This is a genomic window from Rhodoferax saidenbachensis, assembly GCF_031457975.1.
Lineage (GTDB): Bacteria > Pseudomonadota > Gammaproteobacteria > Burkholderiales > Burkholderiaceae_C > Allorhodoferax > Allorhodoferax saidenbachensis_A.
Genome location: NZ_JAVDXO010000002.1, coordinates 619,410 through 673,465 on the forward strand (window position 1 = coordinate 619,410; position 54,056 = coordinate 673,465).

The 54,056-nt window shown below is 60.3% G+C and carries 64 protein-coding genes, 1 tRNA gene and 1 pseudogene (2 of these 66 cut by a window edge); 16 read left to right on the plus strand and 50 right to left on the minus strand.

Going from position 1 to position 54,056, the window contains the following annotated elements; all coding sequences use genetic code 11:
- From J2X15_RS07100 to J2X15_RS07145, 10 genes and pseudogenes are all read left to right on the plus strand, one after another.
- Positions 1 to 200, plus strand: the end of a protein-coding gene (locus J2X15_RS07100) for a sugar ABC transporter ATP-binding protein (protein ID WP_310340820.1). 1,297 nt of this gene lie to the left of the window's left edge; 200 of the gene's 1,497 nt are visible here — the last part of the coding sequence; its start codon lies beyond the left edge, outside the window; its stop codon occupies positions 198 to 200.
- Positions 181 to 1,182 (plus strand): ABC transporter permease, encoded by a 1,002-nt coding sequence (locus tag J2X15_RS07105; protein ID WP_310340823.1) that lies wholly within the window; start codon positions 181 to 183, stop codon positions 1,180 to 1,182. Before J2X15_RS07100 ends, J2X15_RS07105 begins: the two co-directional genes overlap by 20 nt.
- A 76-nt stretch (positions 1,183 to 1,258) precedes the next feature.
- Entirely contained in the window at positions 1,259 to 2,221 is a 963-nt protein-coding gene (locus J2X15_RS07110; protein WP_310340826.1) for a substrate-binding domain-containing protein, read from the plus strand.
- A gap of 126 nt (positions 2,222 to 2,347) precedes the next feature.
- Positions 2,348 to 3,361, plus strand: a complete 1,014-nt coding sequence (locus J2X15_RS07115; RefSeq protein ID WP_310340829.1) for a sugar phosphate isomerase/epimerase family protein — start codon at positions 2,348 to 2,350, stop codon at positions 3,359 to 3,361.
- Entirely contained in the window at positions 3,358 to 4,524 is a 1,167-nt protein-coding gene (locus J2X15_RS07120; protein WP_310340831.1) for a Gfo/Idh/MocA family protein, read from the plus strand. The genes J2X15_RS07115 and J2X15_RS07120 overlap by 4 nt, the downstream gene beginning before the upstream one ends.
- 135 nt (positions 4,525 to 4,659) lie before the next feature.
- Positions 4,660 to 5,001: a hypothetical protein gene (locus J2X15_RS07125; RefSeq protein ID WP_310340833.1), complete on the plus strand. Its 342-nt coding sequence runs from the start codon at positions 4,660 to 4,662 to the stop codon at positions 4,999 to 5,001.
- The gene (locus tag J2X15_RS07130) at positions 4,967 to 5,161 is read left to right on the plus strand and encodes an Lcl C-terminal domain-containing protein (RefSeq protein ID WP_310340836.1); all 195 of its coding nucleotides are present in this window, start codon (positions 4,967 to 4,969) and stop codon (positions 5,159 to 5,161) included. Before J2X15_RS07125 ends, J2X15_RS07130 begins: the two co-directional genes overlap by 35 nt.
- A gap of 99 nt (positions 5,162 to 5,260) precedes the next feature.
- Positions 5,261 to 5,761, plus strand: a pseudogene (locus J2X15_RS07135) (MBL fold metallo-hydrolase); the annotation flags it as partial.
- Between the two features lie 174 nt (positions 5,762 to 5,935).
- Complete coding sequence (locus J2X15_RS07140) at positions 5,936 to 6,373, plus strand: rhodanese-like domain-containing protein (protein ID WP_310341238.1); 438 nt, start codon at positions 5,936 to 5,938, stop codon at positions 6,371 to 6,373.
- 45 nt (positions 6,374 to 6,418) lie between these two features.
- Positions 6,419 to 7,198: a type III pantothenate kinase gene (locus J2X15_RS07145; protein WP_310340838.1), complete on the plus strand. Its 780-nt coding sequence runs from the start codon at positions 6,419 to 6,421 to the stop codon at positions 7,196 to 7,198.
- A 57-nt stretch (positions 7,199 to 7,255) separates the two neighbouring features.
- Here J2X15_RS07145 and J2X15_RS07150 read toward each other — a convergent pair whose 3' ends face one another.
- The 5 genes from J2X15_RS07150 to J2X15_RS07170 form a co-directional block, all read right to left on the minus strand.
- A complete protein-coding gene (locus J2X15_RS07150; protein WP_310340839.1) occupies positions 7,256 to 7,702 on the minus strand; it encodes a hypothetical protein in 447 nt (148 codons plus the stop codon).
- A gap of 85 nt (positions 7,703 to 7,787) precedes the next feature.
- Positions 7,788 to 9,383, minus strand: coding sequence for a DUF4435 domain-containing protein (locus J2X15_RS07155; protein WP_310340841.1), 1,596 nt, complete (start codon positions 9,381 to 9,383; stop codon positions 7,788 to 7,790).
- Positions 9,384 to 9,408: 25 nt separating this feature from the next.
- Entirely contained in the window at positions 9,409 to 9,867 is a 459-nt protein-coding gene (locus J2X15_RS07160; protein WP_310340842.1) for a hypothetical protein, read from the minus strand.
- A 332-nt stretch (positions 9,868 to 10,199) separates the two neighbouring features.
- Positions 10,200 to 10,811: a hypothetical protein gene (locus J2X15_RS07165; protein ID WP_310340843.1), complete on the minus strand. Its 612-nt coding sequence runs from the start codon at positions 10,809 to 10,811 to the stop codon at positions 10,200 to 10,202.
- Positions 10,812 to 10,850: 39 nt separating this feature from the next.
- On the minus strand, positions 10,851 to 12,044 hold the full coding sequence (locus J2X15_RS07170; protein WP_310340844.1) for a M20 aminoacylase family protein: 1,194 nt from the start codon (positions 12,042 to 12,044) through the stop codon (positions 10,851 to 10,853).
- Positions 12,045 to 12,121: 77 nt separating this feature from the next.
- On the opposite strand from J2X15_RS07170, the gene J2X15_RS07175 reads away from it, so the two are divergent.
- Positions 12,122 to 14,200 (plus strand): molybdopterin-containing oxidoreductase family protein, encoded by a 2,079-nt coding sequence (locus tag J2X15_RS07175; protein WP_310340847.1) that lies wholly within the window; start codon positions 12,122 to 12,124, stop codon positions 14,198 to 14,200.
- A 7-nt stretch (positions 14,201 to 14,207) separates the two neighbouring features.
- Here the strand turns inward: J2X15_RS07175 and J2X15_RS07180 are convergent, their stop codons facing one another.
- The 9 genes from J2X15_RS07180 to J2X15_RS07220 form a co-directional block, all read right to left on the minus strand.
- Complete coding sequence (locus J2X15_RS07180) at positions 14,208 to 14,675, minus strand: DUF2721 domain-containing protein (protein ID WP_310340849.1); 468 nt, start codon at positions 14,673 to 14,675, stop codon at positions 14,208 to 14,210.
- A 69-nt stretch (positions 14,676 to 14,744) separates the two neighbouring features.
- The gene (locus J2X15_RS07185) at positions 14,745 to 15,707 is read right to left on the minus strand and encodes a Gfo/Idh/MocA family oxidoreductase (RefSeq protein WP_310340850.1); all 963 of its coding nucleotides are present in this window, start codon (positions 15,705 to 15,707) and stop codon (positions 14,745 to 14,747) included.
- Positions 15,707 to 16,600 (minus strand): class III extradiol dioxygenase subunit beta, encoded by an 894-nt coding sequence (locus J2X15_RS07190; RefSeq protein ID WP_310340852.1) that lies wholly within the window; start codon positions 16,598 to 16,600, stop codon positions 15,707 to 15,709. Before J2X15_RS07190 ends, J2X15_RS07185 begins: the two co-directional genes overlap by 1 nt.
- Positions 16,601 to 16,605: 5 nt before the next feature.
- The gene (gene ligA / locus J2X15_RS07195) at positions 16,606 to 17,043 is read right to left on the minus strand and encodes a protocatechuate 4,5-dioxygenase subunit alpha (RefSeq protein WP_310340854.1); all 438 of its coding nucleotides are present in this window, start codon (positions 17,041 to 17,043) and stop codon (positions 16,606 to 16,608) included.
- A gap of 1 nt (position 17,044) precedes the next feature.
- Positions 17,045 to 17,953 (minus strand): amidohydrolase family protein, encoded by a 909-nt coding sequence (locus J2X15_RS07200; protein ID WP_310340856.1) that lies wholly within the window; start codon positions 17,951 to 17,953, stop codon positions 17,045 to 17,047.
- Positions 17,954 to 17,958: 5 nt separating this feature from the next.
- Entirely contained in the window at positions 17,959 to 19,224 is a 1,266-nt protein-coding gene (locus tag J2X15_RS07205) for an ABC transporter substrate-binding protein (RefSeq protein ID WP_310340858.1), read from the minus strand.
- A gap of 19 nt (positions 19,225 to 19,243) precedes the next feature.
- Positions 19,244 to 19,927 (minus strand): 4-carboxy-4-hydroxy-2-oxoadipate aldolase/oxaloacetate decarboxylase, encoded by a 684-nt coding sequence (gene ligK / locus J2X15_RS07210; RefSeq protein WP_310340860.1) that lies wholly within the window; start codon positions 19,925 to 19,927, stop codon positions 19,244 to 19,246.
- A gap of 136 nt (positions 19,928 to 20,063) precedes the next feature.
- Positions 20,064 to 21,092: an amidohydrolase family protein gene (locus J2X15_RS07215; protein ID WP_310340862.1), complete on the minus strand. Its 1,029-nt coding sequence runs from the start codon at positions 21,090 to 21,092 to the stop codon at positions 20,064 to 20,066.
- 31 nt (positions 21,093 to 21,123) lie between these two features.
- Positions 21,124 to 21,834, minus strand: coding sequence for a substrate-binding domain-containing protein (locus tag J2X15_RS07220; protein WP_310340864.1), 711 nt, complete (start codon positions 21,832 to 21,834; stop codon positions 21,124 to 21,126).
- Between the two features lie 123 nt (positions 21,835 to 21,957).
- Here J2X15_RS07220 and J2X15_RS07225 point away from each other — a divergent pair, with 123 nt between their 5' ends.
- Complete coding sequence (locus J2X15_RS07225) at positions 21,958 to 22,875, plus strand: LysR family transcriptional regulator (protein ID WP_310340865.1); 918 nt, start codon at positions 21,958 to 21,960, stop codon at positions 22,873 to 22,875.
- 152 nt (positions 22,876 to 23,027) lie between these two features.
- A complete protein-coding gene (locus J2X15_RS07230) occupies positions 23,028 to 23,981 on the plus strand; it encodes a Bug family tripartite tricarboxylate transporter substrate binding protein (protein ID WP_310341239.1) in 954 nt (317 codons plus the stop codon).
- A gap of 115 nt (positions 23,982 to 24,096) precedes the next feature.
- Here the strand turns inward: J2X15_RS07230 and J2X15_RS07235 are convergent, their stop codons facing one another.
- On the minus strand, positions 24,097 to 24,441 hold the full coding sequence (locus tag J2X15_RS07235) for an ATP-dependent DNA ligase (RefSeq protein ID WP_310340867.1): 345 nt from the start codon (positions 24,439 to 24,441) through the stop codon (positions 24,097 to 24,099).
- Positions 24,442 to 24,714: 273 nt separating this feature from the next.
- Between J2X15_RS07235 and J2X15_RS07240 the strand changes: the two genes are divergently transcribed.
- Both J2X15_RS07240 and J2X15_RS07245 read left to right on the plus strand, forming a co-directional pair.
- Entirely contained in the window at positions 24,715 to 25,722 is a 1,008-nt protein-coding gene (locus J2X15_RS07240) for a hypothetical protein (protein ID WP_310340868.1), read from the plus strand.
- A complete protein-coding gene (locus J2X15_RS07245) occupies positions 25,719 to 26,906 on the plus strand; it encodes a choice-of-anchor X domain-containing protein (protein WP_310340869.1) in 1,188 nt (395 codons plus the stop codon). The genes J2X15_RS07240 and J2X15_RS07245 overlap by 4 nt, the downstream gene beginning before the upstream one ends.
- 106 nt (positions 26,907 to 27,012) lie before the next feature.
- Here the strand turns inward: J2X15_RS07245 and J2X15_RS07250 are convergent, their stop codons facing one another.
- The 35 genes from J2X15_RS07250 to J2X15_RS07420 form a co-directional block, all read right to left on the minus strand.
- Positions 27,013 to 27,504, minus strand: coding sequence for a prepilin-type N-terminal cleavage/methylation domain-containing protein (locus J2X15_RS07250; RefSeq protein WP_310340870.1), 492 nt, complete (start codon positions 27,502 to 27,504; stop codon positions 27,013 to 27,015).
- Positions 27,505 to 27,911: 407 nt separating this feature from the next.
- Positions 27,912 to 28,871, minus strand: a complete 960-nt coding sequence (locus J2X15_RS07255; protein ID WP_310340872.1) for an AEC family transporter — start codon at positions 28,869 to 28,871, stop codon at positions 27,912 to 27,914.
- A 39-nt stretch (positions 28,872 to 28,910) separates the two neighbouring features.
- Positions 28,911 to 29,807, minus strand: coding sequence for an NAD(P)-dependent oxidoreductase (locus tag J2X15_RS07260; protein WP_310341242.1), 897 nt, complete (start codon positions 29,805 to 29,807; stop codon positions 28,911 to 28,913).
- Positions 29,808 to 29,829: 22 nt separating this feature from the next.
- Positions 29,830 to 30,810, minus strand: a complete 981-nt coding sequence (locus J2X15_RS07265; protein WP_310340873.1) for a Bug family tripartite tricarboxylate transporter substrate binding protein — start codon at positions 30,808 to 30,810, stop codon at positions 29,830 to 29,832.
- A 58-nt stretch (positions 30,811 to 30,868) separates the two neighbouring features.
- Positions 30,869 to 31,594, minus strand: coding sequence for an ABC transporter ATP-binding protein (locus J2X15_RS07270; RefSeq protein WP_310340874.1), 726 nt, complete (start codon positions 31,592 to 31,594; stop codon positions 30,869 to 30,871).
- Positions 31,587 to 32,378, minus strand: coding sequence for an ABC transporter ATP-binding protein (locus J2X15_RS07275; RefSeq protein WP_310340876.1), 792 nt, complete (start codon positions 32,376 to 32,378; stop codon positions 31,587 to 31,589). The genes J2X15_RS07270 and J2X15_RS07275 overlap by 8 nt, the downstream gene beginning before the upstream one ends.
- Entirely contained in the window at positions 32,375 to 33,370 is a 996-nt protein-coding gene (locus tag J2X15_RS07280) for a branched-chain amino acid ABC transporter permease (RefSeq protein WP_310340877.1), read from the minus strand. The genes J2X15_RS07275 and J2X15_RS07280 overlap by 4 nt, the downstream gene beginning before the upstream one ends.
- The gene (locus J2X15_RS07285) at positions 33,367 to 34,242 is read right to left on the minus strand and encodes a branched-chain amino acid ABC transporter permease (protein WP_310340879.1); all 876 of its coding nucleotides are present in this window, start codon (positions 34,240 to 34,242) and stop codon (positions 33,367 to 33,369) included. Before J2X15_RS07285 ends, J2X15_RS07280 begins: the two co-directional genes overlap by 4 nt.
- 102 nt (positions 34,243 to 34,344) lie before the next feature.
- Positions 34,345 to 35,517 carry an ABC transporter substrate-binding protein gene (locus J2X15_RS07290; protein ID WP_310340882.1) on the minus strand — a complete coding sequence of 391 codons (1,173 nt, stop codon included), beginning with the start codon at positions 35,515 to 35,517 and terminating at the stop codon, positions 34,345 to 34,347.
- A 220-nt stretch (positions 35,518 to 35,737) separates the two neighbouring features.
- Positions 35,738 to 36,526: a plasmid replication/partition related protein gene (locus tag J2X15_RS07295; RefSeq protein WP_310340883.1), complete on the minus strand. Its 789-nt coding sequence runs from the start codon at positions 36,524 to 36,526 to the stop codon at positions 35,738 to 35,740.
- Between the two features lie 128 nt (positions 36,527 to 36,654).
- Positions 36,655 to 36,731 (minus strand) — tRNA-Met (locus J2X15_RS07300).
- 22 nt (positions 36,732 to 36,753) lie between these two features.
- Positions 36,754 to 37,149, minus strand: coding sequence for a 50S ribosomal protein L17 (gene rplQ / locus J2X15_RS07305; protein ID WP_310340885.1), 396 nt, complete (start codon positions 37,147 to 37,149; stop codon positions 36,754 to 36,756).
- An 82-nt stretch (positions 37,150 to 37,231) separates the two neighbouring features.
- Positions 37,232 to 38,221: a DNA-directed RNA polymerase subunit alpha gene (locus tag J2X15_RS07310; RefSeq protein WP_310340888.1), complete on the minus strand. Its 990-nt coding sequence runs from the start codon at positions 38,219 to 38,221 to the stop codon at positions 37,232 to 37,234.
- Between the two features lie 104 nt (positions 38,222 to 38,325).
- Positions 38,326 to 38,949 carry a 30S ribosomal protein S4 gene (gene rpsD / locus J2X15_RS07315; protein ID WP_310340891.1) on the minus strand — a complete coding sequence of 208 codons (624 nt, stop codon included), beginning with the start codon at positions 38,947 to 38,949 and terminating at the stop codon, positions 38,326 to 38,328.
- An 82-nt stretch (positions 38,950 to 39,031) separates the two neighbouring features.
- On the minus strand, positions 39,032 to 39,436 hold the full coding sequence (gene rpsK / locus J2X15_RS07320; RefSeq protein WP_029706489.1) for a 30S ribosomal protein S11: 405 nt from the start codon (positions 39,434 to 39,436) through the stop codon (positions 39,032 to 39,034).
- A 19-nt stretch (positions 39,437 to 39,455) separates the two neighbouring features.
- Positions 39,456 to 39,821: a 30S ribosomal protein S13 gene (gene rpsM, locus J2X15_RS07325; RefSeq protein WP_105259338.1), complete on the minus strand. Its 366-nt coding sequence runs from the start codon at positions 39,819 to 39,821 to the stop codon at positions 39,456 to 39,458.
- Positions 39,822 to 39,845: 24 nt separating this feature from the next.
- Complete coding sequence (gene rpmJ / locus J2X15_RS07330) at positions 39,846 to 39,959, minus strand: 50S ribosomal protein L36 (protein WP_012348927.1); 114 nt, start codon at positions 39,957 to 39,959, stop codon at positions 39,846 to 39,848.
- Between the two features lie 117 nt (positions 39,960 to 40,076).
- Positions 40,077 to 41,387: a preprotein translocase subunit SecY gene (gene secY, locus J2X15_RS07335; RefSeq protein WP_310340923.1), complete on the minus strand. Its 1,311-nt coding sequence runs from the start codon at positions 41,385 to 41,387 to the stop codon at positions 40,077 to 40,079.
- A 24-nt stretch (positions 41,388 to 41,411) separates the two neighbouring features.
- Positions 41,412 to 41,843, minus strand: a complete 432-nt coding sequence (gene rplO / locus J2X15_RS07340; RefSeq protein ID WP_310341244.1) for a 50S ribosomal protein L15 — start codon at positions 41,841 to 41,843, stop codon at positions 41,412 to 41,414.
- Between the two features lie 10 nt (positions 41,844 to 41,853).
- On the minus strand, positions 41,854 to 42,036 hold the full coding sequence (rpmD, locus tag J2X15_RS07345) for a 50S ribosomal protein L30 (protein WP_310340925.1): 183 nt from the start codon (positions 42,034 to 42,036) through the stop codon (positions 41,854 to 41,856).
- 14 nt (positions 42,037 to 42,050) lie between these two features.
- Positions 42,051 to 42,575, minus strand: a complete 525-nt coding sequence (gene rpsE / locus J2X15_RS07350; RefSeq protein WP_310340927.1) for a 30S ribosomal protein S5 — start codon at positions 42,573 to 42,575, stop codon at positions 42,051 to 42,053.
- A gap of 17 nt (positions 42,576 to 42,592) precedes the next feature.
- Entirely contained in the window at positions 42,593 to 42,958 is a 366-nt protein-coding gene (gene rplR, locus J2X15_RS07355) for a 50S ribosomal protein L18 (RefSeq protein WP_310340929.1), read from the minus strand.
- A gap of 11 nt (positions 42,959 to 42,969) precedes the next feature.
- Complete coding sequence (gene rplF / locus J2X15_RS07360) at positions 42,970 to 43,503, minus strand: 50S ribosomal protein L6 (RefSeq protein ID WP_310340932.1); 534 nt, start codon at positions 43,501 to 43,503, stop codon at positions 42,970 to 42,972.
- A gap of 24 nt (positions 43,504 to 43,527) precedes the next feature.
- Positions 43,528 to 43,923 carry a 30S ribosomal protein S8 gene (gene rpsH / locus J2X15_RS07365; RefSeq protein ID WP_310340935.1) on the minus strand — a complete coding sequence of 132 codons (396 nt, stop codon included), beginning with the start codon at positions 43,921 to 43,923 and terminating at the stop codon, positions 43,528 to 43,530.
- Between the two features lie 18 nt (positions 43,924 to 43,941).
- Positions 43,942 to 44,247: a 30S ribosomal protein S14 gene (gene rpsN, locus J2X15_RS07370; protein ID WP_310340938.1), complete on the minus strand. Its 306-nt coding sequence runs from the start codon at positions 44,245 to 44,247 to the stop codon at positions 43,942 to 43,944.
- Positions 44,248 to 44,255: 8 nt separating this feature from the next.
- Positions 44,256 to 44,795, minus strand: a complete 540-nt coding sequence (gene rplE, locus J2X15_RS07375; protein WP_310340943.1) for a 50S ribosomal protein L5 — start codon at positions 44,793 to 44,795, stop codon at positions 44,256 to 44,258.
- A 2-nt stretch (positions 44,796 to 44,797) separates the two neighbouring features.
- Complete coding sequence (gene rplX, locus J2X15_RS07380) at positions 44,798 to 45,118, minus strand: 50S ribosomal protein L24 (protein ID WP_310340946.1); 321 nt, start codon at positions 45,116 to 45,118, stop codon at positions 44,798 to 44,800.
- Positions 45,119 to 45,127: 9 nt separating this feature from the next.
- Complete coding sequence (rplN, locus tag J2X15_RS07385) at positions 45,128 to 45,496, minus strand: 50S ribosomal protein L14 (protein WP_007861702.1); 369 nt, start codon at positions 45,494 to 45,496, stop codon at positions 45,128 to 45,130.
- Positions 45,497 to 45,682: 186 nt separating this feature from the next.
- On the minus strand, positions 45,683 to 47,290 hold the full coding sequence (locus J2X15_RS07390; protein WP_310340949.1) for a glycerol-3-phosphate dehydrogenase/oxidase: 1,608 nt from the start codon (positions 47,288 to 47,290) through the stop codon (positions 45,683 to 45,685).
- Between the two features lie 116 nt (positions 47,291 to 47,406).
- Positions 47,407 to 49,137 carry an ABC transporter substrate-binding protein gene (locus J2X15_RS07395; RefSeq protein ID WP_310340953.1) on the minus strand — a complete coding sequence of 577 codons (1,731 nt, stop codon included), beginning with the start codon at positions 49,135 to 49,137 and terminating at the stop codon, positions 47,407 to 47,409.
- A gap of 85 nt (positions 49,138 to 49,222) precedes the next feature.
- Positions 49,223 to 49,531 carry a DUF2160 domain-containing protein gene (locus J2X15_RS07400; RefSeq protein ID WP_310340954.1) on the minus strand — a complete coding sequence of 103 codons (309 nt, stop codon included), beginning with the start codon at positions 49,529 to 49,531 and terminating at the stop codon, positions 49,223 to 49,225.
- Positions 49,532 to 49,543: 12 nt separating this feature from the next.
- Positions 49,544 to 50,356 carry a carbohydrate ABC transporter permease gene (locus tag J2X15_RS07405; protein WP_310340955.1) on the minus strand — a complete coding sequence of 271 codons (813 nt, stop codon included), beginning with the start codon at positions 50,354 to 50,356 and terminating at the stop codon, positions 49,544 to 49,546.
- A complete protein-coding gene (locus J2X15_RS07410; RefSeq protein WP_310340956.1) occupies positions 50,349 to 51,242 on the minus strand; it encodes a carbohydrate ABC transporter permease in 894 nt (297 codons plus the stop codon). Before J2X15_RS07410 ends, J2X15_RS07405 begins: the two co-directional genes overlap by 8 nt.
- Complete coding sequence (locus J2X15_RS07415; protein ID WP_310340958.1) at positions 51,239 to 52,315, minus strand: ABC transporter ATP-binding protein; 1,077 nt, start codon at positions 52,313 to 52,315, stop codon at positions 51,239 to 51,241. Before J2X15_RS07415 ends, J2X15_RS07410 begins: the two co-directional genes overlap by 4 nt.
- A gap of 1 nt (position 52,316) precedes the next feature.
- Positions 52,317 to 53,390 carry an ABC transporter ATP-binding protein gene (locus J2X15_RS07420; RefSeq protein ID WP_310340960.1) on the minus strand — a complete coding sequence of 358 codons (1,074 nt, stop codon included), beginning with the start codon at positions 53,388 to 53,390 and terminating at the stop codon, positions 52,317 to 52,319.
- A gap of 160 nt (positions 53,391 to 53,550) precedes the next feature.
- On the opposite strand from J2X15_RS07420, the gene J2X15_RS07425 reads away from it, so the two are divergent.
- Positions 53,551 to 54,056 carry the 5' portion of a DeoR/GlpR family DNA-binding transcription regulator gene (locus tag J2X15_RS07425; protein ID WP_310340962.1) on the plus strand. The gene runs 262 nt beyond the window's last position, so only the first 506 of its 768 coding nucleotides appear in the window; it begins with the start codon at positions 53,551 to 53,553; the stop codon falls past the right edge of the window.

Genomic DNA, 54,056 nt, shown 5'->3' on the forward strand with positions numbered 1-54,056 from the left:
CCAAACGCGACATCTATTTACTCATCCAGAAACTGGCCAGCCAGGGCCTGGCCGTCGTCATTATTTCCAGCGAACTCATGGAGCTCATTGGCCTGTGCCACCGCGTGGCGGTGATGCGTGCGGGCCGGCTGCAAACGGTTCTGGAATCCCAACAACTCACCGAAGAGGAGCTCATCGCCCATGCCACAGGAACCCACTAAAACCACCACCGCGGCGCAAGCCGGCCAGTGGCTTGCCAAACTGCAGGGCATGGGCCCGGTCATTGGCCTGGTGCTGCTGTGCGTGCTGGGCACCCTGCTCAACAGCAATTTCGCCACGCTGGACAACATCACGAATGTGCTGACCCGCACGGCCTTTATCGGCATCATTGCCGTGGGCATGTGCTTTGTCATCGTGTCCGGCGGCATTGACCTGTCAGTGGGCTCCATGGCCGCGCTGATTGCGGGCAGTGTGATCCTGGCAATGAATTACCTCGGGCCCAAGCTGGGTTCGCCTGTGGGCACGGTGGTGCTGGGCATGGCCCTGGCCCTGGTGCTGGGTGCGGCATTTGGCCTGGCGCACGGCCTGCTGATTACCAAGGGGCGCATCGAGCCCTTCATCGTGACGCTGGGCACGCTGGGCATCTTCCGCGCCTACCTTACCTACTTCTCCAACGGCGGCGCCATCACGCTGGACAACGACCTGACCGACATCTACAGCCCGGTGTACTACGGCAGCCTGGCGGGCATTCCCATTCCCGTGTGGGTGTTTCTGGCGGTGGCGCTGTTGGGCAGCGTGATCCTCAACCGCACCACATTTGGCCGCTATGTGCAGGCCATAGGTTCCAACGAACAGGTGGCGCGCTACGCCGCCGTGGATGTGGACCGCGTGAAGGTGCTGACTTATGTGCTGCTGGGTGTGTGCGTGGGCATTGCCACGCTGCTCTATGTGCCGCGCCTGGGCTCGGCCTCGCCCACCACGGGCCTGCTGTGGGAGCTGGAGGCCATTGCCGCTGTCATCGTGGGCGGCACTGCGCTCAAGGGTGGTGCGGGCACCATCACCGGCACGGTCGTGGGGGCCGTTCTGCTCTCCGTCATCAGCAACCTCTTGAATCTCACCAGCATCATCAGCGTCTACCTGAACGCCGCGGTGCAAGGCATCGTGATCATCGCGGTCGCTTTCATGCAGCGAACAAAGAGATGAGCCCCCACGCTCTCAAAAATTTTCCCCAACCACAGCAACCGCTGTTTTTTAACCTGCACCTTAGGAGACAACTGAAATGAAAAAAATTACACGCAGACTCGCACTGACCGCCGTGGCCCTGGCCGCGCTGGGCAGCAACGCCAGCTTCGCGGCCGACAAGGTCGTGCTGGGCGTGTCCATCCCGGCCGCCACGCACAGCTTCATGGCAGGCGTGGTGTTCTGGGCCAACCAGGCCAAAGCCGAACTCGAGAAAGCCAACCCTGGCCTGGAAGTGATTGTGAAGACGGCCAGCGGCTCGCCCGAACAGGCCAACCAGCTGCAAGATTTGCTGACCGTGAACAAGATCAACGCCCTAGTGGTGTTGCCTTTTGAATCTGCCGCTTTGACCAAACCCGTGGCCCAGCTCAAGGGCAAGGGCGTGTACGTGACCGTGGTGGACCGCGGCCTGACCGACACCAGCGCACAAGATGCCTACGTGGCCCCCAACAACACCACGTTTGGTGAAGTGCCGGCTGCCTACATCGGCAAGGCACTGGGCGGCAAAGGCAACGTGGTGGTGCTGCGCGGCATTGCCTCCAACGTGGACAACGAACGCAACGACGCCTTCAACGGCGGCCTGAAGGCCTTCCCCGGCATCAAGGTGCTGGACGCCAAGTACGGCAACTGGAACCGCGACGATGCGTTCAAGGTCATGCAGGATTACCTGACACGCTTCCCGCACATCGACGCGGTGTGGGCGGCTGACGACGACATGTCGGTGGGCGTGCTCAAGGCCATCGACCAAGCCAAGCGCACCGACATCAAGCTGGTGTTCGGCGGCGCCGGCGCCAAGGGTTCGATCAAGACCCTGATGGACGGCAGCGATGCCCGCATCCAGGCCAACGTGTCCTACTCGCCCAAGTTCATCTACGACGCCGTGAAGATGACCGCAGAGGCCCGCCTGAAGGGTGCCAAGCTGCCTGCGACCACCATCATTCCGTCGGTGCTGATCACCAAAGACACCGCCAAGAACTTCTACTTCCCTGACTCTCCGTTCTAAGCATTTCGGCGTTTTATTGAAGAAAAAGGCCTGTAGCCCTCGCTAACATTGCGCAAGCAGCTATTAAAAGCATAGCGGTCGGCCGCAGGCCCTCTCTCCCTTTTTCCCTCCTTCTGGAGCATCTCCATGGCAAGACCTGTCACCTTGTTCACCGGCCAATGGGCCGACCTGCCCCTGGCCGAACTGGCTCCGCTGGCCCAGCGCATGGGCTACGACGGCCTGGAGCTCGCCTGCTGGGGCGACCATTTCAATGTGCAGGAGGCCCTGGCCTCCTCCACTTACGTGCAAGACAAGCGCGAGCTGCTGGCGCGCCATGGCCTGCAGTGTCTGGCCATTGGCAACCACCTGGTGGGCCAGGCGGTTTGTGACCGCATTGACGAGCGCCACCAGTCCATCCTGCCCGCCCATGTGTGGGGCGATGGCGATCCCGAAGGCGTGCGTCGCCGGGCGGCCGCCGAGCTGCAGGACACGGCGCGCGCGGCCAAGAAGTTTGGCGTGAAGACCGTGACCGGCTTCACCGGCTCGTCCATCTGGCATTCCATCTACGCCTTCCCGCCCACCACCCAGGCCTACTGGGACCAGGGCTTTGCCGATTTCGGCGCGCGCTTCACGCCCATCCTCGATGTGTTCGAGTCGGTGGACGTGAACTTTGCACTGGAGGTGCATCCCACCGAAATCGCGTTTGACATTGCCACCAGCGAACGCGCGCTGGCCGCGGTGAACCAGCACCGCCGCTTCGGCTTCAACTTCGACCCCAGCCACCTGGCCTACCAGGGGGTGGACTACATCCGCTTCATCCGCACGTTTGGTCCGCGCATCTTCAATGCGCACATGAAAGACGCCTGGTGGGGCAAGGGCGACGGCACCGTGGGCACCTTCGGCGGCCACACCAGCTTTGGCGATGCACGCCGCACCTGGGACTTCCGCAGCGTGGGCCGCGGCATGATCGATTTCGAATCCATCATCGTTGCCCTCAACGACGTGGGCTACGCCGGCCCGCTGAGCGTGGAGTGGGAAGACAGCCGCATGGACCGCGAGCATGGCGCCACCGAGAGCGCGGCCTTCTGCAAGCGCCTGGATTTCAAACCGGCCGCCGGTGCGTTTGACGCCGTGTTTGCCAAGGACCAACAAGCCCCATGACCCCACCCCACACTCCACGCCGCCTGCGCTACGCCATGGTGGGCGGTGGCCGCGACGCCTTCATCGGCGCCGTGCACCGCAAGGCCGCCGCGCTGGATGGCCAGATCGAACTGGTGGCCGGCGCCCTCTCCAGCAGCCCGGAGAAGGCACGCGCCTCGGGCCGCGACCTGTTTCTGGACGATGACCGCAACCACGGCAGCTGGCAGGAGCTGCTGGCCGACGAGCTGCGCCGCGCCCCCGAAGACCGCATCGATTTCGTTTCCATCGTCACGCCCAACCACCTGCATTACCCCGTGGCCCAGGCCTTTGTGGAGGCGGGTTTTCACGTGGTCTGCGACAAGCCTCTGGTGCACACCGGCGCGCAGGCGCGCGACCTGGTGGCCGCTGTGAAGAAGCAGGGCACGGTGTTTGGCGTGACCTACAACTACACCGGCTACCCGCTGGTGCGCCAGATGCGCCACATGGTGCAGAGCGGCGCCGTCGGCACGGTGCGCAAGGTGGTGGTGGAGTACCACCAGGGCTGGCTGGCCACCGCGGTAGAAGACAGCGGCAGCAAGCAGGCCGCCTGGCGCGTGGACCCGGCGCTGAGCGGTGCCGCGGGCGCCATCGGCGACATTGGCTCGCACGCCGAGAACCTGCTGAGCACCGTGACCGGGCTGGAAATTGAATCCCTCTGCGCCGACCTCAGCGCCATGGGCGCGGGCCGCACGCTGGACGACGACGGCAACATGCTGCTGCGCCTCTCCGGCGGCGCACGGGGTGTGCTGATTGCCTCGCAAATTTGCACCGGCAGCGAGAACGACCTGCGCCTGCGCATCAGCGGCACCACCGGCAGCCTGCTCTGGTGCCAGGAGAACCCCAACCAGCTGCTGCACATGCCAGTGAACGGCGCACCACGCACACTCACGCGGGCCTCCGTCGGGCTGTGCGAATCCGCCCAGCGCGCCTCGCGCCTGCCCTCGGGCCATCCCGAAGGCTTTATCGAGGCTTTTGCCAACGTCTACCTCGGTGTGGCTGCGGACATCCGCGCGCGCCTGCAGGGTGTGGCGGCGGATCCGCTCGCAGCCGATTACCCGGATGTGGAAGACGGCGCGCGCGGTGTGCACTTCATCGAGAAGGTGCTGGAGTCGTCGCGCAGCACGGCCAAGTGGACGAACTTGTAAGGCGCTCAGTATGAAAACCTCAAACCCCAAGCGTTGGGGCCTTGCACTGGCCCTGGTGGTTGGCCTTGGCCTAGCCTATGCGGCCGGCCTGCTGTCATCGACGAGCGGAATCTCTGCCGCCCGTATCAGCAAGCTGTGGAGCCACGCGCCCGTGACCAGCCCAACGGCGGCCATCGCGCTCAAAAGGGCCTGGCGGGGTTTGACTTCACACGCATAGGCCACAGCGGCGCGGTCCTCACGCGCCAGGACGCCGTGTGGCGCAGTGCGGGGACCGAGGCCGAAGGCACGCAGTGGGATTGCCTGCGGGACAACGTCAGCGGCCTGTGGTGGGAGGCCAAGACCAACGAAGCGACAGCAGGGGCCCCTGGCGCCAAACACCTGCGCCATGTGAGTTTTACCGCCAATGCCCTCGGGCCTGCCCACGGCTACCGAACTCAAACCCTTGACCAGCATCAACAAGGGCGGCGCCACGATTGATCTGGAGCAGTTCCCCAACACCGCGCCGACGGGGTACTGGACCGCCTCGGCCTACCCGCACCGCGACTACTACGTGTGGTACGTGTACTTTGCCGGTGATGCATTTGGCGACGCGACCTCTGCCAACTACGCGATCCGCTTGGTGCGAAACGACCCATAAACCCATGGGTGCATAGCCCGGGGCCGGTTGGGGCCAAATCCAGTACAGTGGCGCGAAACAGGTAGCACCTTCCCGACCTGTCCACCGACCTGACCCGCCATGCAACCCATCCAGCTCTTCGACCCGGCGTCCAGCACCTACACCTACATCCTGTTTGACGAGGCCAGCCGCGAGGCGCTGATCGTGGATCCGGTGGACGAGCAGCTGGAGCGTGACCTGGCCACACTGCGCCAGTACGGCCTCAAGCTGCAATGGGCCGTCGAGACCCATGCCCACGCCGACCACATCACCAGCGCCGCGCTGCTGGCCGAGCACACCGGCGCCAAGACCGCGGCACCGGCTGGCTGCGGCATTGGCACCGCGGCCGTGCAGCTGGCCCATGGCGACACACTGGCCTTTGGCGCCGAATCTATCCGTGCGCTGCACACACCGGGCCACACCAGCGGCAGCATGAGCTTCACCTGGCGCGACCATGTGTTCACCGGCGACACGCTGCTGATTGGCGGTTGCGGCCGCACCGATTTCCAGTCCGGCAGCGCCGAAGACCTGTACCGCAGCCTCACACAGGTGCTGTTTGCCCTGCCCGATGCCACCACGGTCTGGCCCGCACACGACTACCAGGGCCGCACCCGCACCACCATAGGCACCGAGAAAACCAGCAACGCCCGCGTGGCCGGCAAAACGCTGGCCGAGTTCGTGGCCACCATGGACGGCCTGAACCTGCCGCGCCCACGCCGCATTGACGAGGCCGTACCCGCCAACTTGAGTTCGGGCGTGCACCATGACGCGGGCAGTGCAGGTGCCACCGCAGCCCAGGCCGCAGCAGGGTACGCGGGCGATGTGAGTGCCGAGCTGGCCTTTGCCTGGTGGCAGGCTGGCGAGGCCGTGCTGGTGGATGTGCGCACCGATGCCGAGCGCGAGTGGGTGGGCTTTGTGCCCGGCGCCGTGGCGCTGGCCTGGAAGCAGTGGCCCGGCATGGCGATGAATCCGCAGTTTGACGCTGATCTGAAGGCCGCAGTGCCTGCCGGAAAGAAAGTGGTGCTGCTGTGTCGCAGCGGCGTGCGCTCGGTTGCGGCGGCCAAACGCGCCACCGAGCTGGGCCTGGAGGCCTACAACATCCTCGAAGGTTTTGAGGGCGACCCCGATGCCAACGCCCAGCGTGGCCACCGCGGAGGCTGGCGATTGCGCGGCCTGCCCTGGCGACAGGGCTAAAGCCCGCACAATACCGTCCAGAGACATCTTCACTAGAACAACGCCATGACATTTCTTGCGCTGGATATCGGCAACACCCGCCTCAAGTGGGCCCAGTACGCCAGCCCGCAGCCCGGCGCGGCCCTGTTGGCCCAGGGCGCCGAGTTTTTGGAGAACATTGACAAGCTGGGCGATGGCGCCTGGCGCGGCCTGCGCCCACCCCGCCATGTACTGGGCTGCGTGGTGGCGGGCGACGCTGTCAAACGCCGTGTGCAGGAGCAGATGGACGCTTGGGATGTCGTGCCACAGTGGGTGGTGTCCAGCGAGGATGAGGCTGGCCTGCGCAACGGCTACGACCACCCCACCCGCCTGGGTGCTGACCGCTGGGTGGCCATGATTGGCGCCTACCACCGCATGCTGGCGCAGGGCGCCCCGCGCCCCATGGTGGTGGTGATGGTGGGCACCGCAGTGACGGTGGAAGCGATTGACGCTGAGGGCAAGTTCCTCGGCGGGCTGATCTTGCCGGGCCACGGCATCATGCTGCGTGCGCTCGAATCCGGCACCGCCGGCCTGCACGTACCCACGGGCGAGGTGCGAGAGTTCCCCACCAACACCAGCGATGCGCTGACCAGCGGCGGCACTTACGCCATTGCTGGCGCGGTGGAGCGCATGGTGCAGCATGTGAGCGCCCACTGCGGCGCAGAGCCCAAGTGCGTGATGACCGGCGGTGCGGGCTGGAAGATGGCGCCCAGCATGACACGGCCGTTCGAGCTGGTGGACAACCTGATTTTTGACGGCCTGCTGCAGATGGCCCAAGGGCGCTACCTGCCTGCGGGGCAGGCCTAGCGTTCAAGGTGAGCCGCCGACTACAGCTTGCTGCAGGCGGTTGGCTCGACTAAGGGGCTAGAGTGCATCCGCGTCGGGGTCAAAGCTTTCATCAAGAGCGAAGTCGCCCCGGTTATAAGCCGCGATGATCTCAAGTGCCTCGGTCTCGTAGGCACTGGGTACTCGAACCCGAGCACCACCGACCGCTATAGAAAGTAGTGAGTAAGCTTGAACTGTATTGGTGTCACCGGCATCAGCGGGAATGCCAGCCGCGTTGAGGCACGAGCAAAGCATGTGAGCTTCGGTAGGTGTGAGGTACTTGGCAACGATGGTCATATCGCCCTCGTACTCTCGCTCAACCTGTTCCCTTTCTTCAGGTCGATCTGGGAGGGCAATACCCCGAGAGGCCAGCTCTTGTTCGGCGAGGCGTTGCACGCTTTCCGTAAGTCCGCCCCCCGATGCACGCAGTAGCAACTCTGAGTCACTAAGACTCTGCAGATGAGCTGTGAGTTCGTTCGCGGCCATGTGATTCTCTAACGTTGAGCTAACCGGCGCTGCGCGGCTTTATCGCGCAGCGCCCGTGTGGACTGCCGGGTTGGGCGTTTGGGATTCACGGCAGTGTTGGTAGATATGTCTGTAAGGCAGTAGTGACTGCCTGCCGCTTTGGACCTTTCATAAGCCTCACCAAAAGCTTCTTGTACTCACCATTCGCCAATCCAAGTATTCCTGAAATCCGTGCCGGGAGGCTCTTCCTGTTATATACGCGGAGGAGCTCATCTAGGTTGTTGGAAGCAATTGCTGCGTCGAATTCACTTTTGCATTCGCCATAGATCACATCGACGTCAATCCTGCCCAGAGTTACTCCGAGTCCGCCTGTTAATCCTTGCTTGTCATTGGATGACTTTGAGAATGCGCCAAGTAAATATTGAATGCGCCTTTCAGCCATCGACGATATTTGCAGTTCAAGTTCACTTATTAACGCGGAGAGTATGTATTGCGTGACCTTCTCAACGACTTGATTGGGGTCTTGCGTAAGGTGTTCCGCGACAACCCTTACAGCCGACTCAACGCAAAATATGTTCTCGATTTCCGCGACAGCAATGGTTTTGATTCCATGAGCCAATAGGGCCGCAACTTCCTCTGATTCCCTATAGTCGCTATCGATGATCCCGACCGCATCCAAGTGGTGAAGCGCAACGTTATTTCGTAGAGCCTTCGTGGATTCAATGACTTTGTCGCAGCCTCCTCTAGGTATGACGTGATAGTTTGGATAGGCGATCTGATAGATCGTTACATCAAGGCTTCCTGCGTCACCCTCGCAAAACAGGATCTTTTTCCTGCTGCCAATGACTTCAAGAATCATGTTCTCAGGCAGAGTCTCTTCGTCCGGAACTTCGTCCCAAGTCCAAACGTTGTTGCCGTTGTAACTCTTGATCCAAATCTTGTTTGCATCAGTCCGCGATGCGGCGAAGTCTAGGTCGTGTGTGATGTAAACAATCGTCTTCGTTTGGGAAAGCTCTTCGACTTTATTCCAAAGCTTGTCCACCAGAGACTTGTGAAGGTGAATCTCGGGTTCATCCACAATAACTATGGAGTTGTCTGGTGCGCATAGGCATTGGCCTATTAGATACAGAGCGACCCGCTCGCCATCACTCATTTCCTTGCCGTGATATTCGGGCTCGTCGGTTTTCTTGACGAGAACCTTTCCGTCAAAGAACTTAATTTCCCGATGGGGCATGATGTCCCCCCATATCTTGACAATGGTATCGATTGGTGCGTCGGCGACCAGGATGTAACTTTGTGATTGCCTAGTATTTTCAGTGTGCTTTCGATCTCGCTCCGACGACTTGGCAAACAGCAGTGACAACAATTTGTCGTAGTCGCTAAGGAGAAATGTGGCAGGCGTTCCGCCCCATCGATCATGGATTTTTCTGCCGACGGTGGCGTGCTGATCTGAACGACCAAAGATCAAATCCTTTTCGGCCTGCTCTAGGTTCTTGAGTTGTGCGAACTCAGGAATGGTAAGTGCCTTCTGAGCACTCATTCTGTGAACGGTGTATTTGTTTTGATGACGTTCCTCTATCCAGATACCTAGACGAGTTTTACCGGCGCCATTCGCTCCGATCAGAACAACGTGACCCGAAGAGTCGATTTTCTCTGGATCACCAACTCCGGTTCGATTGGGAAGTTCAATTGAGAATGTCATTTACTCCCCCCTGAAAGGCCCAACGTCAAAGCTGCCCGGAACGCGGGAATTGCCGCGATGCGGCATTCTGATCCTGCGTGTCCGTGTTGAGCGAAATGCTAGAAGTTGAACGAGACATACGATTAACGATGGCCTCTGCACCAATGCCTATCAGTGTCATGATCGCTACTACTGACCACGAATACACAGGATAGAGTGCAAGCAAATACTGCAGCCCTTCACCATCCACTCGGTTGATCAAAAGCGTCAAGGGCAAGTAGCCCAGCAATACAGCGAAACACACCCCTACCATTAAGCGTACCAAACGCCCATGCTGTGCACCCTGCATAGTCATGTGAAACGCAAAGCCAAAGGGCCCCAAATGAAGAACTGCGGCCAAAGCTAAGCCAATAGGTACCTCGAAGGGCAATGACTCCCACAAAAGAATTGCAACTGCGCATGCGCCCATCAGCGGCATCGCAAGTAGTGTGTGCGCGATCTTCATGGCGACTTTTAACGTGATATAGCCGATAGCCTATCTTGGCATTCCCAATGCTAGACGACGAAACAAACTGGGCAAGGGGGTATCTCCATGCAGACCACAGACACCACAACGCCTCTTGTAGCCTTGATCTGAAGGCCGAAAACTGCATAAAACACAGCGGTGGTGTCGCTCATAAAACCCGCCTCCCATATTCCCCAACCGCTCCGGTTGCTGGATCAACTGCGGGAGGTCTTGCGCTACAAATTCAATAGCTGTTGGCGCTTGATGAATAAGGGCCAGGGGCCGATTTTTCATATAGAACGTCTCGACGCAGTCACAAGCGTTCGTTGAACTCAGAGATCCAGCAGCTGGGAAAAATCGGTATGGGTGGAGCTGGGGCCACTGTCGGCTGACAGGACCGCGCTGCCTTCGAACGCATGCTCTACCACCCGCACATCGGGCTCGCCAGGCGAAGCGCCCGCCAACACGGCACGGTCCACCATGCGCATCAACAAGGCACGCGCCGCCTCGGGCGACTCACCTTGCAGATCCACGGTAGCGACCAGCGTTAAACGGACGGTCGCTAGATCGGGGGCGCGCTGCGGCGCCAGCGATGCCGAGCCGCTGTCTTGCAGCAAAGTGCCATCACGGGCCACAAACAACACCCTTGAGGGGCCGCGCGGCGACAGCACATGGGACTGGCCATCTGCATTGACCACCAGCATGGTGCCGTTGGCAAAGTCCCGCGCCCATGCGGTCTTGCCGCCCTGAAAGCCGCGGATGCTGAAGCCGTACTCGCGCGGTGACACAAAGTGCCGACCGCTGATGTCCAGCGAGGGATCGTCAATCTCCAGATCGTCGTGGACAAAGGTGTAGCGGGTCACGCCCGGTTGCAACTGTCGTTGGGTCGCACGGGGCAGGCCAGGCGGATGCTCGCGGGGACTGAGTTCACTCCAATTGGTCATACTGACCTCCCGTTACGGTTTGTCTTAATCATACGTATTTCAGGGCTGCGGCGCGAGCCATTGTTCGGCCAGCCGCACCCAGTAGGTAGCGCCCAGGGGCAGCAGTTCATCATTGAAATCGTAGCTCGGGTTGTGCAACATGCAAGGCCCGCCGCCATGGCCCATGTCGCGGTGGGCACCATCACCATTGGCAATGAAGCTGTAGCAACCCGGTTTGGCCTGCAGCATGTAGGCAAAGTCTTCGGCGCCCATGGTGGGCTCTTGCACCAGCACATTCTCTTCACCCACGATGCTGGCCATCACTTTGCGGGCGAATTCGGCTTCCTTGGGCGCGTTGATGGTGGGCGGGTAATTGCGCACAAACTCAAACGCGCAGGTGGTGCCAAAGGCCGCGCTGGTGTGCCGGGCCAGGTCACGCATGCGCTGCTCGATCATGTCCAGCACCTCGATGGTGAACGTGCGCACCGTGCCCTGGATCTCGCAGTGGTCGGGGATCACATTGGTGGCTTCGCCCGTGTGAATCATGGTGACCGAGATCACGCCCGCATCAATCGGCTTTTTGTTGCGGCTGATGATGGTCTGGAAGCCCTGCACCATCTGGCAGGCCACCACCACGGGGTCGATAGCGTTGTGTGGCATGGCGGCATGGCCGCCCTTGCCGGTGATGACGATCTTGAATTCGTTGCTGGACGCCATGACCGGCCCTGGGCTGGCGGCAAAAGTGCCGGCCCGCATGCCAGGCCAGTTGTGCATGCCAAACACGGCCTCCACGGGGAACTGCTCAAACAGGCCGTCCTTGATCATTTCGCGCGCACCGCCACCACCCTCTTCGGCCGGCTGGAACACCAGGTACACCGTGCCATCAAAGTTACGGTGCTGGGCCAGGTACTGGGCTGCGCCTAGCAGCATGGCGGTGTGGCCGTCGTGGCCGCAGGCGTGCATCTTGCCGGGGTGCTGGCTGGTGTGGGCAAAGGTGTTGAACTCCTGCATGGGCAGCGCGTCCATGTCGGCCCGCAACGCCAGCGCGCGGCTGGAGGTGCCAGCCTTGACGATACCGACCACGCCCGTGGTGCCCAGGCCGCGGTGGATGGGGATGCCCCACTCGGTCAGTTTGGCGGCCACCAGGTCGGCGGTGCGAATCTCTTCAAAACACAGCTCGGGGTGGGCATGCAAATCACGGCGCAAGGCGGCAATTTGGGGGGTATTGGCAACAATGGGGTCTAGTAGCTTCATAGGGAGAACTCCAGCAAGGAGATGAATTGTGCACCCCTCTTCTGACGCGGTCAGGCAGGACTCGCTAAAGTAGAGCCATGCACCCAGAGATTTCCACTTCCGCCCCTGAGCACAAAGTCTTGGGCGCCTGCCCGCACGACTGCCCCGACACCTGTTCCATGGTGGTCACCGTGCGCGACGGCATCGCCATCAAGGTGCAAGGCAACGCCGACCATCCGGCCACCAACGGCGCGCTGTGCACCAAGGTGTCGCGCTACACCGAACGCACCTACCACCCCGAACGCCTGCTGCAACCGCTGCGCCGCGTAGGACCCAAAGGCAGCGGCCAGTTTGAGCCCGTGAGCTGGGAGGCCGCATTGGCCGACATTGCGCAACGCCTGGGCCAGATTGCCAACCGCGGTGGCCGCAGTGCCGAAGCCATCCTGCCCTACAGCTATGCCGGCACCATGGGCCGCGTGCAGGGCGAAGGCATGGCGGCGCGCGTCTTCAACAAACTGGGCGCCTCACGCCTGGACCGCACCATCTGCGCATCGGCCGGGACCGAGGCCCTGAACCAGACCCTGGGCAACAAGGTCGGCACACGCGTCGAATTCTTTGCCGAGTCGCAACTGATCCTCATCTGGGGCAGCAACTCCATTGGCAGCAATGTGCACTTCTGGCGCCATGTACAAACCGCCAAGCGCAATGGCGCCAAGGTGATCTGCATCGACCCGCGCCGCACCGAGACTGCCGAGAAATGCCACGAGCACATTGCCCTGCTACCCGGCACCGATGCCGCGCTGGCACTGGGCCTGATGCACCAGCTCATCACCCACGACTGGCTGGACCACGACTACATTGCCCGCTACACCCTGGGCTGGGACGCCCTGCGCGCGCGCGCGCTGGAATGGCCGCCCGAACGTGTGGCCGCCGTCTGCGGCATCACCACGGAACAAGTGGTGTCACTGGCACGTGATTATGGGGAAGCCGGCAAGCAGGGCAAACCTGCGGCCATTCGCATGAACTACGGGCTGCAACGCACCCGCGGCGGCGGCAATGCGGTGCGTGCCATTGCCTGTCTGCCCGCGCTCATCGGCGCCTGGCGCCTCCGCGCCGGCGGCGTCCTGCTCTCCAGCTCGGGCTATGTGCCGGTGCAGGCGGCCGCGCTGGAGCGCCCCGAACTGCTGGCTGGTCGCAACCCGCGCACCATCAACATGAGCACCATTGGTGACGACCTGCTGCGCCCCGCCAGCGAGGCCTTCGGGCCGGCGATTGAGGCGGTCATCGTCTACAACAGCAACCCGGTGGCCGTGGCGCCTAATTCCACCAAGGTGGTGCAGGGCTTTGCGCGCGAGGACCTGTTCACCGTGGTGCTGGAGCACTTCCAGACCGACACGGCCGACTATGCCGACTATGTGCTGCCTGCCACCACGCAGCTGGAGCATTGGGATGTGCACAGCAGCTACGGCCACACCGACATCCTGCTGAACCGCCCCTCCATCGCGCCACTGGGCGAGGCCCGCACCAACACCCAGTTCTTCCGCGACCTGGCACGCCACATGGGCTATACCGAAGCCGTGTTTGCGGAGACGGATGAGAGCCTGTGCCGCACCGCCTTTGGTGACAAGGTGGACTTTGAAATGCTGCTGACCCAAGGCTTTGCACCCCTGCCCGTGCCCGAGGCCCCGTTTGCTGAAGGTGGTTTCCCCACCCCCAGTGGCAAGTGCGAGTTTTTCAGCGAGCGCTTGGCCCGCCAAGGGCAAGATGGCCTGCCCGACTTTGTGCCCAACTACGAACCCGCGGGGGCCGACGCGCGCTACCCGCTGGCGATGATTTCACCGCCCGCGCGCAACTTCCTCAACTCCACCTTTGTGAACGTGAAAAGCCTGCGCGACATCGAAGGAGAGCCGCTGGTGGAAATCCACGCCAGTGACGCCGCCGCACGCCAGATTGCAGACGGTGCAGTGGTGCGCGTGTTCAACGCGCGCGGTGCCTACGAATGCGTGGCCCGCGTGTCGGACCGGGCGCGGCCCGGCGTGGTGAATGGGCTGGGGGTATGGTGGCGCAAGCTGGGACGCGACGGCACCAATGTGAACGAGTTGACCAGCCAGCGCCTGACCGACATGGGCCGGGCGCCCACCTTCTACGACTGCGCGGTGGAAGTGCAGCGCATCTAGCCCACGGTCATGGGCGCTGTTGCGGCAGCGCGCCCTTCTTCCCAAAGTTCAGCAGGCGAGTGGCGATCAGCGTTTCAGCCATGAAGCACAGCAGCGCCAGCAAGAAGCAGCCCACACCACCCAAAAACGTGAAGATGGAAATGCGCAGGCCGGGGAAGTCAATCGTCTCGCCCAGGAACAGCACCATGATGGTGACCCCAATCAGGATGCCGCAGAGCGTGAGCAAGGCGATGCAGGCATTGGCCAGCAGACCCCGGGTGCGCAGCTCGGCCAACTCGGCGTAGTTGGCATCGGTTTCCTCGGGGTGGGTCTGGTGCTTGATGTGCTGCTCCACCGTGCGTGCACGGTCAATGATGCGTGCCAGCCGGCCCGCCACCGCGCCGATCATGCCGGACACCGCGGTGAGCAAAAACACCGGAGCTACCGAGAGCTGGATGCCGTGGGAAACCGTGTCAGGGTCCAGGGGGAAAGCCATGTATGCACACCTCAATGAAAAACGCCATACGGGCAGGCACCCGCATGGCGTTGCATTGTAGGTGGCAGATCAGGCTTGGGCGGCCAGTTGCTGTTCCAGCTGGTGCAGCACGCGGTAGCAGTCCAGCACGCGGCCCACGCTGGAGTTGGGCTCGCGGCCTTCCTTGATGGCGGCAAAGAATTCGCGGTCTTGCAGCTCGATGCCGTTCATGCTCACCGCCACCTGGCTTACGTCGATCTTCTCTTCCTTACCGTTGAAGAGATCGTCATAGCGCGCGAGGTAGGTGGCCGTGTCACCGATGTAGCGGAAGTAGGTGCCCAAGGGGCCGTCGTTGTTGAAGCTCAGGGACAGCGTGCAGATGGCGCCATTGGCCGCGCGCAGCTGGATGCTCATGTCCATGGCAATGCCCAGCACCGGGTGGATGGGGCCCTGGATGGCGTTGGCCTGCACGATGGGGCTGTTGGCCTGGTAGGCGAACAGGTCCACGGTGTGGGCCGCGTGGTGCCACAGCAGGTGGTCCGTCCAGCTGCGGGCCTGGCCCAGCGCATTGGTGTTGGTGCGGCGGAAGAAGTAGGTCTGCACATCCATTTGCTGGATGTTGAACTTGCCAGCCGTGATCTGCTGGTTCACGTACTGGTGGCTGGGGTTGAAGCGGCGCGTGTGGCCGCACATGGCGACCAGGCCGGTCTTCTTCTGCTCGGCTACCACGGCGTCGGCACCGGCCCAGCTGTCGGCCAGGGGGATCTCCACCTGCACGTGCTTGCCGGCCTTCAGGCAGGCCAGGGTTTGCTCGGCATGCATTTGCGTGGGCGTGCACAGAATCACCGCGTCCAGTCCGGGCAGGGCCAGGCTATCGGACAGCTCGGTGGTCACATGGCCAATGCCGTACTTGGCGGCGACTTCCTTGGTTTTTTCCAGGTCGCGGCTGATCAGCGAGACGACTTCCACGCCCTCGATGTTCTTGATGCCGTCCAGGTGCTTGATGCCGAAGGCGCCCGCGCCAGCCAGCGCGACTTTGATGGTTTTAGACATTAGTTGTTCTCCAGGATCAAATGGCCCACGGCGGTGTTGCTGGCAGGCACATGGTAAAAACGGTGTGCAACCCGCACAGAATGTGCTCGGGCTGCTTCCAAATCTGTAGCATCGTAGGAAACATCGGACATGGCGCCACGGGCGATCAGCCACATCACCAGTTCAATGCCTTCGCTGCCAGCTTCGCGCACATAGTCGATGTGGGGCGTGGCGGCGCAGGCAACAGGATCAGCAATCATCTGGTCCAGCCAGGCGTTGTCCCACTCGCGGTTGATGAGGCCAGCGCGCGCACCCTGAAGCTGGTGGCTCATGCCGCCGGTGCCCCAGATGTGCACATTCAAGTCTTCATCAAAACTCTCCACCGCCTTGCGGATCGCCTTGCCAAGGTTGAAGCAGCGCTGGCCGCTGGGCACGGGGTACTGCACCACGTTCACCGCAAACGGGATCACGGGGCAGGGCCAGCTGTCCTTCACCGGGTCTTTCTCGCCGCACATCAACGACAAGGGAACAGTCAGACCGTGGTCCACGTCCATCTTGTTGACGATGGTGAGATCGAAGTCCTGCTGGATGACCGAGTGGGCGATGTGTGAGGCCAGGTCCGGGTGGCCCATGACCTTGGGCACGGGGCGGGGGCCAAAGCCTTCGTCGGCCGGGGTGTACTCAGCCGCGGTGCCAATGGCAAAGGTGGGAATCATGTCCAGGCTGAAGGCCGTGGCGTGGTCGTTGAAGACCAGGATGATCACGTCAGGCTTGTTGTCCTTCATCCACTGCTTGGAATACTCATAGCCCGTGAACAGCGGCTTCCAGTAATCTTCCTGGGTCTTGCCCAGATCCATGGCCGCGCCGATGGCGGGCACGTGCGAGGTGAATACTGAGGCGGTAATTTTGGCCATAGGGGTCAGTCTTTCTTGCCAGCTTGGCCTTGTGGTTGGCGGTGCGGCTGGGCCGTACCGTCCTCACCGAGTTTGCGATTGCCTTCGACCGAGCGGCCACCAGAAATCATCATGGCGCGGTATTCCTCTTCGGTCATGCCGGTCATGCTGCCGGCCATCTGCTGGAAGCTGCGGCCGTGCGTGGCACCAATTTTGGCCAGGAAGTAGATGTTGCCGCCCAGGCTAATGGCGCGGTTCAGGTCCATGTCCAGCACAGCCTGCTTCTGCTCTTCGCTCATGGCCCACTCGTCCAGATAAGCGCGCTGGTTGGCCTTGAAGCGTTCGCGATTCTCGGCCTTCATGAGCGACATGCAGAACTGGTTGAGCCAATAGCCCTTGCGGCTTTGCTCGGCATCAAAAATGGTGGTTCCAGGAATGTCCTGGTAGGGTTTGTCTAGGGACATATCAGTCTTTCCAGTACAGGCGGTTGGGGTTGTCCACCAGCAGCTTGCGTTGTAGTTCGGCGGTTGGCGCAATGTGGGGAATGAAGTCCACCAGCAGACCGTCGTCGGGCATGTGGTCTTTCAGGTTGGGATGCGGCCAGTCGGTGCCCCAGAGCACGCGGTCAGGAAACTGCTCGACGATGCGCTTGGCAAACGGGATCACATCGCGGTAGGCATTCTGCTCACCGTTCAGGGCCTTGGGGCCGCTCACGCTCAGGCGTTCAGGGCAACTCACCTTGCTCCACACATTCTGGTGCTCGCGCATGAATTTCTCAAACAGTGCGAACTGCGGGCCATCCACGGGCAGCGACACGTCCGGACGGCCCATGTGGTCCACCACCACGGTGGTGGGCAGCGCGGTGAAGAAGTCCCATAGCTCGGGCAGGTCTACCGCCTCGAAGTAGATGACCACGTGCCAGCCCCACTTGGCAATGCGGCTGGCAATTTCCATCAGCTCATCCTTGGGCGTGAAGTCCACCAGGCGCTTTACGAAGTTGAAACGCACACCACGCACACCGGCATCGTGCATAGCTTGCAGCTCTTCGTCGGTCACGCTGCGCTTGACCGTGGCCACGCCGCGCGCTTTGCCATCACTGGCCAGCAGCGCATCCACCATGGCGCGGTTGTCCGCACCGTGGCAGGTGGCTTGCACGATGACGTTTCTTTCAAAACCCAGGTGGTCGCGCAGCGCGAACAGCTGGTGCTTGGACGCATCGCATGGCGTGTACTTGCGCTCGGGCGCGAAGGGGAATTCGGCACCGGGTCCGAACACGTGGCAGTGCGCATCCACGGCACCCGCAGGCAGTTTGAACGTGGGCTTGGCAGGCCCGGTGTACCAGTCCAGCCAACCGGGGGTTTTTTCAAATTTCATAGGCGTCATTTGGTTTTGATAATGGGATGGGCCGACACCGGTGCTGATGCCGCACCCGGCAGAGTTGCAGCAACGGTACGGCGGAACTCCGCAGAGTTCATGGCGATCTGGCTGTGGTTGGGCAGTTCGACCTGCCCGCCTTCGATGGAGCGCATCGTGGCCAGCACACGCGGTCGGCCCTCGCGGATCACCACAAAGTAGCTTTCGCGATTCAACTCTCCAAAAAAATCGTAGCCCGTAGAGCTCAGTAATTCAGGGTATTTGCGCACATCAAAACGCGTGTCCTTTACGGTCTTGAGGAATTGGGTCTGATCAACCCTGCCTGACAGCTCCAGTCCCGCCTTGATGAGTTGCACCGCAAAGAAACCTTTGATGGCGTTGTGGTCGGGCCGAGCACCGTAGCGTGCGATATAGCGGGCCGTAAACGACTGCACCTGCGGCGTGGGTGCATCAACCGAGGCCGTCATATGCGCCAGCACGCCTTCCGCCGCACCCTGGGCTCCGTCGATCACAGTCTGCGCTGCCACCAAACCATCAGAGAACACCGGTTTGCTGAAGCCCTGCTTGCGCAACTCCTTGAGCAGTCCGATGGCCTCGGTCTCGGTGGTGTAAAACAACAACGCGTCGGTCTGCGCGTTGATCAAGTCGGTCACGTCCTTGCTGAAATCGGTCTGACCGGGTTTGATGGCCCGCTCGAAGCTTACGTTGGTATTGCGCCGCTTGAATACCTCGCTCAGTGCCGCCTTTCCGTCGCGCCCCAGGTCATTGTCAATGAACATGAGCGCGAGGCCTCTAGGTTCCAGTCCATAAGCCACAAACGAGGCCAGGCGCGGCGCTGAGGCTGTTTGCGACAGCGAGCTGCGCAACAGAGTGGGATGGAACTTGCGGGTGAGCGACGCGGCTTCGCCCCCCGTGAAATGTGGAATGCCTGTAGCTGTCGTGACGGGCATGGTTGCCAACGTAAGCCCGGAAAACACCGGCCCCAAAATGGCAAAGGGCTTGCCCGCTACGGCCTGAACCATCGCCTCTTTGGCTGCATCGGGTTTGGTGTCTATGTCGAACTGGGTCAGCACCAGTTTTTGCCCCAGCACGCCACCGCTGCCATTGACCTCATCAATAGCCATGCGGTAGCCGTTCTTGAAACCGGTCCCTGCCAGAGCACCGGGCCCCGTGGCCTCGGTGACGCCGGCCAGCGGAATTTGCGCGTGGCAGGCCAATGCAGCAGCACCGGCCAGGCAGCACAAGGTGCGAAGCAAGGTACGAGGCGTCATGGCGTGGGCGCGGTGCACGTCAATCGATGTACTTCAAACCTGCGGCGGCCAAGGGCTCGCGCATCTTGTACATGTCCAGCCCCAACACGCCGGCGGCCAGCTTGGCGCGCTTCTCGCCCTCGAAGCTCTCGCGCTTCTGCGCCGCTTCCAGGGTGGCGGCGGCGCGCGCAGCAGGCACGCAGACCACGCCGTCGTCGTCGGCCACGATCACGTCGCCCGGCGTGACCAGCATGCCGGCGCAGACGATGGGAATGTTCACCGAGCCCAGCGTCGCCTTGATGGTGCCCTTGCTGCTGATGGCCTTGCTCCACACGGGAAAGCCCATGCGCTGCAGCTCCTTCACATCGCGCACACCGCCATCGATGATGAGAGCGCGTGCGCCGCGGGCCTGGAAGGAGGTGGCCAGCAGATCGCCAAAGAAGCCATCGGTGCACTCGGCGGTGACGGTGGCCACGACGACATCGCCAGGCTGAATCTGCTCAGCCGCCACATGCATCATCCAGTTGTCGCCGGGCTGCAGTAGCACGGTGACGGCGGTGCCGGACACCTGTTGGCCGCTGTAGATGGGGCGCATATAGGGCTTGAGCAGGCCCACGCGACCCATGGCTTCATGCACCGTGGCAGAGCCCAGGGCGGCCAGGCCGTCGGCGGCTGCGCGATCAGCGCGGGTGATGTTTTTGTAGACAACGCCTAGTTCGTACATTTCTGTTTCTCCTAAATATTTGCTCTGAGCCCGCGGCGGAATAGGGGTGGCCGGGCGTTTTGCGGAGGTAAAGGAGGAGCTCGCGCAGCGGGCGGGGGACACGTAGCAAAACGGTCGGCCGCCCCGCTCCCACCAACTACTTACCCTTGGCTTTCAAAGCTTTATCCAACCGCGGAAACACGCGACGCGCATTCCCCTCATAAATCTCAAACCGGTCTTCATTGCTCAAAATCTTCGACGCTTCGATATAGCGCTTGGTATCGTCGTAATAGTTGCCCGTCTGCGGATCAATGCCCCGCACCGCACCGATCATCTCGGACGCAAACAACACGTTCTTCACCGGGATCACGGTATTAAGCAAATCAATGCCGGGCTGGTGATACACACACGTGTCGAAGTAAATGTTGTTGAGCAGATGCTCTTCAAGCAATGGCTTTTTCAGCTCCTGCGCCAGACCGCGGAAACGGCCCCAGTGGTAGGGCACGGCGCCGCCACCATGGGGAATCAGGAACTTGAGTGTGGGGAACTGCTTGAACAGATCACTGGTCAGACACTGCATGAAGGCCGTCGTGTCTGCGTTCAGGTAATGGGCACCCGTGGTGTGGAAGCAGGCGTTGCAGCTGGTGCTGACGTGGATCATCGCGGGGATGTCGTACTCCACCATCTTCTCGTAGATGGGGAACCAATGCTTGTCGGACAGCGGGGGCGAAGTCCAATGGCCGCCGCTGGGGTCCGGGTTCAGGTTGATGCCCACATTGCCATACTGCTCCACACACTTCACCAGCTCGGGGATGCAGGTGGCGGGGTCCACACCCGGGCTTTGCGGCAGCATGGCCGCAGGGATGAAGTGGTCAGGGAACAGCTCGCTCACGCGGAAGCACAGCTCATTGCAGATGGCAGCCCAGGTGCTGGAGACATTGAAGTCACCAATGTGGTGGGCCATGAAGCTGGCGCGCGGGCTGAAGATGGTGAGGTCGGAGCCACGCTCCTTCATCAGGCGCAGCTGGTTGGACTCGATGGTCTCACGCAGCTCGTCGTCGCTGATCTTGAGGTCGGCTACCTTGGGGCCCAGCTCGGGCGTGTTGAGGTTGGCAATCTGAGCGTTGCGCCAGTTTTCCAGCGCCTTGGGCGCGGTGGTGTAGTGGCCGTGGCAGTCGATGATCATGGGGTGTCTCCTTGAATCTTGTGTGTGGTGCTCAGGCAGGTTCCATACCCTGGCGCTGTTTGGCCTCTGCCGCGTCTGCCGAGGCCATGAAGGCCAGCAGATCGCGCACCGCATCTGCATGTGTGGAACTGCTGCAAACACCGGCTGAAAATGTGGTGGTGATCTGGATGGCGGCGGGCAGCGCGCCGACGATGGCAATGCCGTCCACATGGATCAGTTCGCTGAGTTGTTGAAAGCCCAAGGCCACTTCGCCGTGGGCCACCAGCGTGCCCACGGGCACGCCGGGCGGTGCTTGCACGATGCGGCTCTGGATCGCATCGGCAATGCCCCAGCGCTCGAACAGCTTGGCCAAGGCCACGCCGCTGGGGCCCGTGGAATAGCTGAGGCTGGGGGCAGCCAGCACGGCTTGGCGCACTGCGTCTTCAGACGCGATGTTGGGCAACGCTGTGCCGGCACGCACGGCCACAGCCACGCCGGAGTGCACCAAGTCCACCTTGCTACCGGGCAGCACGCGGCCTGCGGCAACTAGCTTGTCGATAGCATCTGACGCCAAAAACACCACGTCGAATGGCTCACCCGCCTGCACGCGTTTGGCTGCATCCACACCGCCCACTGACTCGATCGCTATGGCGATGCCAGTGCGATCGGTATAGGCCGCAGCCAGCTCGGCCAGCAGCTGACGCGTGGCCATGGACGAGATGCCGCGCAAGGAGACGGGCAGGGAAGACGTAGGGCTTGGCATGGTGGCTATTCTGGTCTGCGGCTGGAGGTTTGATAAGGCAAACACCCCACTAGCAGCTATCTCAAATTGGCATAATCGACGAGCAGCTATTCGCTGATGCCACATTCCCATTTGGAGACCGCCATGGACCTGAAACAGCTGGAGTACTTTGTGCGGGTGGCCGAGCTGGGCAGCTTCACGCGCGCCTCCATCTCGCTGGACGTGGCCCAGCCCGCGCTGAGCCGACAGATCCGCCTGCTGGAGGTGGAGCTGCGACAAAACCTGCTGACGCGCAACGGCCGCGGTGCCGTGCCCACCGAAGCGGGCAAGCTGCTGCTGGAGCACGGGCGCGGCATCCTGCACCAGGTGCAGCTCACACGCGAAGAGCTGGGTGCAGCCCGCGGTGCGCTGGCCGGGCGCGTCTCCATCGGCCTGCCGCCCAGCCTGTCCAAGCTGATCACCGTGCCACTGGTGCTGGCGTTTCGCGAGCATTTGCCGCAGGCCCAGCTGACGCTGACCGAGGGCTTTTCGGTGCAGATGCACGAAGGCCTGCGCCTGGGCAATCTGGACATGGCCGTGCTCTACAACCCCGGCCAGAGCACCGAGCTGGAAATGAGCACGCTGGACGAAGACGAGCTGTCACTGATCTCGCACAACCCGCAGCCCGGCGCCGGTGGTAAGAAAAACAAGGCGGCACCAGCCATCAGCCTCAAGGAAGTGGCCGACCTGCCGCTGATCCTGCCCAGCCGGCCCAACGCGTTTCGCATTCTCATCGAGGGCGAGATGATGGCCATTGGCCGCCGCCCCGATGTGCTGCTGGAGGTGGATGGCCTGAACGCCATCCTGAACCTGGTGAAGGAAGGCATGGGCCACGCCGTGCTGCCCAGCTACACGCTGAGCAACTTCGACAACCCCGAGACCTTTACCGTGCAGGCCATCCACAGCCCGCGCATCATGAGCCAGCTGATGCTGGTGTGGTCGGCCCGCCGCCCCACCACGCAAACGCAGCGCAAGGCCATGGACGTGGTGAGCCAGGTCGTGCTGAAAGCGATCCACCGCTAGTCGGCCACGCCTTTTTTTGGCATAGCTGCTATGGCCGGCGCGGACTTGCCCGCGCTGGCACTGCCCCGCACACTGGCCCCAAACACACCGACAACGGGGACTGGGGCATGGTTAAGAGTACTCACAAATTGATAGCTGCTTGCGCACTGTTCATGGGGGCTAGCGGCCTCTTTTATGCAGAAAGTGCCGACGCGCAAAGTGCCGCCAGCTACCCCGGCAAGCCTATCCGCCTGGTGGTCCCCTTCACACCAGGCGGTTCCACTGACATCCTGGCCCGTGCCATCGGGCAGAAGCTCAACGAGGCCTGGGGCCAGCCCGTGGTGATTGACAACGTGCCCGGTGCGGGCGGCTCCATCGGGGCCGACAAGGTGGCCAAGGCGCCTGCCGATGGGTACACCCTGCTGATGGGCCACATCGGCACGCTGGCGGTCAACCCCTCGCTCTACCCCAACCTGCCCTACGACCCGGTCAAGAGCTTTGCCCCCGTGGCCTGGGTGGCGCGCGTACCCAATGTGCTGGTGGTGCACCCCAGCGTGCCTGCCAAAAACGTGCAGGAACTGGTGGCCCTGGCCAAGGCCAAGCCCGGGCAGCTGAACTACGGCTCTGGCGGCAACGGCAGCGCGGCGAATCTGGCCACCGAATACTTCAAACTGCAGACCAACACCTCGCTGCTGCACATCCCTTACCGCGGCACGGCACCGGCCGTGACCGATCTGGTGGGCGGCCAAATCCAGGTGCTGTTCACGGGCGCACCCGCCGTCATCAACCAGGTCAAGACCGGGCAGATGCGGGCACTGGCGGTCTCCAGCCCCAAGCGCATGGACGCGCTGCCCGACGTCCCCACCGTAGCCGAGTCCGGCTTCCCCGGGTTTGAGGCCGACCAGTGGTACGGCGTGGTGGCCCCGGTAGGCACACCGGCCGACATCGTGGCCAAACTCAACACCCAGATCAACCTAGCGCTCAACAGCCCGGAGTTGAAGACACGGCTGAACACCGAAGGCGCGATCGCCACACCCGACACCCCTGCCAACTTTGGCAAGCTGATCGTGCGGGAAATCGCGCGCTGGAAACCCGTGCTGAGCAATGGGCGCGTGAAGGCGGACTAGAACCGTCTACGCGTCCACACCGGCCCCGGCGCCACCGCATTCTCACGGATCCCCTTGGGCAGCAAGTTGCTGGTAGGCCGTGTTGTTGACCAGAATGTCAAGCCTTCCATAGGTGTCAACGGTCTGGGTGACGGTGGACTTCCCGACCCGTGATGCGCTGGCAGGCTCCTCTTTCACGATGGCGGCGGGCCGCTTGTCCGTACACAGCCATTCGGTCGGCCCTCCACACCCTCCGCCTGGTGCAGCGCCCCAGCTTGGTGGTCCAGTCATTGCCATTGCGGGTGAACAACTGGATGCGATCCCCCTGCACGCGTGTCAGCACGCGGTAGCCATCAAACTTGATCTCGAACACCCAATCCTTCGGATCACTGGTGGGACCGCCCACCAGTGTGGCCAGCTGCGGCGCCAGCGTGGCGGGCAAGGCGGCTTTCACGCCTGCGGTAGCCTTGGTGCGGGCCACCTATCGGGTGCCAGGTGCCGCCGTCCCAGATGATGCGCTTGTCGCGCGGGTCGTAGCTGGGGGCTGCCGTGCTCTTTTGGCCCCCACCCGCGGGCTCGGAGGTCACCGCAAAGTCGCGTCTGGATTTGTAGGCGCGCAGCTTGTCCACGGAGGCTATGGGCGAGACCTCAACCGCTGAGATAAATCGCGTTCATGGGAAAAGCGCACGGCTTTCCCTCGTTCCATTGTGTGCCCTGAACACACACGTGCCATGCGCCGCACTAGGGACAACCCTTGCTAGGGTTTTACCGCTTCCACGTTATCAGCGTCTTCCTGGAAAATTTCGCAAATAAAAGCACGGTCGTTCTATTTAACTTGAAAGACAAAATCATGTTGCGTGGCCTTTTCTCTTTGCAGTTCTGGAAATTTCAACCTCGGAGCTGGATGGCCTTCATCGCCATGGCGACCTTGGTCGCCGGCGGTGTCTCCGCTACGAACTACTCCTTATGGATCAACGGCCGCAATGGTGGAGGAGCCGTTGGGAACTATGCTGACTTCACCTACTGGGGCTCTTCCAGCACTGCGGCCGGGGTCAATAAAAAGGCCGTCAACTGGGACGGTACCAGCCGCATTTCCACCTCCAACGGCATCATTCGCAACGCGCTGGACTGCTATTGCACAGGTCAAAACTGGTGCTACATCGCCGTGCACAGCGCTGGCAATTTGCAAATCGGATATGCCATGTCGCTGTTTGGCGGCACTACCCGCAACATAAAAACTCCATCGCCTGGATCTGACGGAACTTGCGGAGATGCGGGTGGTACACAGACCGGCTGGAATATCAAATGGGTGGACGTTGCGGGCGGGGCCGCAGGCGGCAGCGAATTGGCAGACTTGGGAAGCTGGGCTGTCTCTGATGCGCTGACGCAGGATCTGCGCACCGCGACCGCTCGCGCCATGTACGACCACAACCAAACACGCAGCAAGTGGTTCTATATGTACGCTGGGGCCAATGGCACCGCCTATTCGGCCTTGCTTCCCGGTCAGGACGATGAGGCCGTGGCCTATCACTCATCCGGCGGCACCTCCGGCAGCAGTGGCCGCAGTCTCTGCAACCCCTCCGATTGGCTTTGCAATGATTTGAAGCTGGGCGTCGCCACCAACGAAGGCAGCTCGACCAAATGGAGCTACCACTCTGTGACGTTTCGGGACGACTCTGAATCGTTCAACCACTACACCAATGGAAGTTGGGGCGGTATCGTGTCCAAAGTGCGCACGGATATGGTGACCAACGCGCAATGATGAAACACGCCCGGTGGCTCGCCGCCACCGCAATAGCCGGCCTCGTGGTCGGCTATTTTTTCTGGGATGCTTCCGAAAACCCGGCAACCGCCGCATCCACACAACCTCTGGCACAGGCCCCTACGGCAGGAGCGCTGACCCCTGCGAGTGACGCAAGCGCCCCTCCAGCCCCTCCATCGTCTCGCCACCAGGAACAACGCAACCTCTGGCAAGCGCGGTACAACCGCGCGGCCCAAACTTTCAACAGCTACCGTGACGCCACGCGCTATCCACCAACATCGAGGCCACTCAGCGAACACGCCGACCAGGAACTCCCCTTTTCTCCCATCCTGGATGACCGCGTACTCCTGACAGGACCTGGAAAGGTGGCCAAAGGCGTACGGCTTCGAACCAGTCAAGAACGCGTTTTCTTGAGCGGAGAAGAGTCGGTGGAATTCAGACTCCAGGCTCTGGATGACAATGGCGCCGCCTTGCCCATGACCATTCGACGCTCCACCGCCTTCAACATTGCAGAAACAAAGGTCGGCACTTCCCTCATACAGAGTGAAGTACCCTTTTCAGACGACGGCGCAGGGGTAGACACCAAAGCGAACGATGGCATATACGTCGCTCGCTTGGTCCCCTTTACGCAAGGGTTTGCAGCCTACTCCGGCACCATCCGACTGGCGACCCAGGTGAATGTGAACGGGGAAGATGGCGAAGTAAGTTTTGATGTGGTGTACACCGCAGGTGTACCCGCTACCTGGCTGGGCGTGCGCGAGGCGCTGGAAAATGGATCCCTGAATTTTTACCTCAAAGCCCAAGTGCTGACCGCAGGACGTTACGTGGTGAGCGCCCGTGTGTACGACGCAAAAGGCAGGGCATTTGCGCTACTGCAATACAACGAGGAAGTCGCTGCAGGTGCCAGGGAATTCAAACTGCAACTGTTCGGTGCACTGGTAAGAGACTTGAATCCGGTATTTCCTCTGCGGCTGGCGGATGTGGAGGGTTTTTTGCTCAAACCCGATGTCTTCCCGGACCGGGCCATGATGGCACGCATCAAAGGCACGGCCCACACCACAGCCATCTACAAACTGGACCAATTTTCCAGCGCGGAATGGACCAGTGAAGAGCGGACGCGCTACCTCAACGAATACCGCTCAGACATGGAGAAAGCAAGCGACGCATTGAATGCGTTGCAGTAGGAGTTGGGGCGGTCTCGCCGTCCTGCGACAAGCCTATGCCCTAGCTGATCGTGGGCTTGGCGATCGTACTGACTTGGTTGGAGTTCTGCGACCACCCGACGCAACTTCAGCAGCCGCTGGTGTTGATGCTGTAGGTGTAATCATGTGGCGCGGCGGTGGCCCAAGCATTGCCGTAGGTAACGGAGCATGTTGCAGGATTTTTTGCTGAATTGAGCTTGAAGATGGTGTTTGGGTTGGCGATGGATACGGTAAATCCGCTGTACGCGATGGCCGTGTCGATCAAGTTGGTGTTGATGCTGGTGCCTGCACCTATCCACCCATAATTCATTCCATAAGTCTTACCTTGGTAAGTCAGCGTACCCATTTGGGCAGAGATGTCGCAGCCCGAAGTGAGGGCACATGCCATACGAAAATTGTTAGCGGTGGTGTGAATAGTGCCCATCAGCGCGTTGACGGCGGCCACCCGGGCAGAGGTTCCGAGGTCCACGAATTTCGGCAAGGCCACTGCACCCAGAACGCCCAGGACCACCACCACCATCACCAACTCAATGAGTGTGAAGCCAGTTTGATGCTGTAGTTTTTTTTGATGGTCTTGCATGGTCAATGCTTGTCTGTGCCTAGCGGGTACAAACTTCCGCGACAAACAGTATGAAATATATCTTGACGTGTGCGGCGATATTTGGTGTCGCTGTCGGTCATGCCCTCCTGCCGGACGCTGCCAATAGGCCATCCGCTCCACACCACATCGTCCACTCTGAAGAGTTCTACTGGTGGTTCCCCTTGTCCACGCGCTGGATATTGCGCAAGGGGATGGTTGGGGCTTTGGAGACGGGCATGGCGAAGGGAATGACCGCTATGGATTTACTAGCTGATTGCTCAATGGATACGTGGCCAGGGCCCCATTCTATGGTCAATCATTTCTAGAATTTCTCCGCAAAACTTTGTGGGTGGCAGTATGTGTGCGCTGGCTGTCGTGGTGGGAAAAAGATGAAGTGACTCACCTTGTTAGGCCAATGGATAGTGCTTCAACACCCACAGCAACAGATTCAGCGTGAAGAACGATGCGACGGTGGTGGCCAACAGGGCGGCGGCACTCACGTCTTCATGGCCATGCCGTTGCGCCAGGATGGGGTAGATGCCCAGCATGGGCATGGCGGCAAACAGCAGTGCCGCGGTGCGCAGCTGGGGGTCGCTGATGGGCACCACCCACATGAGTGCGATGAACACGCACAGCGGGTGCAGCAGCAGTTTGCCGATCACGATCTTGCCCACCGTACGGCGCTTGCCCTGCATGCGCAAGCCCACCAACGCACCGCCAATGACAAACAGCGCTACGGCGGTGGTGGCCTGTGAAAACAGCGTGACCGTGCGCCCAAACGGGCCGGGCAAATGCCACCCCAGCATTGAGCAGACAAAGCCTGCCAGGATAGCCACCAGCATGGGCGTGCGCAGCAGGCCCAGTAGCGTATCCCCCAGCACACGCCAGACGCTGCGACGGTGACCCTCGGAACTGGCTTCACTGGCGTCGGCCAGCGACATGAGGATGGGCAACTTCACCAAGTTCTCCACCACCATGTTCAGCGCCAGCGCTACGGGTGCGATGGCCCCCAGCGTGAGCGAGACCACGGGGTAGCCCACGTAGCCGCTGTTGGAGCAGCACATGCCCATGGCGAAGTAGGCGCGGTAGGTTTTCTCACCCTTGTCTATCCAGCGCGCCCAAGCGTAGCCGCCCAGCAGCATGGTGCACGAACCCAAGCCATAGGCCAGCAGGTAGTCGGTGTGCATGACCTCGCGCAGCGGGCGCTGTGACACGGCGCTGAACAGCAGCGCGGGCAACGCAAAGTTCAGCACAAACTTGCCCAGCACCCGCATATCGGCCTTGCTGAACACACCGAAACGCGTGGCAAGGAAACCTGCGGCAATGCACAGGTAGATGGGGCCGGTGATGGCCAGGATATCAAGCATCGGAACCTAAAGAAGGATTGGAAAGAAGGAGTGTGCCTGTCAGTCTTTGCGCGTGGCCAGCAGGGCGTCAGCATAGTCTTGCCAAGCCGCGCCCTTGGCCACGTCGGAAAACACGCCCGCACGGGCCTGATCGGCCACCCACTGGTGTTTCTCGGCAATGGCGCTGGCCATGGTGGGGGCGAAACCAGCCTCCTGCACCGTGCGGGCAGATTCGCGCATTTCTTCGGCGCGGCGCTGGCCGTGCTGCACCACGCGGCTGAAAAAGTAGGCACCCTGCTTCTCCCAGTCAATGCTGGGGAAAGTCTCGGCCAGCGTGGGCAGCACATGGTCTTCCACACCGTAGGCACGCGCGGTGGTGTAGCTCTCGATCACCAGCGCCTCCAGGCCCTTGATCATCACGCTGCGGCACATCTTGATGGCCGAGGCCACGCCAATCTCGGGCGCCACCGCGGTGGTGTCCATGCCCATGGCGTTGAGCGCATCTGCCAGTTCCGCCGCCAGCGCACCACCCAGCAACATGGGCACACGGATGCCATAGGGCGGCACCGAAGTCATCACGCCCGCCTCCACATAGTGGCCACCAGCAGCCTCGATGGCCTGCGCCGCCTGCTGCTTGGTGCCGGGGGATGCGGAATTGAGGTCCAGAAACACCGTGCCCGGTCGCAGATGGGGCGCCGCGGCTTGCGCCACGGCCAACGTGTTGGAGGCGGTGACCGTGGACATGAGCACATCGCTCTGCGCGCACACCGCCTGCAATGAATCTACCGGGTTGAGTTGCGCCGCCAGTGCCTGCGCATGCAGGGCGTCGCGCGTGGGCGTACCGGGGGCCAACTTCAGGTCCCACACCTGGGTGGACTGAAAATGCGGGCGCAACCCGGCGGCGAAGGTGTGCCCCACTTCACCATAGCCCACCAGCCCCAGATGCTGCAACGACAAGGCCATGGCGTGCTTCCCGCGCTCAGAGTTTGGGCACGTTGGCCTTGGCGATCACATCGCTCCAGCGCTTGATTTCGCTGGCCAGTAGCTCGCCCAGCTTCTCGGGCGTGGAGCCGCGTGCTTCCACATTCAGCTCATACAGTTTCTTCTTCACGTCGGGCGAGTTCACTGCGGCCTGCACTTCCTTGTTCAGGCGGGCGATCACGTCCTTGGGCGTCTTGGCCGGGGCGGCCAGCGCGTTCCAAGAGGAAACGTCGAAGTCCTTCACGCCGCTTTGCATCAGCGTGGGCACATCCGGCAGCTGGCTGGCGCGCGTGTCGCTCAGCACGGCCAGCGCGCGGATGGCTTTGGACTGCACCTGGCCCATCATGGGGCCCAGAATTTCCACCGCTACATCGATCTGCCCGCCGCGCAGCGCGGTGGTCAATGCGGGGGTGCCGTTGAAGGGGACGACCAAAAAGTCCACGCCCGCGCGGGTCTTGAGCAGTTCTGCCGCCAGGTTTTGTGTGCTGCCAATATTCACGGTGCCCACATTCAGTTTGCCGGGATTGGCCTTGGCATAGGCCAGCAGGTCGGCCATGGTCTTGTAGGGAGCATTGGGCGAGGCCAGCACCGCCAGGTCAAAGTAGCCCATGGTGGAGATGGGCGCAAAGTCGCGCACGGCATCAAACGGCAGGCTCTTGAACAGGCCCGCGCTCACCGCGGTGCCGTTGGACATCAGCAGCAGCGTGTAGCCATCGGGCTCGGCCTTGGCCACGGCGTCACCCGCCACCACGCCACCGGCGCCTGGCTTGTTGTCCACCACGATGGGCTGGCCCAGCGACTCGGACATCTTCTGCGCCACGGTGCGCGCGGTCAGGTCGGCCACGCCACCGGCCCCAAACGGAACCACCAAGCGGATGGGCTTGGACGGAAAGGTGTCGGCCAGCACGGGGGTCGCACCCAGCACGCCAGCCAGCACCGCTGCCAGTACAGAGGAAAGTAGTTGGTTCATGGTTTTCATAAGTTTTAGGCCTGTAGCCCCCGTGAATATTGCGCCATCAGCTATCAAATTCATAGTGCTACCGAGCGACGCCCAGCAGCTTGTCCAAGAGCGCAGGCTGTTCCTGCAGCCCCTTGGCCGTGCCGCTGTGCACCACTGTGCCCCGGTCCAGCACCGCCGCCGTATCGCTGATCGCCAGGATGGCCTGCGGGTGCTGTTCCACGATGATGGCGCTGAGGCCCTCTTCGCGCGTGATGCGACGAATGGCACGCAGCAGCTCCTGCACGATGATGGGCGCCAGTCCTTCGCAGGGCTCGTCCAGCAGCAGCAGCGTGGGGTTGAGCACCAGCGCGCGGCCCACGGCCAGCATCTGCTGCTCTCCACCCGATAGCTGCGTGCCCAGGTTGGTCTTGCGCTCGGCCAGGCGCGGAAACAGCTCATACACGCGGGCAGGCGTCCACATGGCCGCCTTACGCCCCGCACGGGCAGGCCGGGCCACCGCTGTCAGGTTCTCGTCCACGGTCAGGGACTTGAAGATATTGCGCTCCTGCGGCACCCAGCCAATGCCGGCCGCCGCACGCTCGTGTTGGGGCAGCTTGTGCAGGGTTGTGCCACCCAGGGCAATGGTGCCACCGTGCTGGCGCGTGGCGCCGGCCAGGGTGTTCATGAAGGTGGTCTTGCCAGTGCCGTTGCGTCCCAGCAGCGCCAGGGTTTCGCCTTCGTTGATGCTGACGGACACACCATGCAGCACCACGGCTTCGCCATAGCCAGCCGACAGGTTCTCGACTTTGAGCAGCTCAGCCATGGTGGGCCTCCTCGCCTTCGGCATGGCCCAGGTAGACGGCCTTGACCTGCGGATCGTTGGCAATCTGCTCGGGGTCGCCCTCGGTCAGCAAGGTTCCGTTGACCAGCACCGTCATGCGGTTGGCAAAGCTAAACACCAGATCCATGTCATGTTCAATCAAAAGGATGGACACATCGGCCGGCAGGGCCGCCACGGTTTGCAGCAGTTCTTCGCGCTCACCCGCGGGCACACCGGCCACGGGCTCGTCCAGCAGCAGCACACGCGGCTCGCAGGCCAGCGCAATCGCAATCTCCAGCAGGCGGCGCTTGCCGTAGGCCAGCACCCGGGTTTCCTGCGCCATTACGCTGGTCAGGTGAAACTGCTCCAGCAGTTGCTCGCAGCGCTCGGTCACGCGCCGGTTGCTGCCCAGCGCCTGCCACCACTTGCCGCCCAGGCCCTGGTGCTGGCTGACCACCATGGCCAGGGTTTCCATGGGCGACAGTGTGTCAAACAGCTGGTTGATCTGAAAGGTGCGCACCATGCCGCGGCGCACGCGCTGATGCGGCGCAAGGTTGGTGATGTCCTGGCCTTCCAGGATGATCTTGCCCTCGGTGGGTTGCAGCACGCCGGTCAGCAAGTTGATCAGCGTGGTCTTGCCGGCACCGTTGGGGCCAATCAGCGCGTGGCGGGCACCTTGCTTTAGGTCCAGGCTGACGTTGTTGGTGGCAGTGATACCACCAAACTTCATCACTAGGCCCTGGGCGCTGAGGACGGTTGCTGCAGCGTTGCTTGTGGGGTTGCTCATGCGGCACCTCCGGTCTTGTTCTTCTTGGCGGAGCCGAACCAGGTCCAGGGCCGCACCAGGCGCTCACGCCCGACCAGCACCAGCACTACGAGGAACAGGCCAATCCAGAAGGTCCAGTACTGCGGGGTGATGTTGGAGAGGAAGTCCTGCATGAGTTTGAAAACCAGCGCACCGGCCACACCGCCATACAGCCAGCCCACGCCGCCGATCACCAGCACCAACATCACGTCTGCCGAGCGGTGGAACTCGAACACGTCCAGCGAGGCAAAGCCCGAGGTCTGCGCCAGCAGGGCACCGGCCGCACCGGCTGCACCGGCTGCCACCGTGTAGGCCACGGCCAGGCGCTGCGACACGGGAATGCCAATGGCCATGGCGCGCAGGCGGTTGTCATGGATGGCCTTGAGCGTGGCGCCAAACGGCGAACCCACAAAGCGGCGTGCCAGCACAAACAGAATGAGCAGCACGGTGAGCGAATACCAGGCCGCAGTCTGGCCGGCCAGGTCAAACTCGAAGCGACCCAGCAACGGCCCCATGACCACGCCCTGCAGGCCGTCGGCACCGCCAGTCAGCCAATCCAACTTGTTGGCCAGCTCCATGAGGATCAGGCCCACACCCAGGGTGACCATCAGGCGGGTCAGGTCGGTGCCGCGCAGGATGGTGACGCTGCAAACAGCGCCCAGCACGGTGGCGGTGGCGACGCCCACGGCCAGCCCGACCAGCGGGTCCGGCATGACCAGCTTGGCAAACAGCGCGGCCGAGTAGGCGCCCATGCCAAAGAAGGCGGCGTGGCCCAGTGAGACGATGCCGGTGTAGCCCAGGATGATGTCCAGCGAGAGCGCAAACAGCGCGACGATGGCGATCTCGTTGATGATGAGCGCGTGGCTGGACAGCAGCCAGGGCGAGGTCAGAGCCAGCGCCCACAGCACGATTTCCCACCAGCGCCAGCGGCGCGCGGCCAAGAGGATGTTGGGCTTGGAGGTTGCGGTGGTCATGCCTTGCCCCCTTTGCGCACAAACAGGCCCTGCGGGCGCCACACCAGAATCAGGATCATCAGGCTGTAGACGATGAAGGCGCCCAGCTTGGGGATGTAGTACTTGCCGGCGACGTCGGCAATACCCAGCAGCAGGGCCGCAAGCAGCGGGCCGGTGATGCTGGAGGTGCCGCCCACGGCGACCACGATCAAAAAGTAAATCATGAACTTGAGGGGAAAGGTGGGGTCCATGCCCAGCACATCGGCACCCAACGCACCACCCAGGCCGGCCAGGCCCGAGCCGACGGCAAAGGTGGAGAGAAAGACCACGTTCACATTGATGCCCAGACCTGCGGCCACGCGCTGGTCGTCCACCGACGCGCGCAGGCGGCTGCCAAAGCGGGTCTTGGTCAGGATGTATTGCAGGGCGATGGTGAGCGCGGCACACACAGCGATGATGAACAGGCGGTAGTGGCCCATGCCCAGCATCCAGGCGCCTTCGCCCAGTTCGGTGCGGCCTTTGAGCCATTCAGGCAGTTGCAGGATTTGTTGGGTGGAGCCCACAAAGTAGTCCACCGCGGCCACGGCCATGAAGGTCAGACCGATGGAGAACAGCACCTGGTCCAGATGGGGCTTGTGGTACAGCGGGCGGTACAGCGTGCGCTCCAACACGGCGCCCAGCAGGGCGGCCCCGATGAAGGCGGCCGGCAGGCACAGCAGGAAGGGCACATCGAGCCGCTGCATAAGTAGCACGGTGATGTAGCCCCCCACCATGGCAAACGCACCGTGGGCCAGGTTGATGAAGTTCATCAGGCCCATGGTCACCGCCAAGCCTACGGCCAGGATGAACAGCAGCATGCCGTAGGCAATGCCGTCGAAAAGCAGGGTCAACATAATTTACCTATCCATATCTCGCAAAGCAGGCCCTGCGCTAGTGCGGGCAACAAAAAAGCGAAGGGAGTGCCATCGCTTTTTTGCCTGGGTGTGCGTGCCGGGTTATTTGTTTTTACCCGGATCCTTCACGTCCTTGATCACATCGAACTCGATGTTGTAGAGCTGGCCATCCTTCTTCTCGACCTTGCGCAGGTAGATGTTTTGCACCACGTCGCGGGTTTGCGCATCGATGAACATGGGGCCGCGGGGGCTCTCGAAAATCTGGCCCTTCATGGCGGCCAACAGGGCGTCGCCGCCACCGGCACCCTTGGTGACCTTGAGCGCCTCGTAAATCACGCGCATGCCGTCATAGCCACCGACGGCCATGAAGTTGGGGCGCAGGTTGTTGTTGGCCTTTTGGAAGGCTTCAACAAACTTCTTGTTCACGGCCGAGGGGTGGGCCGTGGAATAGTGGTGCGAGGTGACCACGCCCAGGGCGCCGTCGCCCATGTCGTTCAACTGGTCGTCATCGGTCACGTCGCCGGTACCAATGAGCTTGATGCCAGCCTTGTCCATACCGCGCTCCAGAAACTGCTTCATCACCGCAGCGCCCGCGCCGGAGGGCACAAACACAAACAGCGCATCGGGCTTCAGGTCACGCACCTTCTGCAGGAAGGGGGCGAAGTCCGGGTTGCGCAACGGCACGCGCAGGCTCTCGGTGATCTGACCACCGTTGAACAGCATGCGCTCCTTGAAGTACTTCTCCGCGTCGATGCCGGGGCCGTAGTCGGACACCAGGGTCACGACCTTCTTGATGCCGTTCTTGGGCGCCCAGTCGGCCAGCGCCACAGAGGCCTGGGGCAGCGTGAAGCTGGTGCGCACCACATACGGCGAGGCTTCGGTGATGCTGGAGGTTGCCGCAGCCATCACCACCAACGGGGTCTTGGACTGGGTGGCGATCGCGGCAGTGGCCAGCGCAGAAGGCGTGATGCCCATGCCGGCGAGCACATTGACCTTGTCGTTCACCACCAGCTCCTGCGCCAGGCGCTTGGTCACGTCGGGGATGCTGGTGTCGTCCTTGATGATGAGCTGAACTTTTTTGCCACCAATCATGTCGCCGTTTTGCGCCATGTAGAGCTTGGCCGCGGCTTCGATCTGGCGGCCGGTGGTGGCTTGTTGGCCGGTCATGGGCAGGATCAGGCCGATCTTGAAAGTGTTGTCCTGCGCGAGGGCCACGGTGCCCACCAGGGCCAGGCTGGCCAGTGCGGTGGCACGGAGGAAGTGACGCTTGTTCATGTGCTGTCTCCTATTGGGTTTTGTAATCTCACACTTGCAGAAATATCGCCGTTAAACGGGACTTGTGCAATCGAGAATCCAGACTCTTTGATATAGCATTCTGCAATATCCCAAAGAAAAAGCTATGCCGGTATTGCAATTTTCTTGAGGCGATCGGCATTGTCCAGCGCGATGCTATCCCCCCCGCGAGAGGTGCGGAGCGCGACTATACCGACACGTGTCAGGCGGTCTGCAGCACCGCCAGTTGCCGGCGCAGGTCTGCGTTTTCGGCTTCTAGTGTGGCCACACGCCGCTGCAACACGGACACCGAGTCATCGGCCTTGACATCGACATCAATTGACAAATCCTCGCGCGCGACACGCTTGGCATCACGCACGCGCTTGGCCGCTTGCTTGAGTTGGTCTTTGCCGGCCGCGGCGGCAGCGACCTGCTCCTCTGCGGGTAGGGTGGCCACGGCGGCTGCGGCATTGATAGAGATGGTTCCCGACTTCACCGCGGCCACCAGCTCGGGCGCGGCCTGTTTCTGAATCTTCTCGATCATCACCACTTGATTGCTGCTCAGGCGGGCAGCCTTGGCAATGTCTTCGCGGCTTTGGCGCGGCTCTGGCGCAGGTACGGTTGCGCTCAAAGCACCCTGATCTACCTCGGTACCAACGTCCGATACTGCTGCCTGTACGCGAGCACGACGCTCCAGCATGATTTCGCGTTTGCGCAAGGCCAACACGCCCCGCTGAAAATCCGACACACTGCGCCGGCCCAGGTGCTGGTCGATCATCCAGAGGTGCACATCGTCTATGGAATGAAACAGGTTGCTTTGCAAGGTCTGGAAGGGCAACCCGTGTTTTTGGCAAATGCCGTAGCGGTTGTGCCCATCCACCAGCACGTCGCCCCATAGCACTAGCGCATCGCGGCAGCCCTCCGCCAGGAGGCTACGCTCTAGCGCCGCATACTCTTCCGGTGTCAGCGGATCGATATAGGCTTTCAGAGCTTCGTTGACAACGATGTGCATGGCGTATTCAGGAGAAGGGGGACATAAAGAAAGTGCGCGCAACAACAGGTAGCCCGCAAAAGGCGTCGCACAAAGCGAAACGCCCACATCAGTGGGCGTTTGCTGCAAACATTAACTGCTTGCTGTATTGGTTGCGGAGGCTAGATTTGAACTAACGACCTTTGGGTTATGAGCCCAACGAGCTACCAGGCTGCTCCACTCCGCGTCAAGACTTAGATTATAACCTATTAAGCTTGGGCTGCGTCAGAAGTTTCAACAACTTCTTCAGCACGGTCCACCAATTCGACCAGGGCCATAGGCGCATTGTCGCCCACGCGGTAACCCATCTTCAGAATGCGGGTATAGCCGCCTGGACGGGCTTTGAAACGGGGGCCAAGCACGTCGAACAGCTTGGTCACGCTGTCGCGGTCACGCAAACGGTCAAATGCCAGACGGCGATTGGCTACAGTGGCTTCTTTGGCCAAAGTGATCATGGGTTCCACAACACGGCGCAATTCCTTGGCCTTGGGGACCGTAGTTTTGATGACTTCGTGTTCGATCAACGAATTCATCATGTTGCGCAGCATTGCCAAGCGGTGAGAGCTTGTGCGGTTGAGTTTACGTAGTCCGTGTCCGTGACGCATGGTAGTTTTCCTTCAGTTTTTAGACAGGCAGCCGGATCAGGTACTGCCCGTGGCACGGAACCCCTGCGGGGTTCAATTCAAATTAACGCTTTTCCAGGGAGGCAGGAGGCCAGCTTTCCAGCTTCATACCCAGTGTCAGACCGCGAGAGGCCAACACTTCCTTGATTTCGTTGAGCGACTTACGACCCAGGTTAGGGGTCTTCAGCAGCTCGTTCTCGGTGCGCTGAATCAGGTCACCGATGTAATAGATGTTTTCTGCTTTCAGGCAGTTGGCGGAACGCACGGTCAATTCCAGCTCGTCCACCGGACGCAGCAAGATAGGATCGAACTGCGTGTTACCACGTGGTGCAGGAGAATCGAACGCAGCCAATTCGCTGCCTTCCAACTGTGCAAACACAGCCAACTGCTCCACCAAGATCTTGGCCGACGCGCGCACTGCGTCTTCTGCAGACACGGCACCATTGGTTTCGATCTCGACGACCAACTTGTCCAGGTCAGTACGCTGCTCAACGCGAGCGCTTTCCACGGTGTAACTCACGCGCTTCACCGGCGAAAAAGAGGCGTCCAGAACAATACGGCCAATAGACTTGTTGGGTTCATCGGCGTAACGGCGCATGCTGCCGGGCACATAGCCGCGGCCTTTTTCAACCTTGATTTGCATGTCCAGCTTGCCGCCGTGCGACAAATTGGCAATCACGTGGTCAGGGTTGATGATTTCCACATCGTGGGGCGTTTGAATGTCGGCGGCCGTCACCAGACCTTCAACGTCCTTGCGCAGGCTCAACGTCACTTCTTCACGGTTGTGCAGTTTGAAAACCACACCCTTCAGATTCAGCAGAATGTTGACCACATCTTCTTGCACACCGTCAATCGACGAGTACTCATGCAGAACGCCCGCAATCGTCACCTCGGTGGCTGCAAATCCAGGCATGGACGACAACAACACGCGACGCAAAGCGTTGCCCAGAGTGTGCCCGTAGCCACGCTCAAAGGGCTCGAGAGCGACTTTGGCGCGGTTTACACCGATCTGTTCAACACTGATGGACTTGGGCTTCAGCAAATTATTTTGCATGCAACTTCCTCTCAATACCCCCGACTCGTTACGTCAGTAAGGCTGGTGAAGCACCTATATCGCGGTGCCCCGCGATATAGGAACGATTTCAACGACAGTTGTAATTAGCGTGAATACAGTTCGACGATCAACGACTCGTTGATGTCAGCACCGAATTGGTCGCGGTCAGGAACCGACTTAAAGGTACCTTCAGCTTTGTCAATGCTCACGTCCACCCAAGCTGGCATGCCAACTTGTTGTGCCAATTGCAGAGCTTCGACAATGCGGTTCTGCTTCTTGGACTTGTCGCGCACACCAACCACGTCACCGGCCTTGACCATGTACGAGGGAATGTTCACGGGGGCGCCATTCACAGTGATCGCTTTGTGGGACACCAGCTGACGTGCTTCAGCACGTGTGGAGCCAAAACCCATGCGGTACACCACGTTGTCCAGGCGGGATTCCAGCAAGAACATCAGGTTCGCACCGGTGTTGCCCTTGCGGCGGTCGGCTTCTGCGAAGTAGCGGCGGAACTGACGTTCGAGTACGCCGTACATGCGCTTGACCTTCTGCTTTTCACGCAGTTGCAGACCGTAATCGGATGTGCGCGCGCCAGAAGTGCGGCCATGTTGACCGGGTTTGGAATCAAATTTGGCCTTGTCAGCGATAGAACGACGAGCGCTCTTCAGGAACAGGTCCGTGCCTTCGCGGCGGGAGAGTTTGGCCTTGGGGCCTAGATAGCGTGCCACTTGAACTTCCTTTTATGTCATCTGCCGCACAGAAATGCGGGAGCCGTCAACGAAAGTTGACGGCGGTGGGCTTGTTAAGAACTTAGATACGGCGACGCTTTTGAGGGCGGCAACCGTTGTGCGGCACGGGAGTCACATCAGCAATCATGTTGATGCGGATGCCCAGTGCTGCCAAGGCACGAACCGAAGATTCGCGACCAGGACCGGGGCCCTTGATCTCGACGTCGAGGTTCTTGATACCTTGTTCCAGAGCTGCGCGGCCGGCCACTTCGGATGCTACCTGAGCAGCAAACGGAGTGGATTTACGCGAACCCTTGAAACCTTGACCACCGGAAGAAGCCCAAGACAATGCATTGCCTTGGCGATCGGTGATGGTAATGATGGTGTTGTTGAACGACGCATGCACGTGTGCAATACCGTCCGCAACATTTTTGCGGACTTTCTTGCGCACACGTTGTGCGGCGTTATTGGCGGGAGCTTTTGCCATAGTGGTATCTCAATCCCTATTATTTCTTCAAGGACGCAGCAGCCTTACGTGGGCCTTTGCGAGTGCGGGCGTTGGTGCGTGTGCGCTGACCGCGCATAGGCAAACCGCGGCGATGACGGAAGCCACGGTAGCAACCAATGTCCATCAAACGCTTGATGTTCATGGTTGTCTCGCGACGCAAATCACCTTCGATTGTAAATTGCGCGATTTGGTCGCGAATTTTTTCCAGGTCTCCATCAGTCAAGTCTTTGACCTTCTTGGAGTAAGCGATGCCACAAGCTTCGCAAATTTTGCGTGCGCGGGTGCGACCGATACCAAAAATAGCTGTCAAGCCAATTTCGGAATGCTGATGCGGCGGAATGTTGATGCCAGCGATACGTGCCATTTTCGTCCTCTAAAACTCTTGCAATTAACCCTGACGCTGCTTGTGACGTGGATCTGTACAGATCACACGCACAACGCCCTTGCGACGGATAATTTTGCAGTTACGGCAAATTTTCTTGACCGAAGCCGAAACTTTCATATTTCTCTCCTAAAACTCTTCGCCCCGTTCCGACTTTGAATCGCGCGGAACATGCGCTGTTACTTTCGTTCTAAACACCATGTACGTACGACATTAATCGTACGACTTCATCTCTCTTCAAGAAGCCTTGAAGTTTGCCTTCTTCAGCAGTGACTCGTATTGCTGCGACATCATGTAGTTCTGAACTTGTGCCATGAAATCCATGGTCACCACCACAATAATCAACAGCGACGTGCCACCGAAGTAAAACGGGACGTTGTACTTCAAGATCAAAAACTCAGGCAAGAGACATACAAACGTGATGTAAATCGCACCAGCCAACGTCAGGCGGAGCAGTATTTTATCGATGTATTTGGCCGTCTGGTCACCAGGACGAATCCCGGGGATGAAAGCACCACTCTTTTTCAAGTTGTCTGCGGTCTCGCGGCTGTTGAATACCAGTGCCGTGTAGAAGAAGCAGAAGAACACAATCGCAGCGGCATACAGCATGACATACACAGGCTGCCCAGGACTCAAGGTGCTGGCGATATCTTTCAACCAGCGCATCGACTCACCAGAGCTGAACCAATTTGCAACCGTTGCAGGCAACAGAATGATCGACGAAGCAAAGATGGGAGGAATCACACCTGCCATGTTCAACTTCAGCGGCAAATGCGAAGACTGACCACCATAAACCTTGTTACCGACTTGGCGCCTAGCGTAATTCACCAGAATCTTGCGCTGACCGCGTTCGACAAATACTACAAAGTAGGTGACCAATGCAATCAAGACCACCACCAGCAACGCCACGATGATGCTCATGGATCCGGTACGCACCAACTCCAGCAAGCCACCAACCGCATTGGGCAATCCAGCGGCGATACCGCCGAAGATCAGAATCGAAATCCCGTTGCCCAAGCCACGCTCGGTAATTTGTTCGCCCAACCACATCAGGAACATGGTTCCTGCTGTCAACGTAACCACGGTGGTCATGCGAAAGCCAAATCCAGGCGCAATCACCAAACCAGCGGATGCTTCCAGCGCCATAGCAATGCCAAGCGATTGAAACAGCGCCAGACCCAGTGTGCCGTAGCGGGTGTATTGGGTAATCTTGCGACGCCCAGCTTCACCTTCTTTTTTCAGCTGTTCAAATGCAGGCAGCACGTACCCGAGCAACTGCATAATGATCGATGCCGAGATGTACGGCATGATTCCCAGCGCAAAAATCGTGAAGCGCGAGAGTGCACCGCCCGAGAACATATTGAATAAACTCAATATGCCGCCTTGCTGACCTTTGAACAGCTGTTGCAGCTGAGCAGGATCAATGCCAGGCACCGGGATGTGCGCACCCAAACGGTACACCACCAAAGCGAGCAGCAAGAAGACGAGTCGGCGACGCAGATCGCCGAACTTACCTGTCTTTGCTGTTTGAGCCGCGTTTGTTGCCACGTGCTAACTTTCGCTTCGCAGAACTTAAGCTACGCTACCACCAGCAGCTTCAATAGCTGCCTTGGCACCGGCTGTTGCGCCAATACCGGTGAGCTTGACTGCCTTGGCAATAGCTCCGGTATTGATAACCTTCACCACTTTGGCAATTTCGCCCACGGCACCAGCTTGCTTCAAAGCCAGCAGATCGACTTCTGCCAAACCCAGAGCTTCCAGCGCTGTCAAAGTGATCTCAGCATTGAACTTCAGCAAGTGCGATTTGAAACCGCGCTTGGGCAAACGGCGATGCATAGGCATCTGTCCGCCTTCAAAACCGACTTTGTGGTAGCCGCCCGAACGGGATTTTTGACCTTTGTGTCCACGGCCGGCAGTCTTGCCCAGGCCAGAACCGATACCACGACCCACGCGACGCTTGGCGTGCTTGGCACCGTCAGCGGGCTTGATGTTATTGAGTTCCATCATCAACCTCTTACAGCACTTTGATCAGGTAGCTGATCTTATTGATCATTCCGCGCACAGCGGGTGTGTCTTGCAACTCACTGGTGCTGTTGAGCTTGCGCAGACCCAGACCACGCACGGTGGCGCGATGCGATTCTTTGGTTCCAATGGGGCTACGCACCAATTGGATTTTCACGGTTTGTTGTGTTGTCATTTTGAAATCCTCGATTAAGCGAAGAGTTCTTCAACGGTTTTGCCGCGCTTGGCTGCAACCTGAGACGGTGTCGTAGACACAGACAGGGCATCCAACGTGGCACGAACCATGTTGTAAGGATTGCTGGATCCGTGGCTCTTGGCCACGATATCGGTGATACCAATCACTTCAAAAACTGCGCGCATAGGGCCGCCAGCAATGATGCCGGTACCCTTGGGAGCTGGCGCCATCATGACGCTGGCTGCACCGTGGTGGCCCATCACCTTGTGGTGGATGGTTCCGTTTTTCAATGAAACCTTGAGCATATTGCGACGGGCTTCTTCCATCGCCTTTTGAACTGCTGCAGGCACTTCTTTGGACTTTCCTTTGCCCATGCCGATGCGACCATCGCCATCGCCAACCACGGTCAAAGCGGCGAAACCGAGAATACGGCCACCCTTAACAACCTTGGTCACGCGATTGATCGCGATCATTTTCTCGCGCAGACCGTCCTCAGGACCCTCGGCCTTACCTTGCATTTTTGCTTGAACTTTAGCCATCTTTATTTCCGATCTGCTTAGAACTGCAAGCCAGCTTCACGCGCGGCATCAGCCAACGCCTTGACGCGTCCGTGGTAGGCAAAACCTGCGCGATCAAACGCAACTTTTTCCACACCAGCGGCTTTGGCTTTTTCAGCCACACGCTTGCCAATGATTTGGGCCGCGGCGACGTTGCCGCCCTTGCCACTAGCACCCAAGGACTTGCGCACTTCTGCTTCTGCAGTGGAGGCGCTTGCCAAAACCTTGCCGCCGTCGCCAGAGATAACACTGGCGTAGATGTGAAGGTTGGTGCGTGTCACAGTCAAACGTGCAACGCCTTGCGTAGCAATGCGAATGCGAGTCTGACGGGCTCTGCGAAGACGCTGCTCTTTTTTGGTCAACATGTTGCAGCTCCTTATTTCTTCTTGGTTTCTTTGATCGTGATCTTCTCATCCGCATAACGGATGCCCTTGCCCTTGTAGGGCTCTGGGGGGCGAATCGCACGAATCTCAGCGGCGATCTGGCCAACACGTTGGCGATCAGCCCCTTTGATCAAGATTTCAGTGGGGGTGGGAGTGGCCACGGTAATGCCAGCAGGCATATCCACGTTCACAGGATGGGAGTAACCCACCGCCAAGTTCAACTTGGCACCAGTGGCTTGCGCCTTGTAACCCACACCAACCAGGCTCAGCTTGCGCTCAAAGCCTTTGGTCACACCAACCACCATGTTGTTGACCAACTGGCGAATCGTGCCAGTCATTGCGTCAGCTTCACGGGATTCGTTAGCAGGCTGAAAGCTCAGCTTGCCAGCGTCGTTAGCGATTTTCACCAGGCTGTTTTGAGCCAAGTGCAAGGAGCCGCCAGTACCCTTCACGCTGATTTGATCAGCCTTGATGGATACCTCGACACCTGCAGGAATGGTGACAGGAAGTTTGCCTACACGGGACATTGTTTATTACTCCTCAATGCAGCGTTAAGCGACGTAGCACAGCACTTCGCCACCGACACCGGAGGCACGCGCTTTGCGATCAGTCATAACACCCTTGGGGGTGGTCACGATGGCAACGCCCAAGCCGTTTTGGACTTGAGGAATTGCTTCGCTACCACGGTATACACGCAGGCCAGGGCGGCTAACGCGCTCGATACGCTCAATCACGGGGCGACCGGCGTAATATTTCAAGGCGATTTGGAGTTCAGACTTTCCACTTTCAGTAGAAACTTTGAAACCGTCAATATAGCCTTCGTCTTTCAACACTTGGGCAATAGCAATCTTCACTTTGGAAGAAGGTACCGAGACAGTCGTCTTGGCAACCATTTGCGCATTGCGGATGCGTGTCAACAGGTCGGCGATGGGATCACTCATGCTCATGTTTTGTTCTCCTATCGCTTACCAGCTGGCTTTGACAATGCCGGGGATCTCACCAGCAAAAGCCATTTCACGAATCTTTGCACGGGCCAGACCGAAGTGCTGGAACGTTCCACGGGGACGGCCCGTGATCGCACAACGGTTACGTTGGCGTGTGGGGTTTGCGTTGCGAGGCAACTTTTGCAGACCCAAACGGGCTGCAGCGCGCTCTTCATCAGTGCGCTTCACATCACCAGCGATAGCCTTGAATTCCGCGTATTTCTTCGCGTACTTGGCTGCCAACTTGTCACGCTTGTTTTCGCGTTCGATTAATGCCATCTTAGCCACAGGTCACCTCAATTCTTGAAAGGGAAACGGAAGCCAGCGAGCAGTGCCTTGCACTCTTCGTCGGTCTTGGCCGTTGTGGTGATGCTGATATTGAGGCCGCGCAAGGCATCAACCTTGTCATATTCAATCTCAGGGAAAATGATCTGTTCTTTCACGCCGATGTTGTAGTTGCCACGACCATCGAACGCGCGACCAGAAATACCGCGGAAGTCACGTACACGAGGCAGAGCCACGGTTACAAAACGATCCAGGAATTCATACATCTGAACGCCACGCAGAGTCACCATGCAACCAATTGCTTGGCCTTCACGGATCTTGAAGCCGGCAATCGCCTTCTTGGACTTGGTCACCACAGGCTTTTGGCCTGCAATCTTCGTCAAGTCGCTCACAGCGTTGTCCATGACCTTCTTGTCGGCAACGGCTTCGCTCACACCCATGTTCAGGGTGATTTTGGTAAGACGAGGCACTTGCATAGGCGAGGTGTAACCAAACTTGGTTGTCAGCTCAGCCGCCACTTTTTCGCGGTAGTGTTGTTGGAGACGTGCCATGGTTATGCCACCTTGATTTCTTCGCCGCTGGACTTGTAAACGCGAACGCGTTTGCCGTCAGCCAGCACCTTGATACCAACACGGTCAGCCTTGCCAGTTGCGGCATTGAAAATAGCCACGTTGGATTGGTGAATAGGCATGGTTTTTTCAACGATGCCACCGGTTGTGCCCTTCATGGGGTTTGGCTTGGTGTGCTTCTTCACCAAGTTAATACCATCGACAACTACGTGAGAGTCGTCTTTGCGCAGGGAGATAACTCCGCGCTTGCCCTTATCGCGACCTGCGATAACGATGACTTGGTCGCCTTTGCGAATCTTGTTCATGGCGGGTCCTTACAAAACTTCAGGAGCCAAGGACACGATCTTCATGAACTTTTCAGTACGCAGTTCGCGCGTCACTGGTCCAAAGATGCGGGTGCCAATGGGCTCCAGCTTGGCGTTAAGCAACACTGCTGCGTTGCCGTCGAATTTCACCAAAGAACCGTCGCCACGGCGGATGCCCTTGGCAGTACGAACGACCACAGCACTGTAAACCTCGCCTTTTTTGACGCGGCCACGGGGAGCGGCTTCTTTGATGCTAACTTTGATGATGTCGCCAACACTTGCATAACGACGCTTAGAACCACCCAGCACCTTGATGCAAAGGACGGACTTAGCGCCGGTGTTGTCGGCAACTTCCAATCGAGATTCAGTTTGGATCATTTCAATATTCCCAACTTGCACCAGAGATTGCATTCACCACTACGGCAAACACCCTCGTCCAGTCAGTCTTGGGCCCGCTGTTTGCAGCACAAACCACTCATGCTGCATTCATTTGGGCAGAACCTTCATACTTTTTCAAGCGAAGCCCACGATTGTGCCCCCTGTTCTATGGGCTGTCAACACCTTTTAAGGCGCAATCAACAAATATTGTTGTGCCAACACCTTAAATTCTGCCTCCTGAGGTGGCAAGCCGGTCTCTTCCGCAAGGATTTCGGCAACCCGCGGCGCCAGAGAGCTTGCCAGAGCTGCATCAAGGAACAGCAGGCGCGAGCGGCGGGCCAGCACATCTTCTACGGTCACCGCATATTCATAACGGGCGGCAAAGCGCACCATGCCCTCGGTCAACCCCGGCGCCAGCTCGACGCTGGCACCAGGCATGTGGGCCACTACGCTTTGCTCGTCACCGTAGCTGGGCAGCCCAGGGGGCAAACAAATGGACTGTACGGCCGAACCGCCCTTCGTGGCCCCTACCAGCTTCAGATGCACCGTAGCACCCTGCGGACGCTGGGGTAGCAGCTGCTTTTCTGCACATTTTTCGAGCACATCTTCGGCCATGGCCCGGTAGGTTGTCCATTTACCGCCGGTCACCGTGACCAGCCCACTGCGACTCACCAGCACTGTGTGCTCCCGGCTGATGCCCTTGGTATTGTTGCCTTCGTCATCTTGGGGTTTAACCAAAGGCCGCAGCCCCACCCAGATGCTTTTGACATCCGCCCGTGTGGGCGCCCGGCGCAGGTAGCGTGCCGATTCGGTCAGGATGAACTCAATTTCTTCCTCAAAGGCCAGCGGCTCGCGCGCCAGGTCATGGCGTGGCGTGTCTGTCGTCCCCAGGATGACCTTGCCCAGCCATGGCACCGCAAACAGCACCCGGCCGTCGGCTGTTTTGGGCACCATGAGCGCCGTATCGCCGCCCAGAAACTCGCGGTCCACCACAATATGCACGCCTTGACTGGGTGCCACCATGGGTTTGGTCGGCCTGCGACCGTCTCCTGCATTGGCATCCCCGTCTTTTTGCCGTAGCTCATCGACCCACACGCCCGTGGCATTGACCACGCAGCGCGCTTTCACCGGATATTGCTTGCCAGTCAGCGTGTCTTCGCACAGGACACCCTGCACCTTGTGATCTATATAGATAAGGTCTGCCGCCCGGCAGTAGTTCACCAGCAGCGCACCTTTGGTGGCCGCGGTGCGCGCCAGGGCCAGGGCCAAACGGGCGTCGTTGAACTGTCCGTCCCAGTACTTCACCCCACCCTTAAGCCCCTGGGGCTGGGCCGTAGGCAACAGCTTGAGGGTGGCATCACGCCCGAGAAACTGGGTCTTGCCCAAACCGGCCTTGCCCGCCAGGGCGTCGTACGCCACCAATCCGGCGCCATAGAACGGGGTTTCCCACCATTGGTAGGACGGCATCACAAACGGCAGCGGTTGCGCCAGATGCGGGGCATTGTTCAGCAAGGTGGTGCGCTCGTGCAGCGCCTCGCGCACCAGAGAAATATTGCCTTGGGCTAGATAGCGGACGCCGCCATGGACGAGCTTGGTGGCCCGCGATGAGGTGCCCTTGGCAAAGTCATGCGAGTCGACCAGCACCACACTAAAACCGCGCGCAGCGGCATCCAGCGCCACGCCCAGACCCGTGGCACCGCCGCCCACGATGGCAATGTCGTACGTGCGGTCTTGCGCCAAGCGCGCAATCAGGTCTTCACGCAGGGTGGGGAGAGGGGGCGCGTCAATGGCCATAAGTATTTTCTAAATGGACGGCGGGCGGGCACAGCGCCCAGAACCCGCTGAAAGAACCTTGTGAACAACGGCCACGCAGGAAGTTCCTGCACGGCCGTTGTTCTACTGCTCGCGAATTAGCGAACCTTGCCGTTTTTCCATGCGTTCAACAAAGTGTCGTACGCAATGGTCTCACCCTTAGGCTTCTCGTTGGCCAGCTTCTTCCATGGCGCACCCTTGTCGCTCAGCCACTTGTCGGGGCTGCTCTTGGGGTTGAGCTTGGGTGGGCACACGGCCATGCCGGAGCGCTCCAGGCGGCCCATCACACCGTCCATCTCTTCGGCCAGGTTGTCCATGGCAGCTTGCGGGGTTTTCTCACCCGTCACGGCCACAGCCACGTTCTTCCACCACAGCTGGGCCAGCTTGGGGTAGTCAGGCACGTTGGTACCAGTGGGTGTCCAGGCCACACGGGCCGGGCTGCGGTAGAACTCCACCAGGCCACCCAGCTTGGGCGCCATGTCGGTCATGGCCTTGGACTGGATGTCAGACTCACGGATAGGCGTCAGGCCCACGGTGGTCTTCTTCAGCGAGGTGGTCTTGGCGGTCACGAACTGGGCGTACAACCAGGCGGCAGCCACCTTGTTGGCGTCATGGTCCTTGAAGAAGGTCCAGGAACCCACGTCCTGGTAGCCGTTCTGCATGCCTTGCTTCCAGTACGGGCCATTGGGGCCAGGGGCCATGCGCCACTTGGGCGTGCCGTCGGCATTCACCACAGGCAGACCGGGCTTGATCATGTCTGCGGTAAAGGCGGTGTACCAGAAGATTTGCTGGGCGATCTGGCCTTGTGCAGGCACCGGGCCGGCTTCGCCGAAGGTCATGCCAATGGCTTCCTTGGGCGAGTACTTCTTCATCCAGTCGATGTACTTGGTCAGTGCATATACGGCTGCTGGCGAGTTGGTCGCACCGCCGCGGGACACAGAAGCGCCTTGTGGCGTGCAACCGTCGGCGGAGGCACGAATGCCCCACTCGTCCACGGGCTTGCCGTTGGGGATGCCCACATCAGCCGTACCGGCCATGGACAACCATGCGTCGGTGAAGCGCCAGCCCAGGGAAGGATCTTTCTTGCCGTAATCCATGTGACCGTAGATCGGCTTGCCATCAATGGTCTTCACGTCTTCGCTGAAGAAAGCGGCGATGTCTTCGTAGGCGCTCCAGTTCAGGGGCACGCCCAGGTCATAGCCATATTTGGCCTTGAACTTGGCTTTCAGCTCAGGCTTTTCAAACAAATCAGCACGGAACCAGTACAGGTTGGCAAATTGCTGGTCGGGCAGCTGGTACAGCTTCTTGTCGGGACCAGTGGTGAAACTGGTGCCGATGAAATCCTTGATGTCCAGACCGGGGTTGGTCCACTCTTTGCCAGAACCCGCCATGTAGTCGGTCAGATTCATGATCTTGCCGTAGCGGTAGTGGGTACCGATCAGGTCGGAGTCGGTGATCCAGCCGTCATAAATGGACTTGCCGGATTGCATGGAGGTTTGCAGCTTCTCCACCACATCGCCTTCACCGATCAAGTCGTGCTTGACCTTGATACCAGTGATTTCTTCAAAGGCCTTGGCCAATGTCTTGGATTCGTATTCGTGGGTGGAGATGGTCTCGGACACCACGGAAATTTCCTTCACGCCCTTGGCCTGCAGCTTCTTGGCCGTTTCGATGAACCACTTCAGCTCCGCAGCCTGCTGGTCCTTGCTCAAGGTGGAAGGCTGGAACTCGCTGTCGATCCATTTCTTGGCAGCCGCTTCATCCGCCCACCCTTGGGTTCCCACGGCGCACGCCATGGCGACGGCCAATACGGAATATCTCAATTTCATTGTCAATCTCCTCGGTCTGATTAACCCCTGTTTGAAAGAATGGCGCGGCCCCAGGGGAGATAAGCCGAACCTTTGAAAAGAGAGGTCAGCCCTTGCGCATCACCAGACCCAACAAGGCCACGGAGAGCACAAAGCTGATCCAGATCGAGGGCTCGGACTCCAGGCCCATCCACTCGACCAGACGTCCGCTGATGCCCACAAACGCCAGATTCACATAGGCCGCACTCAGCAGCCCGACAAACAGACGGTCGCCGCGCGTGGTCTCCATGGGCAAGAAACCCTTGCGCGAAATGGTGGGCGATTTGATTTCCCACACGGTCATGCCCACCAGCATCAATGCGATGCAGCAGAAAAATACGGCCACCGGCGTGGTCCAAGCCATCCAATCAAACATCGTGCAGTCCTCTCAAACACGGCCCATCGCGAAACCCTTCGCGATGTAGTTGCGAACAAACCAGATGACGATGGCACCTGGCACGATGGTCAGTACGCCGGCCGCCGCCAGCGTGGCCCAGTCCATGCCCGAGGCCGAGACGGTACGGGTCATGGTGGCGGCAATCGGCTTGGCGTTCACGCTAGTCAAGGTGCGTGCCAATAGCAGCTCCACCCAGCTGAACATGAAGCAGAAGAACGCCGCCACGCCCACACCGGCCTTGATCAGCGGGATGTAAATGCGGATGAAGAAGCGCGGGAACGAATAGCCGTCGATGTAGGCGGTCTCGTCAATTTCGCGCGGGATGCCACTCATAAAACCTTCCAGAATCCACACCGCCAACGGCACGTTGAACAACAGGTGCACCAGCGCCACCGCGATATGCGTGTCCATCAGGCCCACTGAGGTGTACAGCTGAAAGAACGGCAACAGGAACACCGCAGGTGGCGTCATGCGGTTGGTCAACAACCAGAAGAACACATGCTTGTCACCGAGAAAGCTGTAGCGCGAAAACGCATAGGCCGCAGGCAGGGCAACGATCAGTGAGATGACAGTGTTGATGCCCACGTAGATCAGGCTGTTGATGTAGCCCGAGTACCAGGCCGAATCCGTCAGGATGGTCTTGTAGTTGTCCCAGGTGAAGTGGTCCGGGAATAGCGTGAAGCCCGCCAGGATTTCGTTGTTCGTCTTGAACGACATGTTGACCATCCAGTAGATGGGCAACAGCGCAAACACGATGTACGCCAGCATGAACAGCGAGCGCTTTTGAAACTTGGGCTTATTCATGGCCACCCTCCTTAGCCTGGGTGCCGACGCGCTGCATCCAGTTGTACAAAATAAAGCACATCAACAAGATGATCAGGAAATAGATCAGCGAGAACGCGGCGGCAGGTCCCAGGTCAAACTGGCCTACGGCTTTTTGCGTGAGGAATTGCGACAGGAAGGTGGTGGAGTTGCCCGGGCCACCACCGGTCAGCACAAAGGGCTCGGTGTAGATCATGAAGCTGTCCATGAAGCGCAACAGCACCGCGATCATCAGCACGCCGCGCATCTTGGGCAGCTGCACGTAGCGGAACACATCGAGCTTGCTGGCACCGTCAATGCTGGCAGCCTGGTAATAAGCGTCGGGAATGGAGCGCAGCCCCGCGTAGCCCAGTAGCGCCACCAGCGGCGTCCAGTGCCACACGTCCATCAGCAACACGGTCAGCCACGCGTGGGCCGCATTGCCGGTGTAGCTGTATTCAATACCCAGGCCCTGTAGTGCCGCGCCCATGAGGCCAATGTCAGTACGACCAAAGATTTGCCAGATGGTGCCCACCACGTTCCAGGGGATCAGCAGCGAGAGCGACACAATCACCAGCACGGCAGACGATTTCCAGCCCTGGGCCGGCATCGCCAGCGCCAGCAGGATGCCCAATGGCAGCTCTACGGCCAGCACCGCAAACGAATAACTGATCTGGCGCAAGAGCGCGCCGTGCAACTCTTCGTCACGCATGATGGCCGCGAACCACTCGGTGCCCACAAACACGCGGCGTTCGGGCGAGATGATGTCCTGCACCGAATAGTTCACCACCACCATGAGCGGCAGGATGGCCGAAAAGGCCACGCAAATCAGCATGGGCAGAATCAAAAACCAGGCCCGCTGGTTGACCGGTTTGGTCGTCGTACTCATGCCACGATCTCCTCGTTTTGGTAGAAGCAGGTGTGTTCACCCATCACCTGCAACCACACGTTGTCACCTGCCGTGAGCTGCGCAGCATCGACAGCCAGACGGGCCTTGATGGTGTGGCCTTCGCGGGCTGCACTCACAATCACATGGGTCCCCACGTCCTGCACCTGGGTCACGGTCATCGGCAGGGCACCCGGGGCATTCGCACCGGCCACACTGACGTACTCGGGGCGCACGCCCAGCTTGAAATCACCATTGGCCAGTGGCCGCGTGTGCGGCAAGGTCACCACAGCGCCTGCCGTATGGAAGTCGCCATCGGCATTGCGACCCGGCAGAAAGTTCATACCCGGCGAGCCGATGAAATGGCCCACAAAGGTGTGGCTGGGACGCTCGAACAGATCCGCCGCCGACCCCACCTGCACGGCACGGCCGCGCGTCATCACCACCACCTGCTCGGCAAAGGTCAGAGCCTCCACCTGGTCGTGGGTCACGTAGATGAGCGTGAGCTTGAGCTCGTGGTGGATCTGCTTGAGCTTGCGGCGCAGCTGCCACTTCAGATGTGGGTCGATCACCGTCAGCGGCTCATCAAAGAGCACGGCCGACACATCGGGCCGCACCAGACCGCGACCCAGCGAGATCTTCTGCTTGGCGTCGGCGGCCAGGCCCGCGGCACGCTGGTTGAGCTGACCACTCATTTCCAGCATCTCTGCGATCACGCCCACGCGCTTCTTGATCTGGTCGGCCGGCATCTTGCGGTTGCGCAGCGGAAAGGCCAGGTTCTCGGCCACCGTCATGGTGTCGTAGATCACCGGGAACTGGAACACCTGCGCGATGTTGCGCTGCTGCGGCGTGGCATGCGTGACGTCCTTACCGTCGAACAGCACCGTGCCTTGCGAGGGTGTGACCAGGCCCGACATGATGTTGAGCAGGGTGGTCTTGCCGCAGCCCGAAGGGCCGAGCAACGCATAAGCTCCGCCGTCGTCAAAGGTCATTTTGAGTGGCAACAGCGCGTAGTCGCTGTCCTGCTGCGGGTTGGGCCGGTAGGCGTGGGCCAGGTCAAGTTCTATGCGTGCCATATCAGCGTCCTTTGCCGCGCACGGGGGCCAGCAGCAACATGCCCTGCGCGTCAAACACATAGACCTGCGCAGGGTTGAAGAAGAAAGTGCAGGGTTGGCCCAAATCAAAGTGGTGCACACCGGTCAGCTGTGCCACCAGTTCGCCCAGCGGGGTCTCGAAGTGCACAAAGGTGTCGGTGCCCGAAATTTCGGCCAGCTCCACCGTGCCCACCAGAGACACATCGCCCTCCTGGGCGCGCACGCGCAGCGCACTGGCCCGCATGCCCACGGTCAGTGTGGACGACTTGGTGGGTGGCAAAGCCAGCGCAATCTGTGGCCCCTGGGCCAACTGCACGCCTGTGGACGCCACCGACGCGGCCAGCAGGTTCATGGGGGGGTCGCTGAACGCACGTGCTACGCGGATCGACTGGGGCGCGTGGAACACCTCGGCCGTGGGGCCGTACTGCAGCAGCTCGCCCGCATCCAGCACCGCGGTGTAGCCACCCAGCAGCAGGGCTTCACCCGGTTCGGTGGTGGCGTAGATCACCGTGGAGTCGCCCGCTGCAAACAGGGCGGTCAACTCGTCGCGCAGCTCTTCGCGCAACTTGTAGTCCAGGTTCACCAGCGGCTCGTCCAGCAGCATCAGCGGCGCGCCCTTGGCCAGTGCACGGGCCAGGGCCACGCGTTGCTGTTGGCCGCCCGACAGCTCTGCAGGGTAGCGGTCCAGAAACATCTCGATGTGCAGCTTGGCAGCCAGCTCACGCACGCGCTGCTCCACGTTCTTTTCGCCACGTAGCTTCAGCGGCGAGGCAATGTTGTCGCGGACCTTGAGCGAGGGGTAGTTGATGAACTGCTGGTAGACCATGGCCACATTGCGTTCACGCACGGGCATGCCGGTGACATCCACTCCATCCACCCGCACCTGGCCGGCGCTGGGCGCATCCAGCCCCGCCATGATGCGCATCAGGCTGGTCTTGCCAGCCTGGGTCGCACCCAACAGCACGGTCACCGCACCACTGCGCGGCGCCAGGCTCATGTCGTACAGCCAAGTCTGCGGCCCTACTTTTTTGCTGATGCCTTCCAGAGTCAACTGCATCACGCCACCTTTTCTTGTTGCATAGAGAACCGAGATGATTTTCGAATCGGCGAATTATTGTTCGTTTCGATTCGTTTTGTCTTGGTATTAACCCTATGAATGTTCCTTTTGATTCGTTTTACAGTCTGGCCGTCCCGGCGATTCGGGGTAAAAACACACCATGCACCCAAACCCCCGACAACTAACCCTGCTATCGGTCGTCCAGGCCCAAGGCTCCGTCACCGTAGAGCAACTGGCAGAGACCCTGGGCGTCACCCTGCAGACCGTGCGGCGCGATGTGCAACGCCTGGCCGACGAGGGCATGCTGGCGCGCTTCCACGGTGGGGTGCGGGTGCCCAGCTCCACCACCGAGAACATTGCCCACCAACAGCGAGAAAGCCTGAATGCCGAAGGCAAATCGCGCATTGCGCGCGCCGTGGCGGCCGTGGTACCCAACGACTGCTCGCTGATCCTCAACATCGGCACCACCACCGAGGCCATTGCCCGCGCCCTGCTGCACCACACCGGCCTGCGCGTGATCACCAACAACCTGAACGTGGCCAGCATCCTCAGCACCAACCCGAAGTGCGAAGTCATCGTGGTGGGCGGTGTGGTGCGCGGGCGCGACCAGGGCATCGTGGGCGAAGCTGCGGTGGACTTCATCCGCCAGTTCAAGGTCGACCTAGC

Excerpts from the sequence above, each read along its gene's own strand:
- J2X15_RS07215 (WP_310340862.1), bottom strand. The coding sequence starts at position 21,092 with ATGATCATCGACTGCCACGGCCACTACACCACCGCGCCCAAGGCGCTG.
- J2X15_RS07165 (WP_310340843.1), bottom strand. The coding sequence starts at position 10,811 with ATGACCAATTGGAGTGAACTCAGTCCCCGCGAGCATCCGCCTGGCCTG.
- rpsK (WP_029706489.1), bottom strand. The coding sequence starts at position 39,436 with ATGGCAAAAGCTCCCGCCAATAACGCCGCACAACGTGTGCGCAAGAAA.
- rpmJ (WP_012348927.1), bottom strand. The coding sequence starts at position 39,959 with ATGAAAGTTTCGGCTTCGGTCAAGAAAATTTGCCGTAACTGCAAAATT.
- J2X15_RS07280 (WP_310340877.1), bottom strand. The coding sequence starts at position 33,370 with ATGACCACCGCAACCTCCAAGCCCAACATCCTCTTGGCCGCGCGCCGC.
- J2X15_RS07310 (WP_310340888.1), bottom strand. The coding sequence starts at position 38,221 with ATGCAAAATAATTTGCTGAAGCCCAAGTCCATCAGTGTTGAACAGATC.
- J2X15_RS07245 (WP_310340869.1), top strand. The coding sequence starts at position 25,719 with ATGATGAAACACGCCCGGTGGCTCGCCGCCACCGCAATAGCCGGCCTC.
- J2X15_RS07275 (WP_310340876.1), bottom strand. The coding sequence starts at position 32,378 with ATGAGCAACCCCACAAGCAACGCTGCAGCAACCGTCCTCAGCGCCCAG.
- J2X15_RS07160 (WP_310340842.1), bottom strand. The coding sequence starts at position 9,867 with ATGAAGATCGCGCACACACTACTTGCGATGCCGCTGATGGGCGCATGC.
- J2X15_RS07290 (WP_310340882.1), bottom strand. The coding sequence starts at position 35,517 with ATGAACAAGCGTCACTTCCTCCGTGCCACCGCACTGGCCAGCCTGGCC.
- J2X15_RS07120 (WP_310340831.1), top strand. The coding sequence starts at position 3,358 with ATGACCCCACCCCACACTCCACGCCGCCTGCGCTACGCCATGGTGGGC.
- J2X15_RS07415 (WP_310340958.1), bottom strand. The coding sequence starts at position 52,315 with ATGGCACGCATAGAACTTGACCTGGCCCACGCCTACCGGCCCAACCCG.
- J2X15_RS07420 (WP_310340960.1), bottom strand. The coding sequence starts at position 53,390 with ATGCAGTTGACTCTGGAAGGCATCAGCAAAAAAGTAGGGCCGCAGACT.
- ligK (WP_310340860.1), bottom strand. The coding sequence starts at position 19,927 with ATGTACGAACTAGGCGTTGTCTACAAAAACATCACCCGCGCTGATCGC.
- J2X15_RS07390 (WP_310340949.1), bottom strand. The coding sequence starts at position 47,290 with ATGGCCATTGACGCGCCCCCTCTCCCCACCCTGCGTGAAGACCTGATT.
- J2X15_RS07230 (WP_310341239.1), top strand. The coding sequence starts at position 23,028 with ATGGGGGCTAGCGGCCTCTTTTATGCAGAAAGTGCCGACGCGCAAAGT.
- rpmD (WP_310340925.1), bottom strand. The coding sequence starts at position 42,036 with ATGACAACACAACAAACCGTGAAAATCCAATTGGTGCGTAGCCCCATT.
- rplN (WP_007861702.1), bottom strand. The coding sequence starts at position 45,496 with ATGATCCAAACTGAATCTCGATTGGAAGTTGCCGACAACACCGGCGCT.
- J2X15_RS07190 (WP_310340852.1), bottom strand. The coding sequence starts at position 16,600 with ATGGCCAAAATTACCGCCTCAGTATTCACCTCGCACGTGCCCGCCATC.
- J2X15_RS07285 (WP_310340879.1), bottom strand. The coding sequence starts at position 34,242 with ATGTTGACCCTGCTTTTCGACGGCATTGCCTACGGCATGCTGCTGTTC.
- J2X15_RS07170 (WP_310340844.1), bottom strand. The coding sequence starts at position 12,044 with ATGAAGCTACTAGACCCCATTGTTGCCAATACCCCCCAAATTGCCGCC.
- rpsH (WP_310340935.1), bottom strand. The coding sequence starts at position 43,923 with ATGAGCATGAGTGATCCCATCGCCGACCTGTTGACACGCATCCGCAAT.
- rplO (WP_310341244.1), bottom strand. The coding sequence starts at position 41,843 with ATGGAACTCAATAACATCAAGCCCGCTGACGGTGCCAAGCACGCCAAG.
- J2X15_RS07270 (WP_310340874.1), bottom strand. The coding sequence starts at position 31,594 with ATGGCTGAGCTGCTCAAAGTCGAGAACCTGTCGGCTGGCTATGGCGAA.
- rplQ (WP_310340885.1), bottom strand. The coding sequence starts at position 37,149 with ATGCGTCACGGACACGGACTACGTAAACTCAACCGCACAAGCTCTCAC.
- J2X15_RS07205 (WP_310340858.1), bottom strand. The coding sequence starts at position 19,224 with ATGACGCCTCGTACCTTGCTTCGCACCTTGTGCTGCCTGGCCGGTGCT.
- J2X15_RS07150 (WP_310340839.1), bottom strand. The coding sequence starts at position 7,702 with ATGGCCGCGAACGAACTCACAGCTCATCTGCAGAGTCTTAGTGACTCA.
- rpsM (WP_105259338.1), bottom strand. The coding sequence starts at position 39,821 with ATGGCACGTATCGCTGGCATCAACATTCCGCCGCATCAGCATTCCGAA.
- rpsE (WP_310340927.1), bottom strand. The coding sequence starts at position 42,575 with ATGGCTAAAGTTCAAGCAAAAATGCAAGGTAAGGCCGAGGGTCCTGAG.
- rplF (WP_310340932.1), bottom strand. The coding sequence starts at position 43,503 with ATGTCCCGTGTAGGCAAACTTCCTGTCACCATTCCTGCAGGTGTCGAG.
- J2X15_RS07225 (WP_310340865.1), top strand. The coding sequence starts at position 21,958 with ATGGACCTGAAACAGCTGGAGTACTTTGTGCGGGTGGCCGAGCTGGGC.
- rplR (WP_310340929.1), bottom strand. The coding sequence starts at position 42,958 with ATGTTGACCAAAAAAGAGCAGCGTCTTCGCAGAGCCCGTCAGACTCGC.
- J2X15_RS07395 (WP_310340953.1), bottom strand. The coding sequence starts at position 49,137 with ATGAAATTGAGATATTCCGTATTGGCCGTCGCCATGGCGTGCGCCGTG.
- J2X15_RS07200 (WP_310340856.1), bottom strand. The coding sequence starts at position 17,953 with ATGAAATTTGAAAAAACCCCCGGTTGGCTGGACTGGTACACCGGGCCT.
- J2X15_RS07405 (WP_310340955.1), bottom strand. The coding sequence starts at position 50,356 with ATGAATAAGCCCAAGTTTCAAAAGCGCTCGCTGTTCATGCTGGCGTAC.
- J2X15_RS07115 (WP_310340829.1), top strand. The coding sequence starts at position 2,348 with ATGGCAAGACCTGTCACCTTGTTCACCGGCCAATGGGCCGACCTGCCC.
- J2X15_RS07295 (WP_310340883.1), bottom strand. The coding sequence starts at position 36,526 with ATGCACATCGTTGTCAACGAAGCTCTGAAAGCCTATATCGATCCGCTG.
- J2X15_RS07220 (WP_310340864.1), bottom strand. The coding sequence starts at position 21,834 with ATGCCAAGCCCTACGTCTTCCCTGCCCGTCTCCTTGCGCGGCATCTCG.
- J2X15_RS07250 (WP_310340870.1), bottom strand. The coding sequence starts at position 27,504 with ATGCAAGACCATCAAAAAAAACTACAGCATCAAACTGGCTTCACACTC.
- J2X15_RS07155 (WP_310340841.1), bottom strand. The coding sequence starts at position 9,383 with ATGACATTCTCAATTGAACTTCCCAATCGAACCGGAGTTGGTGATCCA.
- J2X15_RS07175 (WP_310340847.1), top strand. The coding sequence starts at position 12,122 with ATGCACCCAGAGATTTCCACTTCCGCCCCTGAGCACAAAGTCTTGGGC.
- J2X15_RS07400 (WP_310340954.1), bottom strand. The coding sequence starts at position 49,531 with ATGTTTGATTGGATGGCTTGGACCACGCCGGTGGCCGTATTTTTCTGC.
- J2X15_RS07185 (WP_310340850.1), bottom strand. The coding sequence starts at position 15,707 with ATGTCTAAAACCATCAAAGTCGCGCTGGCTGGCGCGGGCGCCTTCGGC.
- J2X15_RS07265 (WP_310340873.1), bottom strand. The coding sequence starts at position 30,810 with ATGAAAACCATGAACCAACTACTTTCCTCTGTACTGGCAGCGGTGCTG.
- J2X15_RS07110 (WP_310340826.1), top strand. The coding sequence starts at position 1,259 with ATGAAAAAAATTACACGCAGACTCGCACTGACCGCCGTGGCCCTGGCC.
- J2X15_RS07255 (WP_310340872.1), bottom strand. The coding sequence starts at position 28,871 with ATGCTTGATATCCTGGCCATCACCGGCCCCATCTACCTGTGCATTGCC.
- J2X15_RS07145 (WP_310340838.1), top strand. The coding sequence starts at position 6,419 with ATGACATTTCTTGCGCTGGATATCGGCAACACCCGCCTCAAGTGGGCC.
- J2X15_RS07105 (WP_310340823.1), top strand. The coding sequence starts at position 181 with ATGCCACAGGAACCCACTAAAACCACCACCGCGGCGCAAGCCGGCCAG.
- J2X15_RS07180 (WP_310340849.1), bottom strand. The coding sequence starts at position 14,675 with ATGGCTTTCCCCCTGGACCCTGACACGGTTTCCCACGGCATCCAGCTC.
- J2X15_RS07410 (WP_310340956.1), bottom strand. The coding sequence starts at position 51,242 with ATGAGTACGACGACCAAACCGGTCAACCAGCGGGCCTGGTTTTTGATT.
- ligA (WP_310340854.1), bottom strand. The coding sequence starts at position 17,043 with ATGTCCCTAGACAAACCCTACCAGGACATTCCTGGAACCACCATTTTT.
- rplX (WP_310340946.1), bottom strand. The coding sequence starts at position 45,118 with ATGAACAAGATTCGCAAAGGCGACCAAGTCATCGTTATCGCAGGTCGC.
- rplE (WP_310340943.1), bottom strand. The coding sequence starts at position 44,795 with ATGGCACGTCTCCAACAACACTACCGCGAAAAAGTGGCGGCTGAGCTG.